At 72.1% G+C, this 57671-nt stretch carries 44 protein-coding genes, 1 pseudogene and 1 riboswitch (1 of these 46 running past the window's edge); of the genes and pseudogenes, 21 read left to right on the top strand and 24 right to left on the bottom strand.

The features are described from left to right. The 4 genes in view from OB08_RS12410 to OB08_RS12395 are tightly spaced (at most 10 nt apart) and all read left to right on the top strand, a layout consistent with a single transcriptional unit that may run on beyond the window. Positions 1-31, top strand: the 3' portion of a protein-coding gene (locus OB08_RS12410) for a hypothetical protein (RefSeq protein WP_461475161.1). The gene continues 1334 nt to the left of window position 1, outside the view; only the last 31 of its 1365 coding nucleotides appear in the window; the start codon falls outside the window, past its left edge; its stop codon occupies positions 29-31. Positions 32-41: 10 nt separating this feature from the next. Then, complete coding sequence (locus OB08_RS12405; protein ID WP_461475159.1) at positions 42-638, top strand: hypothetical protein; 597 nt, start codon at positions 42-44, stop codon at positions 636-638. Continuing rightward, the gene (locus OB08_RS12400) at positions 635-1177 is read left to right on the top strand and encodes a hypothetical protein (RefSeq protein WP_461475157.1); all 543 of its coding nucleotides are present in this window, start codon (positions 635-637) and stop codon (positions 1175-1177) included. Before OB08_RS12405 ends, OB08_RS12400 begins: the two co-directional genes overlap by 4 nt. Beyond that, complete coding sequence (locus OB08_RS12395; RefSeq protein ID WP_461475155.1) at positions 1174-2070, top strand: hypothetical protein; 897 nt, start codon at positions 1174-1176, stop codon at positions 2068-2070. The genes OB08_RS12400 and OB08_RS12395 overlap by 4 nt, the downstream gene beginning before the upstream one ends. Before the next feature lie 7 nt (positions 2071-2077). Here the strand turns inward: OB08_RS12395 and mmsB are convergent, their stop codons facing one another. The 3 genes from mmsB to OB08_RS12380 all read right to left on the bottom strand — a co-directional run bounded on the left by mmsB (position 2078) and on the right by OB08_RS12380 (position 4668). Next, positions 2078-2983: a 3-hydroxyisobutyrate dehydrogenase gene (mmsB, locus tag OB08_RS12390; RefSeq protein ID WP_461475154.1), complete on the bottom strand. Its 906-nt coding sequence runs from the start codon at positions 2981-2983 to the stop codon at positions 2078-2080. A gap of 1 nt (position 2984) precedes the next feature. Beyond that, positions 2985-4148, bottom strand: a complete 1164-nt coding sequence (locus OB08_RS12385) for an acyl-CoA dehydrogenase family protein (RefSeq protein WP_461475152.1) — start codon at positions 4146-4148, stop codon at positions 2985-2987. A 187-nt stretch (positions 4149-4335) separates the two neighbouring features. Beyond that, positions 4336-4668 (bottom strand): YciI family protein, encoded by a 333-nt coding sequence (locus OB08_RS12380; protein WP_461475150.1) that lies wholly within the window; start codon positions 4666-4668, stop codon positions 4336-4338. Positions 4669-4843: 175 nt separating this feature from the next. Between OB08_RS12380 and OB08_RS12375 the strand changes: the two genes are divergently transcribed. Continuing rightward, positions 4844-5506: a hypothetical protein gene (locus OB08_RS12375; protein ID WP_461475148.1), complete on the top strand. Its 663-nt coding sequence runs from the start codon at positions 4844-4846 to the stop codon at positions 5504-5506. A gap of 30 nt (positions 5507-5536) precedes the next feature. Here OB08_RS12375 and OB08_RS12370 read toward each other — a convergent pair whose 3' ends face one another. The 8 genes from OB08_RS12370 to OB08_RS12335 all read right to left on the bottom strand — a co-directional run bounded on the left by OB08_RS12370 (position 5537) and on the right by OB08_RS12335 (position 17613). Then, positions 5537-6043 (bottom strand): 2'-5' RNA ligase family protein, encoded by a 507-nt coding sequence (locus OB08_RS12370; RefSeq protein WP_461475147.1) that lies wholly within the window; start codon positions 6041-6043, stop codon positions 5537-5539. Between the two features lie 46 nt (positions 6044-6089). Further along, a complete protein-coding gene (locus OB08_RS12365; protein WP_461475145.1) occupies positions 6090-6263 on the bottom strand; it encodes a hypothetical protein in 174 nt (57 codons plus the stop codon). 146 nt (positions 6264-6409) lie between these two features. Beyond that, complete coding sequence (gene pulA, locus OB08_RS12360; RefSeq protein ID WP_461475143.1) at positions 6410-12478, bottom strand: pullulanase-type alpha-1,6-glucosidase; 6069 nt, start codon at positions 12476-12478, stop codon at positions 6410-6412. Positions 12479-12769: 291 nt separating this feature from the next. Beyond that, complete coding sequence (locus OB08_RS12355; RefSeq protein WP_461475141.1) at positions 12770-13231, bottom strand: hotdog fold thioesterase; 462 nt, start codon at positions 13229-13231, stop codon at positions 12770-12772. Further along, a complete protein-coding gene (locus OB08_RS12350) occupies positions 13228-14418 on the bottom strand; it encodes a bifunctional 2-methylcitrate synthase/citrate synthase (RefSeq protein WP_461475139.1) in 1191 nt (396 codons plus the stop codon). Before OB08_RS12350 ends, OB08_RS12355 begins: the two co-directional genes overlap by 4 nt. Before the next feature lie 18 nt (positions 14419-14436). Further along, on the bottom strand, positions 14437-15336 hold the full coding sequence (prpB, locus tag OB08_RS12345) for a methylisocitrate lyase (RefSeq protein ID WP_461475137.1): 900 nt from the start codon (positions 15334-15336) through the stop codon (positions 14437-14439). 115 nt (positions 15337-15451) lie between these two features. Further along, entirely contained in the window at positions 15452-16978 is a 1527-nt protein-coding gene (locus OB08_RS12340) for an MmgE/PrpD family protein (RefSeq protein ID WP_461475135.1), read from the bottom strand. Positions 16979-16986: 8 nt separating this feature from the next. Then, positions 16987-17613 carry a GntR family transcriptional regulator gene (locus OB08_RS12335; protein ID WP_461475133.1) on the bottom strand — a complete coding sequence of 209 codons (627 nt, stop codon included), beginning with the start codon at positions 17611-17613 and terminating at the stop codon, positions 16987-16989. A gap of 322 nt (positions 17614-17935) precedes the next feature. Here OB08_RS12335 and OB08_RS12330 point away from each other — a divergent pair, with 322 nt between their 5' ends. The 5 genes and pseudogenes from OB08_RS12330 (at position 17936) to OB08_RS12310 (ending at position 20689) form a co-directional block, all read left to right on the top strand. Beyond that, entirely contained in the window at positions 17936-19150 is a 1215-nt protein-coding gene (locus OB08_RS12330; RefSeq protein ID WP_461475131.1) for a hypothetical protein, read from the top strand. Between the two features lie 45 nt (positions 19151-19195). After that, positions 19196-19780: a hypothetical protein gene (locus OB08_RS12325; RefSeq protein ID WP_461475129.1), complete on the top strand. Its 585-nt coding sequence runs from the start codon at positions 19196-19198 to the stop codon at positions 19778-19780. After that, positions 19777-19854, top strand: a pseudogene (locus OB08_RS12320) (hypothetical protein); the annotation flags it as partial. The gene OB08_RS12325 and the pseudogene OB08_RS12320, both read left to right, overlap by 4 nt. Continuing rightward, complete coding sequence (locus tag OB08_RS12315) at positions 19855-20148, top strand: hypothetical protein (RefSeq protein WP_461475186.1); 294 nt, start codon at positions 19855-19857, stop codon at positions 20146-20148. Positions 20149-20158: 10 nt separating this feature from the next. Next, positions 20159-20689: a ribonuclease H family protein gene (locus OB08_RS12310; RefSeq protein ID WP_461475127.1), complete on the top strand. Its 531-nt coding sequence runs from the start codon at positions 20159-20161 to the stop codon at positions 20687-20689. Positions 20690-20764: 75 nt separating this feature from the next. On the opposite strand, the gene OB08_RS12305 is transcribed toward OB08_RS12310, so the two are convergent. The 3 genes from OB08_RS12305 to OB08_RS12295 form a co-directional block, all read right to left on the bottom strand. After that, a complete protein-coding gene (locus OB08_RS12305) occupies positions 20765-21241 on the bottom strand; it encodes an NUDIX domain-containing protein (RefSeq protein WP_461475125.1) in 477 nt (158 codons plus the stop codon). A 3-nt stretch (positions 21242-21244) separates the two neighbouring features. Beyond that, on the bottom strand, positions 21245-22258 hold the full coding sequence (locus tag OB08_RS12300) for an aldo/keto reductase family protein (RefSeq protein WP_461475123.1): 1014 nt from the start codon (positions 22256-22258) through the stop codon (positions 21245-21247). Between the two features lie 83 nt (positions 22259-22341). After that, on the bottom strand, positions 22342-23088 hold the full coding sequence (locus OB08_RS12295; RefSeq protein WP_461475121.1) for an SDR family oxidoreductase: 747 nt from the start codon (positions 23086-23088) through the stop codon (positions 22342-22344). Positions 23089-23195: 107 nt separating this feature from the next. On the opposite strand from OB08_RS12295, the gene OB08_RS12290 reads away from it, so the two are divergent. From OB08_RS12290 to OB08_RS12280, 3 genes are read left to right on the top strand one after another with little or no spacing between them, the layout of a single operon-like run. Next, positions 23196-26951: an AAA family ATPase gene (locus OB08_RS12290; RefSeq protein WP_461475119.1), complete on the top strand. Its 3756-nt coding sequence runs from the start codon at positions 23196-23198 to the stop codon at positions 26949-26951. Beyond that, positions 26948-33982: a hypothetical protein gene (locus OB08_RS12285; RefSeq protein ID WP_461475117.1), complete on the top strand. Its 7035-nt coding sequence runs from the start codon at positions 26948-26950 to the stop codon at positions 33980-33982. Before OB08_RS12290 ends, OB08_RS12285 begins: the two co-directional genes overlap by 4 nt. Further along, positions 33982-34500 carry a Pycsar system effector family protein gene (locus OB08_RS12280; RefSeq protein ID WP_461475114.1) on the top strand — a complete coding sequence of 173 codons (519 nt, stop codon included), beginning with the start codon at positions 33982-33984 and terminating at the stop codon, positions 34498-34500. The genes OB08_RS12285 and OB08_RS12280 overlap by 1 nt, the downstream gene beginning before the upstream one ends. A 16-nt stretch (positions 34501-34516) precedes the next feature. Here OB08_RS12280 and rlmN read toward each other — a convergent pair whose 3' ends face one another. Continuing rightward, positions 34517-35761, bottom strand: a complete 1245-nt coding sequence (rlmN, locus tag OB08_RS12275; protein WP_461475112.1) for a dual-specificity RNA methyltransferase RlmN — start codon at positions 35759-35761, stop codon at positions 34517-34519. A 96-nt stretch (positions 35762-35857) separates the two neighbouring features. On the opposite strand from rlmN, the gene OB08_RS12270 reads away from it, so the two are divergent. The 3 genes from OB08_RS12270 to OB08_RS12260 all read left to right on the top strand — a co-directional run bounded on the left by OB08_RS12270 (position 35858) and on the right by OB08_RS12260 (position 44500). Then, positions 35858-36703, top strand: a complete 846-nt coding sequence (locus tag OB08_RS12270) for a hypothetical protein (RefSeq protein ID WP_461475110.1) — start codon at positions 35858-35860, stop codon at positions 36701-36703. 18 nt (positions 36704-36721) lie between these two features. Then, positions 36722-37360, top strand: coding sequence for a LysE family translocator (locus OB08_RS12265; protein ID WP_461475108.1), 639 nt, complete (start codon positions 36722-36724; stop codon positions 37358-37360). Between the two features lie 162 nt (positions 37361-37522). Further along, positions 37523-44500: a hypothetical protein gene (locus OB08_RS12260; RefSeq protein ID WP_461475106.1), complete on the top strand. Its 6978-nt coding sequence runs from the start codon at positions 37523-37525 to the stop codon at positions 44498-44500. A 30-nt stretch (positions 44501-44530) separates the two neighbouring features. Here OB08_RS12260 and OB08_RS12255 read toward each other — a convergent pair whose 3' ends face one another. The 4 genes from OB08_RS12255 to OB08_RS12240 are packed head-to-tail and all read right to left on the bottom strand — an operon-like array spanning position 44531 to position 47374. After that, positions 44531-44914, bottom strand: a complete 384-nt coding sequence (locus tag OB08_RS12255; protein ID WP_461475104.1) for a VOC family protein — start codon at positions 44912-44914, stop codon at positions 44531-44533. A 49-nt stretch (positions 44915-44963) separates the two neighbouring features. Next, positions 44964-45818 (bottom strand): SDR family oxidoreductase, encoded by an 855-nt coding sequence (locus tag OB08_RS12250; RefSeq protein ID WP_461475102.1) that lies wholly within the window; start codon positions 45816-45818, stop codon positions 44964-44966. Beyond that, positions 45815-46603 (bottom strand): enoyl-CoA hydratase/isomerase family protein, encoded by a 789-nt coding sequence (locus OB08_RS12245; protein WP_461475100.1) that lies wholly within the window; start codon positions 46601-46603, stop codon positions 45815-45817. The genes OB08_RS12250 and OB08_RS12245 overlap by 4 nt, the downstream gene beginning before the upstream one ends. Before the next feature lie 9 nt (positions 46604-46612). Next, positions 46613-47374 (bottom strand): SDR family NAD(P)-dependent oxidoreductase, encoded by a 762-nt coding sequence (locus tag OB08_RS12240; RefSeq protein WP_461475098.1) that lies wholly within the window; start codon positions 47372-47374, stop codon positions 46613-46615. 109 nt (positions 47375-47483) lie between these two features. Between OB08_RS12240 and OB08_RS12235 the strand changes: the two genes are divergently transcribed. Genes OB08_RS12235 through OB08_RS12225 form a run of 3 tightly spaced genes read left to right on the top strand, consistent with a single transcriptional unit; the run spans position 47484 to position 49067 of the window. Further along, positions 47484-47828, top strand: coding sequence for a DUF488 domain-containing protein (locus tag OB08_RS12235; RefSeq protein WP_461475096.1), 345 nt, complete (start codon positions 47484-47486; stop codon positions 47826-47828). A gap of 4 nt (positions 47829-47832) precedes the next feature. After that, complete coding sequence (locus OB08_RS12230) at positions 47833-48558, top strand: phosphotransferase (RefSeq protein WP_461475094.1); 726 nt, start codon at positions 47833-47835, stop codon at positions 48556-48558. Further along, positions 48555-49067 (top strand): SRPBCC domain-containing protein, encoded by a 513-nt coding sequence (locus tag OB08_RS12225; RefSeq protein ID WP_461475092.1) that lies wholly within the window; start codon positions 48555-48557, stop codon positions 49065-49067. The genes OB08_RS12230 and OB08_RS12225 overlap by 4 nt, the downstream gene beginning before the upstream one ends. Positions 49068-49217: 150 nt before the next feature. On the opposite strand, the gene OB08_RS12220 is transcribed toward OB08_RS12225, so the two are convergent. The 3 genes from OB08_RS12220 to OB08_RS12210 form a co-directional block, all read right to left on the bottom strand. Next, positions 49218-50009 carry an energy-coupling factor transporter transmembrane component T family protein gene (locus OB08_RS12220; protein ID WP_461475090.1) on the bottom strand — a complete coding sequence of 264 codons (792 nt, stop codon included), beginning with the start codon at positions 50007-50009 and terminating at the stop codon, positions 49218-49220. After that, positions 50006-51463, bottom strand: a complete 1458-nt coding sequence (locus tag OB08_RS12215) for an ABC transporter ATP-binding protein (RefSeq protein ID WP_461475088.1) — start codon at positions 51461-51463, stop codon at positions 50006-50008. The genes OB08_RS12220 and OB08_RS12215 overlap by 4 nt, the downstream gene beginning before the upstream one ends. A 4-nt stretch (positions 51464-51467) precedes the next feature. Further along, complete coding sequence (locus OB08_RS12210) at positions 51468-52115, bottom strand: ECF transporter S component (RefSeq protein ID WP_461475086.1); 648 nt, start codon at positions 52113-52115, stop codon at positions 51468-51470. Next, a riboswitch (TPP riboswitch) is annotated at positions 52108-52217 on the bottom strand. It overlaps the preceding gene by 8 nt. A gap of 37 nt (positions 52218-52254) precedes the next feature. On the opposite strand from OB08_RS12210, the gene OB08_RS12205 reads away from it, so the two are divergent. Then, positions 52255-53826: a D-alanyl-D-alanine carboxypeptidase family protein gene (locus tag OB08_RS12205; protein ID WP_461475085.1), complete on the top strand. Its 1572-nt coding sequence runs from the start codon at positions 52255-52257 to the stop codon at positions 53824-53826. A gap of 6 nt (positions 53827-53832) precedes the next feature. On the opposite strand, the gene OB08_RS12200 is transcribed toward OB08_RS12205, so the two are convergent. Continuing rightward, on the bottom strand, positions 53833-54792 hold the full coding sequence (locus tag OB08_RS12200) for a J domain-containing protein (RefSeq protein WP_461475083.1): 960 nt from the start codon (positions 54790-54792) through the stop codon (positions 53833-53835). A 10-nt stretch (positions 54793-54802) separates the two neighbouring features. Continuing rightward, on the bottom strand, positions 54803-55864 hold the full coding sequence (locus tag OB08_RS12195) for an enoyl-CoA hydratase/isomerase family protein (RefSeq protein ID WP_461475081.1): 1062 nt from the start codon (positions 55862-55864) through the stop codon (positions 54803-54805). 144 nt (positions 55865-56008) lie between these two features. Between OB08_RS12195 and OB08_RS12190 the strand changes: the two genes are divergently transcribed. Beyond that, on the top strand, positions 56009-57671 hold a 1663-nt coding region (locus tag OB08_RS12190), incomplete at its 3' end, for an ABC transporter ATP-binding protein (protein ID WP_461475079.1).

Raw genomic sequence — 57671 nt, 5'->3', positions numbered from 1 at the left:
CGACACGTGGCGCGAGCAGCTGGCGGGATAGCCTGGACGCGATGCCAGAGCTGACCCATACCGTCCCGGCGTACCGCCTCCTCCTCCCCGAGGGGTGGGAGGAACTCCCCGCAGATCGCGCAGGGGTGGAGGAGCTGATCCGACGCACGTCGGAGGTCTTCCGCTCGCAGCACCGTCCCGACCTCGACGCGCAGATGCGCACCCTGCTCGAGGTGGCGTACCGCAAGATGAAGCAGGCGCGGGTGTTCGCGCTCTACCTTCAGACCTCGGCCAGGGACGTGCCCCTGCCCATGTCGATCACGGCATCGACGGTGTCCGGCCAGCTGGGTGGCACCCTCGACCGCCAGGTCGCCCGCCTGGTCCGCGAGAACGGGGCGCAGTTCCTCACCGACGACCGCTCGATCCTGCGCTGGGAGGCCGCGGTGGGTTCGCGCGCCGAGGCGGACGGCGCCGCGGCCCATGTCGTGGACTACCTCATCCCGATCCCAGGGTCGGAGCGCCGGAGCGCCCTGCAGTTCACCACGACCATCCCGCTCCCCGCCGACCACGGGCCGGAGCTGGCCCCGCTCATCGACGGGCTCACGCAGCTCAGCGACCTGCTCATCAGCACCTTCACCTGGGATCGGAGCGCCCAGTGATCCCCTACCACCTCGACTACGACGACAGCGTGTGGCTGCCGGTGCCGGAGCAGCCGACCGAAGAGTGGCCGGACGAACTCGTCGCGCACTACACGCGCGGACTCGGAGGGATGTCCCCGACGCTCGCCGACGCCCTCCGCAGAGTCGCCGAGACGGCGACCGCCATGCGCACGGAGCTCACGGACCAGCTGCTCGTGTTCTGCCCGCCGCACCTCGCGCCGGCGATCGGCTTCGTCGGCGTCCAGGTTGTCGAAGACCCCGACACCGGGCTGGATGATGCCGTCGCCGGCGATCCCACCGGCGTACTGCTCCCCAACGTCGAAGCCGTCGCCGACGAGTACTGGGGCGAGGGGCGCCGCGCGGCGATCGTCACCGAATCGTCGAAGCCCGGCATCCAGGCCGGAAGGTTCAACTACGCGTTCCGTCGCGCGGACTCCCTGCTCGTCGCGACCGCGATCGCGGACACGATCCCCTACGCGACGACGATGCTGGCGCACAGCGACCGGCTCGTGACCTCGACCCGGCTGGAGGGCGAATGAGCATCCGCACGCACGTCGTCGAAGTCGCCCGCAGCGTGCCGCTGTCAGGCGATGAGCGTCCGCGCGACATCGCCCGGACGCTGCAGCAGCCGCTGGTCGAGGGCCTCGACCAGGCGACGGCCGAGCGGCTGGCTCGCGCGGATCGCACCTTCGCCGCTCGCGTGGCCGAGTGGGAGGCGCGCGCCGGAGAGAAGCCGGCGCGTCAGCGGCGCCTGGTCACGCCCTGGCCGGATCTCGTGGCGATCTTCGCGGTGGCGAGCGCCATGGGCGCAGCAGCAGGCGCCGGGCGACTGACCGGCGGCACGCCGATGAACAGCCTTCCGGTGGTCGCGCCGACCGTCGTCATCAGCCTCTCGATCGCGCTGCTGCTCCTCGCAGCCGGCGCCCTGTTCGCCCGGCGCGAGCGGTCGACCCTGCTCGCGCAGTACGAGGACTCGGCCGCGGTGTCGCGATCCGGCTTCCTCGGTGCGAGCGCGGCGCTCAGCGTCGTCGCGCTGATCGCGATGATCGTCCGCCTGCTCACGGACGACGTCTTCCCGCTCGCCGTCGTCGCGACCGTGATGGCGGGCGTCACGACCGTCGTCACCGTGGCTCTGGCGATCTCCGCGTACCGCCTCGCGCGCGCGAGCGCCTCCGGCGGGAAGCTGATCCACCGCTCGCGGCGCACCGCTCAGGGATCGCTCCGCAACGAGGCGCTCAGCGCGTCCGAAGACGCCCGCGATCAGGCCGCTGACGCGCTCGAGGCCACGACCCCGAGCGTGCGGGACGAACTCGCCGCGGCGTACCAGGAGGCGGTGTCGCAGCTTGCCGCGCGGAAGATCCTTCCCTCCGCCACGCTCAAGCGGCTGACGCCGAGCGATTGGATCGCCGCCCGCTACGACGTCGAGACCTGACGCCGCGTCAGCGGCTGTCGTCGCGGATCGTGTTGATGATCCCCGAGAAGTCCTGACCGGCGCCCGCGCCGTCGGCGTACTGCCGGTAGATCTCGCGCGCGAGCATGCCCATGCGTGCATCGACCCCGGTCGACACGATGGCGTGCTCGGCGAGTCCGAGGTCCTTCGACATCAGGGCGCCCGCGAACCCCGGCTGGTAGTCGCGGTTGGCCGGGCTCGTCGGCACAGGCCCCGGGACGGGGCAGTTCGTCGTCAGCGCCCAGCACTGGCCCGAGGCGTTCGACGCGACGTCGAACAGCGCCTGGTGCGAGAGTCCGAGCCGCTCCCCGAGCACGAACGCCTCGGCGACCGCGATCTGCGACACCGCGAGGATCATGTTGTTGCAGACCTTCGCCGCCTGGCCGAGTCCCGCCCCGCCGCAGTGGACGACGCGGCGGCCCATCGCCTCGAGCACCGGCCGTGCCGTCTCGAAGTCTTCGTCGGTGCCGCCGACCATGAAGGCCAGGCTGGCGTTCTCGGCACCGACGACGCCGCCCGAGACGGGTGCGTCGAGCGAGCGATGCCCGGCCGCCTCGGCGGCCTCATGCGCCGCGCGGGCCTCGTCGACGGCGATGGTGGACGAGTCGATGAAGAGGGTTCCCGGGGCGGCGACGTCGAGCAGACCCTCCGCGCCGTCGACGCCGCGGTACGCGTCCAGCACCTGCGTGCCGGACTGGAACATCGTGATCACGATGTCGGCCTCGGCTGCCTGCACAGCGGCGGCACCCGACTCGGCGACGGCCAGGCCACCCTGGGCCGCGGCATCCATCGCCCCCTGGAAGACGTCGAACCCGACGACGTCGTGCCCGGCGGCCGCCAGGTTGCGGGCCATCGGCAGGCCCATGTGCCCGAGTCCGAGGAAGGCGATGCGCATGTCAGGCTCCCAGCAGTTCGCGGCCGATGATGACCCGCATGATCTCGTTCGTGCCCTCGAGGATCTGATGCACGCGCAGGTCGCGCACCACCTTCTCGATGCCGTAGTCGTGGAGGTAGCCGTAGCCGCCGTGCAGCTGCAGGGCCTCGTTCGCCACGCGGAAGCCGGCGTCCGTCGCGTAGCGCTTGGCCATCGCGCACTGCATCGACTTGTCGGGGGCGTTCGTGTCGACGGCGGCCGCCGCGCCGGTCACGAGTGCCCGCGCGGCCCGCAGCTCGGTCGCCATGTCGGCGAGGGTGAAGACGACCGACTGCTTCTCGGCGAGCGGCTCGCCGAACGTGAAGCGCTCATGCACGTAGCGGATGGCCTGGTCGAGCGCCCACTGCGCGCCGCCGAGCGAGCACGCCGCGATGTTGATGCGACCGCCGTCGAGCGCCGACATCGCGATCTTGAAGCCCTGGCCCTCGTTGCCGAGGAGGTTGGCCGCGGGCACGCGCACCTCGTCGAGGATGACCTGGCGCGTCGGCTGGGCGTTCCACCCCATCTTCTTCTCATTGACGCCGAACGACAGCCCGGCCGTATCGGCGGGGACGAGGAAGGCGGTGATGCCGCGGGCGCCCGGGTCGCCGGTGCGTGCCATGACGATGTAGACGGATGCCTCGCCCGCACCCGAGATGAACTGCTTGACGCCCGTCAGCACGAACTCGTCGCCGTCGCGGATCGCGGTCGTGGTGATGGCGGCGGCGTCGGAGCCGGCGCCCGGCTCGGTGAGGCAGTAGCTGCCGAAGCCGCGCATCGAGGTGAGCAGCGGCAGCCACTCCTGGCGCTGGGCGTCGCTGCCGTAGGTGTCGATCATCCACGCGACCATGTTGTGGATCGAGATGTAGGCGGCGATCGCCGGGTCGCCGACGGCGATCTCCTCGAAGATTGCCACGGCATCGGTACGGGTGAGGCCCGTGCCGCCGACGTCCTCGCGCACGTAGATGCCGCCGAGCCCCAGCTCTCCTGCGCGGTGGAGGGTCTCGCGCGGGAAGTGCTTCTGCTCGTCCCACTCGAGGGCGTGCGGCGCCAGCTCGGCGTCGGCGAACTCGCGCACCGCCTCGATGATCGCGGCGCGGTCGTCAGCGGAGAGCGGTTCGGCGGGGGTGGTGATCGTCATGGACATCGTTGCTCCTTCAGCCTCACCCGAACGTCTTCATGGGGCATCCTGGTGAAAGTCACCGTGCCTTCTTTGGCACGATGCTGATTTTACATGGACTTCCATGTATCTGCGAGGGAGTCAGTGTTTTCGGCTCCGTCGACGCGTCGACGACCCCCGCATGCGATCGCTGCGGAGGTCGTCGCGGCGCCGTCTACTCGCCCCAGGGCGCGAAGGCGCGGAGCTCGATCTGCCCGTTGCGGGCCATGGGGTGGCGCGACGCGATCTCGATCGCCTCGTCGAGATCGGCGACGTCGAGGATGTCGAATCCGAGGATCACCTCGCTCGTCTCGGCGAACGGCCCGCGCGTCGTGAGCACCTTCCCGCCGCGCACGCGCACGACGGTCGATTCGGCGACGGGTGCCAGCACCTCGCCGATCACCCGCTTGCCGCTCGCATCGAGGGGATCGACCCACTCGTTGATGTCGGACTCGTCCGACTGCTGATCCGGCTGCGCATCGCTGACGACGAACATCATGAACTTCATGGTCTGATCCTTCCGTGACGGGATGGCCGGACACCACCCTCACCTCGGGCGTCGTGCGACCCCGACGGGGATCGACGTTTCGCGCGAATCCGTTCTGCCGGCACGGTGACCGGGCTGCCGCGCGCTCGTCCAAGGTGGCGAACGCCTTCCCCCCGCGGCGCGGTACATTCCTCTCGTGCGCCCTCGCCTGATCCCTGTCCTCGTCATCGCGGCCGTGGTCGTCTCGGGCTGCGCGTCGACGCCGCCCTCGATCTCCCCTGCGGCCACGACCGAGCCGACCCCCGGCGGGCCTTCGCCCGAAGCCATACCGAACGCCCGCCTCGTCGTCGGCATCGAAGGCGTGACCTACGAGGGCGCGGACGAGGCGGAGGAGTTCCTGTTCGCCGGCGCCGGTGAGGGAGACGAACTGCTCGCGCTGATCGAAGAGCTCTCGGGCGAGCCGCGCTCGGGTGAGGAGATCGAGGGTCCCTACGGCGGACTCTGGGGCACCGGTTACGAGTGGGATGAGATCACCGTGACCGTGAGCGGCGAGAACGAGGATCGGATGAGCGTGGCGGTCCGCGCGACGGAGATCGGCGGCGTCCCCGTCGTCACGGCGGACGGCGATCTGGCCGTCGGCTCGTCGCGCGAGGACGCGGTCGCCGCAGGTGCGCGCGACGGCTGGGACGCCGATGAGGACGGCACCGCCGACTACCTCGACCTCGGCGAGACCGAAGTGCCTGGCACCCAGTCGCTCCAGAACCCCGGCGACGTCGGCATCATGTTCGTCATGCTCGGCCTGACCGGAGACACCATCAGCGAGATCCAGGCTCCCGCGAACGACTTCAGCGACATCTGACGCACGGTTCGCCGCCCCGCCGCGCCCAGCTCAGCCGAGCGGGGTGACGGTGGCGGATGCCGCATCCCACCGCCGCAGCGCGACGGCCTCGCCGGCGTGCTCGCGGTCGAGCAGCCGGAGCGCCTGCGGGAGCACATCCAGCGGCAGCCGGCGGGCGAGGGTGACGTGCGGCGTCCACGCTCCGGGGGCCGTGTGCGCGGCATCCGGCCCCTCGGGAGCTTCACGATGGACGGACGCGTGCAGCGCGAGGAGCGCCGCATCGGGCACGACCTGGCGGGCGAGGACCGCACGCTCGCCGTGTGCGAAGACGATGGGAGAGCCGAGCGTCACGGGCAGCGGGAGGCGCGAGACCGCTTCCGCGAAGGCGACCTCCGGCAGCGAAGGGCGCACGAGCAGGGTGAGGTGGGGACGATTGCTGGGTGCACGGTGAGACGCCAGGCTCGACAGCCCGGCCTCGGCGAGGCGGTCCCACTCCGCGCGGACCGCGCTCTCGGTCTCGGAGTCGAAGAGCACCTCGATGCTCACGATGTCGCTCATGTCAGAGCGACCGTACCCGCGCTCGGGCGGCAGGTCGAGCCCGGGATCAGAGGCTTTCGAGCACGCCCGCGCCGAACACGAGCGCGGCGGCGACCACGGTGGCCGTCACGGCGACAGCCGCGATGAGCACGACGAGGATGTTGCCGGCGAGGGTGAGCAGCAGGGCGCCCGCTGTCGAGAGACCCCTGCCGGTGGTGTGGATGGGGGAGGTCGCTGTCACCCTTCCGACGCTACGGACGCTCCGCCCGGCGCGCGTCCGCCGGAGGTCTCATGCGCCTCCACCCACAGGATGATCCCCGGCTGCCGCACAACGGCCGAGCGGCGGGTGGAGGACCTCCCACCCGCCGCTCGGCACCGTCATCCGCGTCAGAGGATCAGCAGCGGCGACGGAACGATCGCGCGCGAGTCCTTGAACCCGGCGGCACCGTCGAACGTCGTGCGGATCAGGTGCAGGCCCTTCGCGAGCTTCGGCAGCGTGATGCTGACCTTGCCCTTGTCGGCGGCCGCGAGCTCCGCGGTGGCGATGACCTTGCCGCCGTCGGTCACCGTCACGGTGCCGACCGGCGCCGTGCCGTCGGCCGAGACGACCTTGCCCGTGACCGTGACGGTCGCGCTCTGCTTGGCGACGACCTTGTCGGGCGCGGCGAGCACAGCGGTGCGCACGTCGGCCTTGTCGACGAGCACGGCCACCGAGCGGGCGGGCACCGTGAGGGCGCCGGTCGAGGCATCCCACGTCGTCGTCTTCACCACGGCGTCGGAGCCCTTCGCCTGCGCGGCCGTCAGCGCGAACCCGCGACCGGCGAGGTCGGGCAGCGCCTGCGTCGTCGCGTCGGGCGACGCGTTGAAGACCACCAGCGCGCCTTCGAGCTCGGGGTCGACGTCGTCGCCCACGAGGTCGTCGATGAGCATCACGACGACGCCGGGCGTGGCATCCGGCCCGCTGTTCGGGAACGAGACCTTCTCCTGGATCAGGTCCGCAGACCCGAGCCGCAGGAGGCCCACTTCTTCGCGCACGCGGAGGAGATCGAGAGCGGATGCCTCGGCCGCGGCGATGTCGGAGGCGCCGGGCTTGAGCGCCGGGTTCTCGAGCAGCGGCTTCATGAACGACCACTTGTCCTTGTTGTCGGACTCGCGCGGCAGGCCCGAGCCGAAGGTCGACTCCTTGCCCGTCCAGTCGATGCGGTTGAACCAGTCGCCCGAGTTGTAGCTGTTGCGGTCGAGGGACTTCGAACGCAGCAGCTCGGTGCCGGCGTGCCAGAACGACGGGGTCTGCGAGAACGTCGTCGTCGCGAGCGACAGCGTGTTCATGCGCACGCGGTCGGCCATCGACGTGTCGACCGGGAGCTTGAACACCTGGTGGTCGTACAGCGTCTCGTTGTCGTGCGCGTCGACGTACGTGATGATCTCGTCGGGCTCATCGGCGTATCCGGCCGGGGAGCCGTTGTAGTCGAACTGCGAGCCCGCCTTGACGGTGCCGTCCGCCGCGGTCATCTCGAAGTCGCGGAGGTTGCCCGCGAGGCCGAGCTTGACAAGATCGGTCTTGCGCGCGAGGTCGCCCGCCGGGTCGCCGGGGACGTTCGGACGGCCGTTGGGGTCGGTGTACAGACCCGTTCCGAAGCCCTGGTAGAAGATCGACGCGCCGTCGACCGGGCTGCCGCCGTGCACCGCGTCGCGCAGACGGTCGGTGAACGTGCCGATGCCCGTGCCGCCGAGCTGACCCTGCGTGGCCTGCTCGAAGAGGGCGTTGTTCTGCACTTCGCCGAAGTTCCAGCCCTCGCCGTACAGGTAGACGGCCTTGCCGTCGACGCCGTCCTTCTTGAGCGTGAGCTCATCGAGCGCCGCGCGGATCTCGAGCATGTTCGCCTTGGAGTGGTGCCCCATCAGGTCGAAGCGGAAGCCGTCGACCTTGTAGTCGCGCGCCCAGGTGACGACGGAGTCGACCATGAGCTTCTGCGCGACCTGGTGCTCGGTCGCCACGTTCTGGCAGCAGGTCGAGGTCTCGACGCTGCCTGCCAGGTTCAGGCGGTGGTAGTACCCGGGCACGACCTTGTCGAGGACGGACTTCGCGTCCTGACCGGACTGCGCCGTGTGGTTGTAGACCTCGTCCAGCACGACCTGCAGGTCCATGCCGTGCAGGGCGCCGACCATCTCGCGGAACTCGTGCACGCGCGCGCCGCCCTCGGGGTCGACGGCGTACGAGCCCTCCGGCGCCGAGTAGTGGTACGGGTCATAGCCCCAGTTGAAGCCGTCGGCGTCGACCACCTTCTGGATGCACGCCTGCTGCTGATCGCTGCCGGGACCGAACGACGCGAGGTCGCAGTCGGGCTCCTGCTGCTTCGAGCGGTCCTCTTCGATCGACGCGATGTCGAACGACGGGAGCAGGTGGATCGTGTTGATCCCGGCATCCGCCAGCTGACGCAGCTGCTTCGTTCCGGCGGAGTCACGCGTGAAGGCGCGATAGGTGCCGCGCTCCTCGGCGGGGACGGTCTCGTCGGTGATCGAGAAGTCGCGGATGTGCAGCTCGTAGATCGCACGGTCGACCGGGCGGTCGATGACCGGGGCCTTCGTCTTCTCCCACTGCTTCGGCTTCCACGACTTGTCGTCGAGGTCGATCGCCACCGAGCGCTCGGAGTTGAGCGTCAGCCCGACCGAGTACGGGTCGGTGACCCGGTTGGTCTCGACCTTCTTGGTCGAGGGCGCGTAGACCACGAGCTCCCAGAGGTACTCGTCGCCCTTGAGGGCCTTGTCGCCCTTGACCGACCAGACGCCGGATGCCGCGTCCCACGCCGCGTCGTGACGCGTCGGGTCGCCGTCGGCGCCGGCATCCCACGTGAGCAGCGTCGCCTTCTGCGCGGTCGGCGCCCACAGCCGGAACGTCGGCTTGTCCTTGTTGAACGTGACGCCGAGCTCGGAGTCCTCGGCCGCGTCGGCGTAGAGGTCGTCGAGGACGCCCGGGATCTGCACGCCGGTGAACGCCTTCAGCACACCGCCGGCGTCCCGCTGCGAGACCATGAGCTGGCCCTTGAGCAGAGCGGCCGCGGCATCCCGGTCGGTGTCCTCGACGCGCAGCGCGACGAACCCTGCGAGAGCCGGGAAGAGTGCCTTCTGATCGGCGGTCAGCCCGCCGTCGACTCGCGTGAGGTCGACGGCCTCGCCGCCGGTCACCTGGCCGTCGGCCAGGGCGAGCTTCGCGTCGGCGGACGAGTGCAGCTGCCACGAGGCATCGGCTGCCGTCGTGCCGAGGTTGGCGGGCCAGGCGATGGTGCCGGCGTCGATCCAGTGGGCCCGGAGCTCGCCTGTGCCGGCGAGCGGCGGGTCGCTCGACTTCACGGTCAGCACGTGTGTCTTGAGGTTGTAGCGGAACGTGGTGACCTTGCCCAGGGTGGCGCTGAACGTGATGTTCGCACCGCCCGGGTTGCCGTCGGCTCCGTAGTTCTCATCCCAGGTGAGGTCGTGCGCGACCTTGACGTCGTATGAGCCGGTCGGCAGATCGTCGGTCGTGTACTGGAAGATGCCGTCCTTGTTGCGGTCGAACATCATCGTCGCCAGGCACTCCGGCTGCCAGTCGCCGGGGCAGCCGAGCTCGCTCTGGAGCGTGCCGGGGAGGGTGATGACCGGACCGTCGGCGGTCGACCAGATGTTCTTGGTGCGCGAGTCGAAGTAGAACGTGATCTCGCCGCCCTCGTGCTTCAGCGCGATATTGCCGCCGCCGGCGCCATAGCTCTCGGCCCATGACTTCTCGACGGCGATCTTGTACTCGTAGTCGCCCTTCGCCAGGTTCTCGAACGTGCGGCTCCAGATGCCGCCCGCCTGCTCCGTCATCTGCACGGCGGCGCAGTCGGGCTGCCAGTTGTCGGAGCACCCGACGAGGCTGTTGAAGCTGCCTGGGACGCTGACGAACCCGTAGTCCTTGGGCTCCTGAGGCTCGGGCTCCTCCGGGGCCTCCGGTTCCTCCGGCTCCGCGGGGGCGGTCAGGCTCACGCGGTTGCCGACGGAGGCGAAGGTCGACGACGCGGAGCGGTTGCCCGCAGCATCCGTCGACACCGCCCGGTACTCGAGGAGCGTGCCTCGCGCGAGACCCGCCGTGTCGTGGAAGACGCGGGGAGAGGTGTCCTCAGCCGTGCCGAGCGCATGCCACTCGTCGTCGCCGGCGACGCGCCACGCGAAGCTCGTCTCGGCCCACACGCCGTCGGCGATGTCGGCGCGGACGGGCGAGACGCCGCTGACACCGGCACCCGCGTACGGGGCGTCGACCACGATGTCGCCGGCCTGGCTCGGCGCCGTGACGGGCTTGCTCGCGGTGTAGACCACGGCCGACATGGCCGGAACCGTGACCGAGGCGACACCCGCCGCGTCGGTCGCGAACGCACTCCCGCCGCCGTAGAGCGGGGAGAACGAGGCATCCGTCGTCAGGGTCGGGATGTTCACGGTCTTCGCCGCGGTCGCGTTGTTCGTCGCGACGAGGTACTCCACCTTGTCTTCGCGGTCGACGCGGCTGAAGGCGTACACGCCGGTCGCGGCGTCGTCGACGAAGCGCTCGATCTGCGCACCGGTCTCGAGGGCCGGGTGCGACGAGCGCAGCTCGGCCAGCGCGGCGATGTGCTCGTAGAGCGGGGCGTCGGTGGCGTAGCGGTCGACCTTGCCGAGCTGCTGACCCGTGACGAGGGGCTGGTTCGCGTAGTCGGCCGTCTCGGTCGCGAAGAGCGACTGGCGGGCGTCCTTGTCGCCGCCGGTGCCGGCGAAGCCCTGCTCGTCGCCGTAGTAGACGACCGGCTGGCCGCGCGTGAGGTACATCAGCTCGTGCGCCAGCTCGTCGCGCTGCAGGGCATCGGCGCCGGCGACGAAGTAGCCGATGCGGCCCATGTCGTGGTTGCCGAGGAAGGTCGGCAGCGCCGTCGCCGACGAGTCCGGCGTCGTGTACATGTCGTCGCCGGCGAACAGCGCGCGCAGGCCGCTCGGCTTGGCGGCGACCCCCGTGCCCTTCGCGTAGGCGGTCGCCGCGCTCTGGAAGGTGAAGTCGAGCACCGAGTTCATGTCGCTGTTGCGCACGTACGGGGAGAGCTTCGCGGGGTCGGCGTCGTAGACCTCGCCGAACATGAAGAACTCGTCCTTGCCCTTCGCGTGGGCGTAGTCGAGCACCTCGGTCGACCACTTCTCCCAGAACTCGAAGTTGACGTGCTTGGCCGTGTCGATGCGGAAGCCGTCGATGCCCAGATCGACCCATCCCTGGTAGACGTCGACGAAGCCGTCGACGACGGTCGGGTGCTCGGTCATGAGGTCGTCGAGGCCGACGAAGTCGCCGAACGTGACCGACTCGCCCGCCCACGTCGAGTCGCCGCGGTTGTGGTACAGCGTGGGGTCGTTGAGCCACGCCGGCACCTTGACGTCCTTGTCGGCGGCGGAGATCACGGGCGTGTAGGGGAAGCTCGTCGCCGGGTCGAGCGCGGGGAACTCGTCGGTGCCGGCGTACGTGGCGGGGTCGAACGCGACTCCTGCGGCGTCGCGATACGGCTCGGCCTCCTTGGTGATGTACGTCTGCGAGCCCTCCGCGTACGAGATCACGTCGGCGGTGTGGTTCGTGATGATGTCGAAGTAGACCTTGATGCCACGGTCGTGGGCATCGGCGATCAGCGCCTCGAGCTCGGCGTTCGTGCCCAGGTGGGGGTCGATCTGGGTGAAGTCGGTGATCCAGTAGCCGTGGTAGCCGGCGCTCGCGTCGGCGCCGGCACCCTGGACCGGACGGTTCTTGAAGCTCGGGGTGAGCCAGATTGCCGTCGTGCCGAGTCCCTCGATGTAGTCGAGCTTCGACCGCAGCCCGGCGAGGTCGCCGCCCTGGTAGAAGCCCTTGTCCGTCGGGTCGAACCCGTGGGCGAGGCGGTCGCCGTCGAGGCCGCCCTTGTCGTTCGACGGGTCGCCGTTGGCGAAGCGGTCGGTCATGACGAAGTAGAACCGCTCGGCGCTGCCGGGCTGGCGCACCGGCTCCGCGACGAGCTCATCGTCGGTGGCGGTGTAGTCGCCTTCGACGGAGACGACGTCGATGCCGATGCGGTGGGTGGTGTCGTCGTAGCTGAAGACCAGCGTCGACGGGCCGGCCACGACGAGCGGGATGTCGGCGCCGCCCTTCGCGCCCTCGGCGCCGTAGTTCTCGTCCCACGAGTCGTTCGCGGCGACCTTGTAGAGGTACTCGCCGGCAGGCACCGTGAACTCGGCCTCGTAGAGGCCGGCGGTGTCGGTCGGGGCGAGCTCGGAATCGGCGCAGGCCGGATCCCAGTCGCCGGGGCAGCCGATCTCGGACTGCAGGCTGCCCACGAGCGCGATGGTGCGCTCGGCGGCAGCGGCGGGGGCGGCGGCGACCAGGCCCCCGGTGAGGATCAGGGCCGCGCTGGTGAGGATGGCGGCGGAACGGCGGACACGTGCGGATGTCGGCTTCGACACGGAGGGACTCCTGGGGAGAGATGGCACGACGACGTGCCGGAGGTGCAGTGTCCGGCGAGGCTAACACCGGCGACGGCGAAACTGCAAGCGCTTACATCATGAGAACGCGCTCATTTGCGGATGCCTCGGGTCGCGGCATCCGCTCGCCTGGTCGGTGGTCGCAACCGCTTGCACTCGTACGAAGCTCGGAGGATCGCCGCAATCCCGGAGCATTCCGGCGCGATCCTCCGAGATCCGCGCGATTCTCCGACGATCGCGAGCGGATGCCGCGACGCACGAGCGCGCCGGGGATCAGGACCGGCCGCGCTCCTCCGCTGTCGCGTACGTCGATCGCTGCTCGATCACGGCCAGGGTGCAGCGCGAGATGCACACGAGCTTACCGGCCTCGTCGACGATGCGGACCTCCCACACGTGGGAGCGCCGGCCGATCGCGGCGGGCGTCGCCGTGGCGGTGACCCACCCCGTGAAGACGGGCCGGATGTGATTGGCGTTGATCTCCTGCCCGACGACGTGGAAGCGCTCGCGGTCGACGGCGAGGTAGCCGGCCCACGACGCGAGGGTCTCGGCGAGCGCGACGGACGCCCCGCCGTGCAGCACGCCCGCCGGCTGCACGGAGCGCCGGTCCACCGGCATCCGCCCCACGAGCGCGTCCTCGCGGAGCTCGACGATCTCGATGCCGAGGTTCTCGATGAGCGTGCCCGACCCCATCGCGGCCAGGTCGATGCCCGCGACGTCGCCGAACCAGAGACTCACTCCGCGGCCTCCTCCGCGCGGTCGGCGGTCGCCGTGGCGGCCTCGTCCGCGACGTAGCCCTCGATGTGGCGCTCGTCGGGGCCGTTGTACTCGGACAGCGGACGGATGAGCGCGTTCGAGGAGAGCTGCTCCATGACGTGGGCAGTCCAGCCGGTGACGCGGGCCGCGACGAACAGCGGGGTGAAGGTGAGGGTGTCGAACCCGATCAGGTTGTAGGCCGGCCCCGACGGGTAGTCGAGGTTCGGGTAGATGCCCTTGCGGCTGACGAACTCGCTCTCGAGCGCGTCGTAGAGCGCCGCGACGTCGGGCCGGTCGTAGTGCTCCACCAGCGTGTCGAGCGCCGCCTTCATCGTCGGCACGCGCGAGTCGCCGCGCTTGTACACGCGGTGACCGAAGCCCATGATCTTGCGCTTCTCGGCGAGCGCCTCGTCGAGCCACGGCCCGACGTTCTCGGCGGTGCCGATCTCGTCGAAGATGTGCAGGACGGCCTCGTTCGCCCCACCGTGGAGCGGGCCCTTGAGCGCGCCGATGGCGCCGACGACGGCCGAGTACAGGTCGCTGAGCGTCGACGCGATGACCCGGCCGGTGAACGTCGAAGCGTTGAACGAGTGCTCCGCGTACAGGATCATCGAGCGGTTGAAGGCGTCGACGACGACGTCGTCGGACTCCTCGCCGAAGGTCATCCAGAGGAAGTTGGCGGCGTAGTCGAGGTCGTCGCGCGGGGCGACGGGCTGCTGGCCGCGGCGACGGCGCTGACCATAGGCGACGATCGCGGGCAGGACCGCGAAGAGCCGGATGCTGCGCGCGAGGTTCTCCTCGGCGCTGCCGCTCGCGTCGAGCACCGAGCCGCTGCCGGCGAGGTCGCGTGCGCCGATCAGGCTCACGGCGGTGCGGACCTCGTCCATGGGGTGCGCGTCGACCGGCACGAGGTCGATCGCGGCGCGCACGTCGGCGGGCAGGTGGCGGTACGACCGCTCCGTGGCGCGCAGCTGGGCCAGCTGCACGTCGGTCGGCAGCTCGCCGTGCCACAGCAGGTACGCGACGGCCTCGAACGACTGGGTCGCCGCGAGCTCCTGCACCGGGTACCCGCGGTAGAGCAGCGAGTTGGTCTCGGGGTTGACCTTCGAGACCGCCGTGTAGTCGACGACGACGCCGGCGAGGCCCTTCTTGATGTCGGGTTCGGTCATGGTGTTCTCCTTCGCGACTCAGCGCTGGATCTGGAAGTTGAAGACGTCCTGGTCGAAGCGGTTGTACTGCTCGTAGTCGATGAGGTCGTACAGGTCGGCGCGGTGCTGCATCTCGCCGAGCTTCGAGGTGAGGTGCCCCTCCTCGTTCAGGGTGTCGAGGGCGCGGGATGCCGCGCCCATCGCGATCCGCAGCAGCGAGACGGGCCAGATCACGATGTTCACACCGGCATCACGCAGCTGGCCGGTCGAGAAGAGGTCGCTCTTCCCGAACTCGGTCATGTTGGCGAGGATCGGCACATCCAGAGCATTCCGCATCGCCTCGAACTCCGACAGGTCGCGCATCGCCTCGGGGAAGATCGCGTCGGCCCCGGCATCCACCAGCGCCTTCGCGCGGTCGATGGCGGACTCGAGCCCCTCGACCGCCCGGATGTCGGTGCGCGCCATGATGAGGAAGTTCGGATCGCGGCGCGCGTCGGCGGCGGCGCGGATGCGCTTGATCGCGGTGTCCTCGTCGACGACGGACTTGCCGTCGAGATGGCCGCAGCGCTTGGGGTTGACCTGGTCCTCGATGTGCGTGCCGGCGAGGCCCGCGTCCTCGAGGGTCTGGATCGTGCGGGCGACGTTCATCGGTTCACCGAACCCGGTGTCGGCGTCGATGATCGCCGGGAGGTCGGTCATGCGCGCGATCTGCTGCCCGCGGCCCGCCACTTCGGTGAGGGTCGTGAGGCCGATGTCGGGCAGGCCGAGATCGGCCGACAGCACCGCGCCCGAGATGTAGACGCCCTCGAAGCCCTTGCGCTCGATGAGCCGCGCCGAGAGCGGGTTGAACGCGCCCGGGAACCGCAGCAGCTCACCGGACGCGAGCCGCTCACGGAAGAGGCGGCGCTTCTCGTGCGCCGGCACCTGGCTGTACAGCATCAGCGGCCCCCCTCGACGACAGCACAGCGTCGGAGGTTCTTGGTGACACGCCGTGGCGCAGCATCCCGAACCGGCGTGTCGGCTGAAAACTCCGACGTCATGTCGCGGCCGCGCATCAGAAGAGGCCCTTCGGGGCGGGTGCGGCCGCGAGGACGCCGAACTCCGCGACGATCGACAGCTGCTGCACCTCGTCGGGGGTGAGCTCGGGCAGGCGCTCGGCGAGGCCGAGGAAGCGCTCGATCTCCTCTGCCGACAGCACGGGCTCGGCCAGGATCCGGAACTTGCGAACGTAGTCGGCTCGGGCGAACGGGCGCGCGCCGAGGGGGTGCGCGTCGGCGACCGCGATCGCGTCCTCGATGGTCTCGCCGTTCGTCAGGCGGATCTCGACGCGACCGCCGAACGCCTTCTCATTCGGGTCCTCCGAGTGGTAGCGGCGCGTCCACTCGGCATCCTCCGCCGTCGTGATCTTGTGCCACAGCGCGACCGTGTCCTCGCGGCCCGCGCGCTCGGGGGCGTACGAGTCGACGTGGTGCCAGCCGCCGTCCTGCAGCGCGACGGCGAAGATGTACGGGATCGAGTGGTCGAGCGTCTCGCGCGACGCCTTCGGGTCGTACTTCTGGGGGTCGTTCGCGCCCGAGCCGATGACGTAGTGCGTGTGGTGCGAGGTGTGCAGCACGATCGCCTCGACGTTCACCGGGTCGACGAGCTCGGGGTGCGCGCCGTTCAGCTTGCGGGCGAGGTCGATCCAGGCCTGCGCCTGGTACTCGGCCGAGTGCTCCTTCGTGTACGAGTCGAGGATGCCCCGCTTGGGCTCGCCCGCGGCGGGCAGCGGCACGTCGTACGAGGCATCCGGTCCGTCGAGCATCCACGCGACGACGCCGTCCTCGCCTTCGTAGATCGGCGAGGGGGACGTCTCGCCGCGCATCGCACGGTCGACGGCCTCCACGGCCATCTTACCGGCGAACGCCGGAGCATGCGCCTTCCAGGTCGAGATCTCGCCCTTGCGCGACTGGCGCGTGGCCGTCGTGGTGTGCAGCGCCTGACCCACGGCCTGGTAGATCGTCTCGACGTCGAGGCCCAGCAGCGTGCCGATGCCCGCGGCCGCCGAGGGTCCGAGGTGGGCGACGTGGTCGATCTTGTGCTTGTGCAGGCAGATGGCGCGCACGAGGTCGATCTGGATCTCGTAGCCGGTGGCGAGGCCGCGCACGAGTGCAGCGCCGTCGGCGCCGACGTGCTGGGCGACCGCGAGGATGGGCGGGATGTTGTCGCCCGGGTGCGAGTAGTCGGCGGCGAGGAAGGTGTCGTGGTAGTCGAGCTCCCGCACGGCGACGCCGTTCGCCCACGCGGCCCACTCGGGGCTGGTCTTGCGGTCGAGGGCGCAGCCGAAAACCGTGGCGCCGTTGCCGCCGACCGAGACGGCGTGGTCGAGGGCCTGCTGTCGGGCCGCGCTGACGGGGGCGCGGGTGAGGGAGGCCGCGGCCACGGCGGCGTTGTCGATGACGCGGTTGATGATCATGTCGACGACGTCGGGCTCGACCTCGACCGGGTCGACGGCGACCTCGGCGATGTGCCAGGCGAGCTGCCCTTCGCGCGCGAGGTTCTCGTCGCTGCGGTGGACGCGGAGGTGGTGGTTGACGGTCATGATCGTCCTTACTTCAGTGACTCGAGGATGTTGGTGAGCGCACTGTGCAGGTGCACGTGCGTGGCATGGGCGGCCAGGTCGGCGTCGCCCGCCGCGATCGCCGAGGCGATCAGGCGGTGCTCCGCGACGGACGCGGCGAGCCGGTCGGGGTTGTCGCGCGCGAGGCGCCTCACGCGCACGAGGTGGGTTCGCACCGTCCGCAGCGCGGAGGTGAGGTAGTCGTTGGCGACGGCCGCGTCGAGCGCGGCGTCGAACCGCTCGATGACGGCGTAGTAATCGTCGGTCTCGGCGGCGCCGCCGACGGATGCCGCGGCGAACTCGTCCGCGAGAGCGGCGAACGCGGCGGCATCTCCGCGCTCGGAGGCCAGACGCGCCGCGGTCTCCTCGAGGGCACGGCGCACCTCGAACAGCTCGCGGATGTCTCCGGCGTCGACGTCGCTCACAACGGTCACGCGCGGCGACTGCTGCACCACGAGCCCGTCGGCGCCGAGCCTGCCGAGCGCTTCGCGCAGCGGTGTGCGGCTGACCCCGAGACGGGCGGCCTGCTCGACCTCACCGAGGACGGATCCGGGCGCCAGACGACCCGACTGGATCTCGTCGAGCAGGGTGCGGTACGCACGATCGCTGGCGCGCATGCTCACCCCCTCGGTTGCGGAACCCGCCCAGTGTATACACAAACAGGCCATTAGAGCGACTTGGGCGACTCTTGATGCGCCTGCGTATACATAACAGGTCACGCATCTTCCCGGCCTGTGTCGCCGCCTCGCAGCGCGCCAACGCAGCCGCGTGCACACTTCGCACTCCGACGCAAGGGCCACTGCTGATTGCTGAAGAGGGGGTATCCCTGAGTTCTCACGACCGGATCCGGGGACCGATCGTGGCGATCTGGGGGCGCACGCTGGGTGCGCTCTGGGGCTGGGGGCGCACTTGGGGTGCGCTCTGGGGAAGGGGAGAGAAATGAAGAAGTCATGGAGGGCGCTCATCGGAGTCGCGGTCGCCGCGCTGACGGTGGCGACCCCGCTCATCGCGGCACCGGCGGCGGTGGCCGCGAACGAGGCCGTGGTGGTCTGCAAGTACACCCACACTCCCGGCGAGGGAGAGGTCCTGCAAGTCGTCATCGAGCCCGACGAGAGTTCGCTCGGGGAAGGGTTCGCGGGCACGTTCCCGTACGAGTTCACGGATGCTCACTTCAGGTCGGTGGCGATCGGATATGCGGATCAGGGCCTCGACATCACCGACTGTCCGGGATATCAGCCGGAGCAGCCCGACGACGAGCCGCTGCACGACGGTCGTGAGGATTCGTTCTGCACGATGCCGCTGAACGGCACCCGCACGACGGTCGTGGAGGAACGCTCCGGCGTGCGGACCTACGTGTGGGACGGCGACTCCTGGAACCCCCAGGACACGTGGGGAGAGTGGGTGGAGGTCTCCACCACGGTGACGGACGATCCGGCCTGTGCGCCGCTGGTCGTCGTCCTTCCGGCGCTGTTCGACGCGGGCGCGACGCCGCCCACGTGTGAGGACCCGGGCGCGCTGCCGGCGCTCGGAACCTTCGCGAACGTGACGCTCACCTGGGACCGCCCTTTCGACGGGCCCGGTACCTACACGCTGACAGCCAGCACGGCCGCCGGCTACACGTTCCCGGACGGCACGACGGTGAAGACGAAGACGTTCGTCGTCCTGGATGCCATCGGCTATCAGTCCGAAGACCCGGAAGCTCCGTGCTACCAGGAGGATGAGGAACCGCCGGTTCCGGTCGTTCTCGCTACGCCGACGATCGACGATCCCTGCGGGACCGAGGATGACGTCGCCGAACTTCCTGCGGCATCGGCGGGCGTGACGTACCAGTGGCTCGACGACGAGGATCCGACCGAGACCGATGTCATCGCGCTGATCGCGCAGGGGTATGAGGTGACGGCCGTGCCGGCGGGATGGGAGGAGGCCGACGCGGGCGTGTACCTCTTCGCGCAGGCCGACCTGACCGATGTGCGCTGCCCCATCGTCGCGGGCGAGCCGCCGACGACGGTGCCGCCGCCGGCAGCCCCGCCGACGGCGGTGCTCTCCGCGACGGGCGGCGGTGACGTGCCGCCCGCGCTTCCGCTCGCTGCCCTTGCGGCTCTGCTGTTGGGCATCGTTGCGGTCGCCTACCGCGCGGCCAGCCGCCGCGCCTGAGAGCGTCGGGGCGGGGCATCGTCCCCGCCCCGACCTCGGGGCTGCATGGAGGCGACCGTCACGGTCTTCTTCACGATGCTCGGCATCCTCGCGGCGTGCTGCGCGGTGCAGATCGTGTGCCGCGCCCGGCAGGAGGAGGCGCACGGCACGGCCGAGCCCTTGCTCGCGGCGCCGGTCGCCCGCGTCCGCTGGCTCGCGGACTACCTGGTCGTGGCGCTGCTCGCCATCGTGCTCGTCGTCGCGGCGGCCGTCGCGGGCGCCGCGCTCGGCATCGCCGCACAGGACGGCGAGTGGGACCTCATGCAGGAGGTGCTCGTCACCGGCGGAGGGCAGGCGGTCGCGGCATCCGTCTTCCTCGCCCTCACCGCTCTCGTCTTCGTCGTCGCACCCCGCCTCACGATCGCACTCGGCAGGACGCTCGTCCTGGTCGGCATGACGCTCGGGCTGTTCGGCCCGCTCTTCGGGCTCCCCGAGTGGCTCACGGACCTCTCGCCCGTCTCGGTCGCGCCGAAGGTCGAGGGCGACGACGTCGACCTGGCGGGGCTCTGGTGGCTCGTGCTCGCGACCGGTGCCGGCGCGGCCCTGTCGCTCGCGCTCATGCGCCGGCGCGAGCTGACCCCGGCAGGATAGGAGCGGGAGGGGGGTACACGGCGGCAGAGCTCGGCGACCGGCTCGGCGTCTCGGCCGCCGCCGTCTCGGGCGCGGTGCGCTACCTCGTCGGCACGCGGCTCATCCAGCGGGTGTCGCGCCGCGGAGACCGCCGCGACCGCTACGACCTCGTCGACGACGCGTGGGCCGGCATGATCACGGCCAACGCGCCCCTCTATGCCGGGCTGGCGGCGCAGATGGACGCGATCGCCGACGACAACGCCGCCGCGCCGCAGTCGGTGGCCCGCGCGAGGGACGTCGCCGACTTCCTGCGGTACCTCGCCGAGCGGATGCCGCGCCTCGCGGACGAGTGGCGGGCGGAGCGCGACTCGGGGTCGCGACCCGGGTAGCCTTGCCCGAGTGAGTGACGCCCCCCGCTACATCGTGGCCACCGACGGCGCCTGCAAGGGCAACCCCGGCCCGGCCGGGTGGGCGTGGGTCGGCGAGGACGGCCACTGGGCCGCCGGCTCGGTGCCGGTCGGCACCAACAACATCGGCGAGCTCATGGGGCTGCTCAAGGCGATCGAGGACCACCCCGACGTCGAGAACCTCGTCGTGCAGGCGGACTCGAAGTACGCCATCGACACCTACACGAAGTGGATGGACGGTCACCGCCGTCGCGGGTGGAAGACGTCCACCGGCGCGCCGACGAAGAACGTCGACCTGCTCGAGCAGCTCATCGCCGCGCGCGACGCCCGCCGCGCGGTCGGCCTGCCCGACGTCGTGCTCGAGCACGTGCGCGGGCACTCGGGCCATGTGCTCAACGCGTGGGCCGACGAGCGGGCGGTCCGGGCCTCGGAGCACGCCGCCAAGGGCGTCGCGAGCGCGTGGTCGTCGCTCGGCTCGCACGAGCGCATCGACGTGTCGGCGGCGCCCAAGAACGGCCGCTGACCCTCACTGGCGGGAGTCGAACCGTCGCAGAATCGCACGGCTGTCGCAGCGATCGCGGAGTGAGCCCGCGGAACGTCAGGCGCCGGCGGCGGCGAGGTGCTCTTCGAGCGCGTCGAGCGCCGGGCGCTGGCCCTTCACGAGCTTGTCGCGTGCGTCGGGGAGCGGCATCCACTCCACCCTGTCGACCTCGGGGAACGAGGCGGTCCGCCCTGACCGGGGCGGCCACTCGAGCTCGAACTCTCCGAATTCGAGGCCCTCGAGCGACAGACCCGCTCCGTCGGCCACGAACACCGTCACCCGCTTGCCCGACGAGTACGCGAAGGTGCCGAGCTCGGCGAACGGTCCCTCGGGCGCATCGATCCCGAGCTCCTCGCGGAACTCGCGACGTGCCGCCTCGAGCGCGGGCTCGTCCCCCTCGTCGAACTCGCCTTTCGGGATCGACCACGCGCCGGCATCCCTCGCCGCCCAGAACGGCCCGCCCATGTGCGCGATGAGCACCTCGGGATCGGGGCCGAGCCGGTACAGCAGGATGCCGGCGCTGGTCGTGACCATGACTCAGACGACGCGGGTCTTCGGCGACACGGTGTACGTGTCTTCGGGATCGTCGTAGACCGCACCCGCGAGGGCCGTGTCGATCGCGGCCATCGTGTCGGCGTCGAGCACGACGCCGGAGGCCTTGACGTTGTCGGCGAGCTGCTCAGGGCGGGAGGCTCCGACGAGCGCCGCCGCGACGTTCTTGTTCTGCAGCACCCACGCGATCGCGAGCTGCGGCATCGTGAGGCCCGCCTCGGCCGCGATGGGCTTCAGCCGCTGCACGGCCTCGAGCACCTCGTCGCGCAGGAAGCTCTTGATGAAGTTCGCACCGCTCTTCTCATCGGTCGCGCGCGAGCCCTCGGGCACCGGCTGACCCGGCAGGTACTTGCCGCTCAGCACGCCCTGCGCCATCGGCGACCACACGATCTGCGAGATGCCGAGCTCTTCGGACGCAGGGACGACCTTGCCCTCGATCACGCGCCACAGCATCGAGTACTGCGGCTGATTCGAGATGAGCTGGATGCCGTGGGCCTTCGCGAGCGCGTGACCCTCGCGCAGCTGCTCCGCCGTCCACTCGGAGACGCCGATGTAGAGGGCCTTGCCCTGGCGGACGATGTCGGCGAACGCCTGGAACGTCTCCTCGATCGGCGTCTCGTAGTCGTAGCGGTGCGCCTGGTAGAGGTCGACGTAGTCGGTGCCGAGCCGCTGCAGCGAGCCGTTGATCGACTCCATGATGTGCTTGCGGCTGAGGCCGGTGTCGTTGGCCCCGCGCGGGCCGGTCGGCCAGTAGACCTTCGTGAAGATCTCGAGCGACTCCCGGCGCTGACCGGCGAGCGCCTTGCCCAGCACCGTCTCGGCGGCGGTGTTCGCGTAGACGTCGGCGGTGTCGAACGAGGTGATGCCGGCGTCGAGCGCCGCGTGGACGGTCTCGATGGCCGCCGAGTCGTCGACCTGCGAGCCGTGCGTCACCCAGTTGCCGTACGTGATCTCCGAGACCTTGAGACCGCTGTTGCCGAGATACCGATAGTTGACCATCCGTCCACGCTAATGCGGGGCGGATGCCCGGGCTTCGCCGGTTCGCCGTGCGCGGACGGCGGTCGCCGAGGCCTCCCCATGCGCTAGGCGCGCTCGAGCCACTCCTCGAGGGTCACCGGGTCGAAGATCGCCTCGCCGACCGGCACCAGGCTCGTCTCGACGACCGTGCGCCCGAAGTACCCGGTCGCCGCGGGATCCTCGACGATCTCGCGCGCGTCGCCGCGCGCGGCGAGGAGGCGGCCCAGGAACGCGGCGAGAGGCTCGCGATCGGGCCCGGCGACCTCGACGACTCCGGCGGCCGTCGCGAGCGCGGCATCCGTCACCACCTTCGCGACGGCCGACGCGGCCACGGGCTGCAGCGCGACGGGGGCGACCCGCACGACGCCGTCGACCGTGCTGCCGTCGGCGATGTCGGCGAGGAATTCGAAGAACTGCGTCGCCCGCACGATCGTGTACGGCACGGTGCCCGCCTGGACGAGGCGCTCCTGGGCCACCTTGCCCGCGAGGTAGCCGCGCGCGCCGGGGTCGCGGTCCACGCCGACGATCGACAGGACGACGTGGTGCCGGACGCCGGCGCGCTCCTCGGCGGCCAGCAGGTTGCGCGCGGAGGCGGTGAAGAAGTCGACGGATGCCCGCTCGCCGAAGTCGCGAGGGTTGGTGACGTCCACGAGGGCATCGGCTCCGGCCAGCGCCTCGTTGAGACCGGTGCCGGCGGCCGCGTCGACGCCGGTGGACGGCGACGCGACGATCGCTTCATGACCCTCGGTCCGCAGCCGCTCCACCACGAGCGAGCCGATCAGCCCGGTACCGCCCAGCACCACGATCCTCATGAGCGCACCGTAGCGCACACCGCGGCGCGGTGAGATAGTGACAGGAGCACGACATCGGCCCCCGCGAAGGCTTGTGTCGAAAGGGGTTCCCTGGGGAAGCGGGTCGTATGGCAGCTCGCGTCGCGGCGTCGGACCTCGTCCCCCGCCTGCTCGTCGAGCACGGCGGGCCGGCGGGGCGTCAGCTGCGCGTCGAGGGCACTGCCGTCCTCATCGACATCTCGGGTTTCACGACCCTCTCGGAGCAGCTCGCGGCGGCGGGACGCGAGGGCACCGAGCAGCTCATCGCGACGCTGTCGCGCATCTTCACGGTGCTTCTCCCCGCGACCGACGACGGCGGCGACATCCTGAAGTTCGCGGGCGACGCGCTGTTCGTCCTGTTCCGCGGCGAGGACCACGCGAAGCACGCTGCCCACGCGGCGTGGAACATGAACCGCGTGCTCGCGGCGATCGGCGACGTCCACCTTCCCGCCGCACGGGCGCGGCTGCGCATGTCGGTGGGCGTGCACACCGGCACGTTCGAGCTGCTGCTCACCGGCACCGACTCGGTGAGCGTCGTGCTCGCCGGTGCCGCGACCGATCGCGTGCTCGAGCTGCAGGGCGCGGCAGAAGCCGGGCGCATCCTCCTCAGCGCCGAGACGGCCGCTCTGCTGCCGCCCAAGCAGTCCGCCCCGGAGGACGCAGTCGACGGGGCGTTCCGGCTGCTGCGCGCGGGCACCGTGCGGGCGCACTCGCTCCTGGCCCTCAACACCGGCTCTCCCGGCGCCGGCGACCGCTTCCTGCCGAAGGCCTTCCGGCAGCGACCCGACCTGCTGAGCGCGGAGCCCGATCACCGGTGGGCGGCGATCGCTTTCGTTCAGGTGAGCGGCCTGCCCGCCGAGCCCGCCGATGACGACCTCGCGCGCATCGACGCGCTCACCGCCGTGGTCGAGTCGGCGCTCGCCGACACCGGCGCGACCCTCCTCGACGTCGATCCCGCGATCGGCGGCTACCGCTACTTCCTCACCGCGGGCGCGCCGACGACGACGGAAGACCCCGAGGGCCGGCTGCTGACAGCCGTGCAGCGGATCGTCGCGTCCGACACCGGCCTGACCGTCCGGGCGGGCATGACGTCCGGCCGCGTCTTCTCGGGATTCGTCGGAGCGATGCACCGCCAGACCTTCACCGTCATGGGCGACTCGACGAACCTCGCAGCCCGGCTCACCGCCCGTGCCGCCCCCGGCACGGTGCTCGTCACCCGCTCGGCACTGGCGCGATCGGCGGTGGTGTTCGACGCCGAGGACGGTGGCGAGATCACGGTCAAGGGAAAGGCCGAGCAGATCCCGGTCGCCGTCGTCACGACGTCGGGCCGCCGCCCCGACGGGGTGATCGGCGACGTCCCGTTCCTCGGACGCGACGCCGAGCTCGGCCGGCTCCTCGCGCTGCGGGATGCCGCGGCCACGGGGTTCGGCGGAGCGATCACGATCTCGGGCGGCGCGGGGGTCGGCAAGTCGCGCCTCCTCGCCGAGGTCGCCGAGCACAGTCCGCTTCCCGTGGTGCGCGTCAACGGCGACCGCTTCGCCGGCGCCGCCCACCGCGCACTGCAGTCGCTGCTGCGCCCGCTCCTCGGCATCGCGGCCGAGGAGCCGGCCGACTCCGCCGGTGCCCAGCTCGCCGACGCGGTCGCCCGGCTGCGCCCCGCGCTGGCGATGTGGGTGCCGCTCCTCGCACCGATGGCCGGTGCCGAGGTCGAGCCGACCCCCGCCGTCGACGCCCTCGACGACGCCTTCCGCCAGGAGCGCGCACACGCGGTTCTCGGCCGCCTGCTCGAAGACCTCCTCCCCACCCCGACCCTCGTCCTCATCGACGACGGGCACTGGGTCGACGAGGCGTCGGCGGCCGCGTTCGCCCACGTCTTCTCGGGCGACACCGCCCACGCCGTGCTCGTCGCACGCCGCGACGCCGAAGGCGGGCTGACGCTGCCCGGGCAGACGGTCGAGCTGACGGGGCTCACCGAGGACGCGGCATCCGATCTCGTCGAAGCCATCGCCGGGCACACCCTGCTGCCGTCGGACATCGCGCCCATCGTCGCGCGGGCCGAGGGCAATCCGCTGTACCTCAGCGAGCTGGCCGCCGCATTCGCGTCGGGCAGCGAGACGCTCGGCATCGAACAGCTCGTCGGCGAGCGCATCGACGCGCTGGCGGAGCAGGAGCGCGCGGTCGTGCGCCGGTCGGCCGTGCTGGGGTGGGGCGTGCCGGTCGGCCTGTTCGTGCGGTGGGTCGGCCCGATCGAGCTCGCCGACGCCGAGGGGGTCTCCGGCTTCCTCGAGCGCCTCGAGGACTCGGTGCGCTTCCGCAGCCCGCTGTTCCGCGACGTCGCGTACGAGCAGCTCAACTTCCAGACGCGCCGCGAGCTGCACCGCGCTATCGCGGCGGCCCTCGAATCCGAGCCCGAGCTGGCGGCGGGGCCGGTCGAGCCCATGCTGGCGATGCACTACGAGGCCGCCGGCGACCTCGCCCTCGCGTGGCGGGCCGCCTGGGCGACGGCGCAGGCCGCCGAGCAGGCGTTCGCCGTCGAGGACGCGGTCGCCGCCTACCGGGTCGCCGTCGGCGCGGCCTCGCGCACCAGGCCCCAGCCTTCCGAGCTGATCACCCTGTGGCGGGGGCTCGCCCGCACGGCCGTCGCGAGCGGCCGCGCCGGCGAAGGCCTCGACGCGCTCGACAAAGCGCGGGCACTGGCATCCGATCCGCTCGATCGCGGGCGTATCGACGAGGACCGCGCGTACGCGCTCAACGTCCTCGGGCGCCCGGCCGACGCGGCAAGCGCGCTGCGGACCGCCCGGCGCACCGCCACCCGCGCGGGTGCCGAGGGCCGCGCGCTGCTCGCGGGCCTCTCGGTCACCGAGGCGGGGGTGCGCCTGCGCCAGGCGAGGTGGGCCGACGCGCAGCTGCTCGCCCGCGAGGCGATCGACCTGCTCGACGGCGAGGCGACGACCGACGAAGAGCGGAAGATCCTCGCGGACGCCTTCCGCTATCACGACATCGCGGCGGGCGAGCTCGACGGCGATGCCGCCATGACCCACCTGCAGCGCGCCCTCGACCTGTACGACCAGATCGGCGACGAGCTGTCGCGCTCGAAGGTGCTCAACATCCTGGGAGCACGCGCCTACTACCGGGGCGCCTGGAGCACGGCAGCAGGCCTCTACGCGCAGGCGCAGGACGCGGCCGAGCGCGGCGGCGATGTCGTGGGCGCCGCGATCGAGGCGGCCAACGCCGCCGAGATCCTCATCGACCAGGGCCGCGTGGACGACGCGCTTCCGCTGCTGAAGTCGTCGCGCCGCGTTTTCGAGGGGTCCGACAACCCCTATCTCGTCGCCTTCGTCACCGGCTTCCAGGGCCGCGCGCACCTGCGCGCCGGAGACGCGCGGGCCGCGGCATCCGCCTTCGAGACCGCCGCACGCGGCTTCGAAGCGCTCGATGAGGCGGATGCCGTGCTCGACGTCCGCGCGCGGCGCGTGCACGCGCTGCTCGATGCGGACGACATCGCCGGGGCCCGCGAACTGGCGGCGGAGCTGGAGCCGCTCGCGGCCGCCGGTCCTGCTGAGAGCCTGCTGCTGCGGGCCCGCTCGCGCCTGGCCGTGGCCGACGGCGATCACGACGGCGCACGCGAGCTGGCCCGCGCGGCGGCCGACGCCGCCGGTCCGGTCATGTACGACCGGGCGCTCAGTCTCGCCGACCTGGCCGCCCTGAGCGGCGCCGAGGGTGCGCTTCTCCACGCAGAAGCGGATACTATCCTCGGCGAGCTCGGTGTCATCGACGCGCCACGCCAGACGGCGTCCGAAGACCAGGCCGCCGCCACCCCCGTCTCCGAAGCAGAGCCATCATGACCGCCGTTCCGCGCCCGCGCCGGAGCCTCCGGCGCGCCGTCGGCGTGGCGGCGACCGCGACGCTGATCGCCGCGGGCCTGGTGAGCGTGGCGGCCGCGCCCGCCGCCGCGGACGTCGCGCCGCTGCCGGCCGAGGCCGATGAGCTGCTCGTCTCGCGGACCGATCAGGGCGTGTCGGGAACGCCGTACCTCACGCCCGACGGCCAGAAGGTGGCGTATGTCTCCACCGCCGGCGACCTCGTCGCCGGCACCCAGCCCGAGACCCCGAACATCTTCCTCGCGACCGCCCTCCAAGGCTCGGGCGACCCGTTCTCGGGTGCGCCCCGCCTCATCAGCACCCCCGATGCGTCACTGGACGACGAGCCCGCCGACGACATGAGCTACGACCCGGTCGCGAGCGCCGACGGCCGCTACATCGCGTTCGTGAGCCATGCGACGAACCTCGTGCCCGGGGGCGGGACGCCCGGCCGCGCCAGCGTCTACGTGCACGACGTGCTCTCGGGCGCGACCTTCCGCCTCGACGCCGGCAGCGAGCCCGACGGCGACTCGTTCGAGCCCGACATCAGCGACGACGGCCGGTACGTCGTCTTCACGTCCGAGGCGACCGACCTGTCGGCGGGCGACACGAACGGCGCGCCGGACGTGTTCGTCGCCGCGCTCGACGCCGACGGCGACGGCACCCGCGGCGACCTCGCGATCACGCGCCTGCTCGCGAACGCGAACGTGCCCGGTGGGCTGTCGCAGCCCGCCATCAGCGGCAACGGCGAGTGGATCGTCTACACGTCCACCGTCGACGATCCCGCCGACGAGACGCTCGAGCCCGGAGACGTTCCGTACCTCTTCCGCAGTCACCGCACAGGGACGCAGACCCTCCGGCTGCTCGAGGGGGCCCACGACGGGGCCGTCGATGCCACCGGCACCGCCTTCGCGGCGATCGTCGACCAGTGCGAGGGCGCGCCCGTCATCGCCGGAGCCACGGTCGACGCCCTCCAGAGCGTCTATGCGACGGGCGTTGGCTGGAACCTCGTCGACCGCCGCGTCGGCGAGATGTGGAACCCGGTCATCTCGGCCGACGGATCGACCATCGCGTGGTCGACGACCCAGCCGGAGTACGACTTCGACCTCGGCGGAGCGGTGCCCGATCCGCTGCCCGAGCCCGTCGTCCGCATCGCTCACCCGTCGTGGTGGGACGCGAGCGCGCTCGAGGTGCAGTGCGCGGGCATCATGCCCGACGAGACGACCGAGCTCGGGGTCGGCGACGCTCCGAGCATCTCGGCGTCCGGCAGGACCATCGCCTTCGGCGGCCCGACCGACATGACCGCGGCCGAGCGGTCGGTGACCGCCGTCGACCTCCACACCCACGACGGCCTGTCCGTGTCGAACACCATGGGCGAGCTGACCGTGCCCGGCTACGTGACGAGCGTGGCGGTGTCGGACATCCCGGTCTCGGCGGTCACCGACTACGGCGCCGCGCTCGCGGACGCGCCCATCTACCGCCTCCCCATCTACCGCCTCCCCATCTACCGGCTGCCGATCTACCGCCTGCCGATCTACCGGCTGCTCATCGGCGACTCCCCCATCTACAGGCTCGGCGTCGACGACGCGCCGATCTACCGGCTCCCCATCTACCGCCTCCCGATCTACCGCCTGCCGATCTACCGCCTCGACATCCCCGGCGGATGGACGCAGCTGCTCGAGCCGACGCCGTTCGCGGGCGACCTGCAGCAGAGCGTGACGCTCGCCGATGTGCTCGCCTGGGCGCAGGAGACGCTCGAGAGCTCGACGGCCTCGACGGACGAGAGGGATGCCGCGACCCTCATCCGGAGCCTGTCGATCGACGACGTGGGGCTCGACGGCACCGGGATCGACGCGCTCTCGATCGCGTCGCTGATCCTCGGCGGTGCCCGGCTGTCGGAGGTGCCGGTCGCGGGCTCGGGCGCGAACTCCGAGCGATGGCAGGCGCTGGTCGACGCGCAGTCGCTCGGGGTCGAGGTCGACGACGAGATGGTCCTCGCCGAGCTCGACGCCGCGGGGCTCGACGTCGCCCAGAGCGGGATCGACGCGGTGCGCGTCAACGAGCTCCCGCTCGACGCGACGATGTTCGACGAGCTGCCGATGGCGCCGTCCGGCGGCCGTCCGGGCCTGTTCCTCGAGAACACCCCGCTCGGCGAGCTCGCGGTGGACGCCCTCGGCGCCGAGGCGCAGGATGCGCTCTTCGGAGAGCCCCGAACCGGCACGCTCGCCGAGAACGCGGCGGATCTGCTCGAGACGGCGACCGTCGCGGATCTGGCTGCGGGAGCGCCGGACTCGGTCACGTTCGGCATGCTGCTCTTCTCGATCCTCGACAGCGCCAGCTATCCGTGGGAGCAGATCGATCCGACGGTCATCCCCGCCGGCGTGACGACGGGCGAGGCCGCCGATTGGGGCTGCGACGGCAACGACCGGTGCGGCCGCTATGCGCAGTTCCAGTTCACGTTCGATCCCGGGCCGGGCGAGCCGACGACCTTCGCCGCACCGACCGCGTCGATCGTTCTGCCCGCCGCCACGCGAGCCGAGGGGGTCGAGGCGGGCGGCTCCGGACCGGGGTACGCCGCGGGGATCGATCAGGTCTACGCCGGACCGGTGCAGACGGACGGCTCGCTCGTGCGCCTCCCGCTCGCCGACGCGGCCGGCGGCACCGTGCACGCGGTGTCGGTGACGTACTCGTCCAGCCGGCAGCCCGGCGCCTGGAGCTCGAAGGCCGAGCTGACGAGCGGCGACCTGAGCGCGCACGACGAGATCTTCCTGGACGCGCCGCAGGTGTACTACGACGTCGCGGACCACAACCGCACCCCCGAGGGTCAATGGGCGGGCACACCGGTCGTGCTGACCGAGGGCGTCGTCCACTACGAGTGGATCTCCCCCGCGTGGATGGACCTGGACGACTTCGGCCGGCCCATCCAGGGCCCCGCCCAGGACGAGGACTGGTATTACGTCAAGCCGCCGCGGCCGGGCGAGCGTCTGGTGGTGTCGTCGAACGCCGCCGACGGTCAGATCGCGCTCTCGCTGCTGCGACCCGAGCAGACCGAGTCGCCCCTCGGCGTGGCGAGCCTGGGCGATGCTCCCGGCACCGCGGTGACCGAGCAGGAGGGGCGGGATGCCGCCTCCCCGGCCGAATCCGGAGCCGATGCGGGCGCCCCGGTGCCCGGTCAGGCGCTGGTCGACCAAGCCGTCGTCGGCGGAGACGGCACCGCGATCATGCAGGCATCCGCCGACGCCGCCGATGGCGCCGAGAACTGGCTCGTCCGCGTCACGAGCGGCAACGGCCTCGCCAGCTCGCAGCTGTACTCGCTGCGCGCGCGCTACGTCCCGGAGCAGCCCGAGCAGCGCTGCGCGCCGTGGCAGGCGCCCCTCGACGTCGAGCTGGAGGACCCGTTCGAGCCGTGGCCCGCGGTGACGAGCGATCCCGTCGGGTCCGGCACCAACACGATCTACCTCACCGACACCTCCCGGTTCCGCGCGATGTACGGGCTGGAGGCGACCGACGAGGTCACCGCGGCCATCCGTGCGCTCGACGGCACCGGCGCGGTCGGCGACGCCACGGTGCAGGGCGCGATCCTGTCGATCGACACCGACCCCGCCGTCGCGGCGGCGCGCGCGGCGCTCGACCAGCAGCCCTGCTCGATGACGGCTCGCCGCGCCCTGTCGTCCGCGATCAACGCGTTCGTGGCGGGCGAGACGGGCGACGCCGAGAACATCGCGTCCATCGTGATCGTCGGCGGCGACGACATCGTGCCGTTCGCGCCGGTCGCGCAGCACACCGCGCAGTTCAACGAGGCGAGCCACGCCGCACAGCTCAAGCTCACCGAGCAGCTCGACGGATCGGCGTGCCCGGCCGACCTGTCGGAGGGCGAGATCGACCCGTGCGCGACGCCGCTCTCGGCGGCGGCCGCGGGCGATTTCATCCTGAGCGACGACCCGTATGGTCTCGCCGACGCCTATCAGTCCCTCGGCGGCTACCTCTACGTGCCGACCGTGGCGGTCGGGCGCCTCGTCGACTCGCCCGACCAGATCCGGGGCCAGCTCGACCGGTTCCGCTACGCCGACGGCATGCTCGACGCCGACTCGGCGCTCACCGGGGGCTACGGCGCCTGGGCGGAGCTGCCGCAGCTGGTGAGCGAGAACCTCGCCTGGCGCCTCGGCGGGGGTGACGAAGCGCTGCCCGAGCCGTGGTCGAAGGACGACGCCGAGTCGCGCCTGTTCCCCGACGACGACAGCGACGCACCGCGCATCGTCTCCCTCAACACCCACGCCGACGAGCGCCGCCTGCTGGCCGGGGTCGACGGCGCCGAGGGCGGCGCCGCCGACGAAGCCGACATCATCGACGCCGATGACCACGCCCCGCCGGACGTGCCGCCGGCCGACGAGGTCTTCGACCCGAATGCGGCCACCAGCCCGCTGGACGGCTCACTCGTCTTCATGATCGGATGCCACGCCGGCAACAACCTGCCCGCGGCCTACTACGGCGACGACGCGACCGACTGGGCGGACGTCTTCTCCCCCGCCGGCGGCTTCGTCGGCAACACCGGGTTCGGCCTGGCGAACAACGTGACGACCGCGCTCAGCGAGCGACTGCTGGCGCTCTACGCGGACTGGATCGGCGTGCAGACCGAGGACGGCGCGGTGTCGTCGGGCGGCGCCCTCGCCTTCGCGAAGCAGTCCTATCTGGGTGGCCTCGGCCTCTACACCGGGTACGACGAGAAGGTCCTGATGCAGTCGGTGTACTACGGAATCCCGATGTACGCCTTCGAGGATTCGACGAAGGACCTCCCCCTGCCGGAGGCACCCGATCTGCAGATCGTCGAGGGCGAGGACGGCCTGTCGTCGGCGTCGCTGTCGCTGACGCCTTCGTTCGGCACCGTCACCCGCGAGGACCCGTCGGGCCGCCTGGTCACCTACGTGACCGTCGGGGACGAACTGCCGCTCGCCGCCGCGGGGCAGCCGATCCTCCCGAAGGTGGTGACGCGCATCCCGTCCTCCGACGAGGCGGGAAACGTCCCCCGCGGGGCGCTCATCACGGGGCTGACGTCGTCGTGGAGCGGCACGGTGCGCCCCGCCATCGGCGATCCGGGAATCGGCGTCGAGCAGAGCGGCGTCACCAAGGACGCGATCGCCTTCCCGTCGTCGTTCACGGCGATCTCGCGCCAGGACTCTCCCGCCGGGCCGGTCGACCTGCTGGTCACGACGCCCGCCAGCGTGCAGTCCGCCGCGGGCGGCCTCGGCCGGATCGAGACGTTCCCCGCGATGGAGATCGAGGTGCTGTACGGCGCGGACGACGACATGGTCGCGCCCGTCGTCAGCTCGACCGAGCAGCGGGGCGCGCAGTTCAGCGCGTCGGCGTACGACGCCGACGGCGAGGTCGTCCGCGCCGTGCTCCTCGTTCAGCCGGGAGACACCGCCGAAGACGACGCGGAGCGCGAATGGGAAGCGGTCGAGCTGGTGCTCGATCCGTACGGCACGTGGCGGGGCGAGCTCCCGTCCTCGGTCTCGGGCGCCTACCGCTGGATCCTGCAGGTCGTCGACGCGGCCGGGAACGTCACGACGGACAGCGCCCGCGGCCGGATCCACGTCGCGGGCGCGCCCGCGCCGGCGCTCGGCGAGGCCGGCGACGCGGTGACGGTCACCGCCGGCGAGCGGGTGGTGCGCAGCATCCCGATCACGAACGTCGAGCCGGGTGCGATCGTCACCGGAACCTACACGCTGCGTGACGAGAACGACGAGGAGAGAGCCAAGGGCGCCGTCACTGTGAAGCCCGCGGTCGACGGGACGGTGCACGCCGTGGTCGACCTGGTGCCCGACACCCCGGGCTCGTACCGGGTGTCGGTGACGGCCTGCGGCGGCGACCTCGACTGCGGCGATGCGGCCGAGTTCGCGCTGACGGTGAAGCCCGCCAACACCGCTCCGACGGCCACCGTGTCGCTCGACGGCGACGACGTCTCACCCGCGAGCGTGCTGACCGCGGACGCCGCCGGCAGCGACGCCGACGACGACGTCGTGACCCTGTCGTACCGCTGGCTGCGCAACGGCGTCGTGCTCGAGGGCGAGACCGTGGAGATGCTGTCGCTCGACGGCATCGCGGCGCCCGGCGACGTGATCCGCGTCGAGGTCGTCCCCGACGACGGGAAGACCGCCGGACACGCGGCGTCGGCCGAGGCGGTCGTCGGCGACGACAAGCCGCTGCCGACGATCGCGGTGTGGGCGACCTCGGCCGGCGAGACCTACGACGAGGGCACGTGGGCGACCGACGACGTCGTGGTGTCGTTCACGTGCACGGGCGCAGGCGTCGTGTGCCCCGTTCCCGAGACCGTCTCGTCCGACACCGCCGGCATCCGCGTGGAGCGGTCGGTCACCGACGCGCTCGGCCGCATCGCCACCGCGGGCATCACCGTCAAGCTCGACGAGACCGCCCCCGCGCTCGCCCCGACGGTGTCGCCGAACCCCGTCGCCGTGGGCGGCGCCGCCGTCGCCGTGCCCGCCGCGACGGACCTCGGCTCGGGTGTCGCCTCGCAGTCGTGCGACACGCCGAGCACGGGGACCGCCGGGTCGAAGACCGTAGCCTGCCGCGCGACGGATGTCGCCGGAAACAGCGCGACGGCGACGGCGTCGTACACGGTGATCGCGGCGTCGGCGGCGTGCCGCTCGGGCAGCAGGGTCGTCCTGCAGCCGGTGAACCCGGACGGCTCGAGCGTCTTCGCACGGATCTCCGGCGTGCCGGTCGTCTTCCGGCTCTGCGACGAGTTCGGCCGCGTCGTGACCGCCAGGGGCGCCGTGACCGGGGTGACGCAGGTCTCGTCGACGCCGCTGCCCAAGAAGGGCCCGGCGGTCAATGAGCTCCCCCTGCTTCTGCCCACGGTGAAGCCGGTCTACGTGCCGCTGACCGGACTGTGGGCCGGCTCGATCGGCTCGGCCACGCTCAAGGGCGGACTGCAGTACACGTACCGGGTGAACCTCGCCGACGGCACGTCGTTCACGTTCTCCTTCGGGGTCAAGTGATGGCCGACGAGAGCGCGCCGGCGACGGATGCCGCGGCCGATGCGCTCGCGGCGACGATGCTCGCCGAGGTGACGGCCGAGATCGCGCACGCCGACGAGAAGGCGTCTCTCCTCATCGGCAGCCTGGGAATCGCGTTCTCGATCGTGCTGAGCGGGCTGCTCGGAGGCGACTGGACGACCGAGACGCTGTCGACCGTCGGGCTCGCCCTGTGGGTCACCGGAGCCGCGGCGGCGATCCTGTCGGTCGTGGCGGCGGCGCTCGCGGTCTGGCCCCGGCTCACGAAGGCGCCGCAGAACGGCGTCATCGCGTTCTGGGGGCATGTGCAGGGCCAGGCATCCCACCGCGCGCTCATGGCGGCGATGGCGCAGAAGGCGATCCCCGAGCCGGAGCGCACCTACCAGCAGCTCTTCGTGCTCTCGGCGGTCGTGCAGCGCAAGTACCGGTTCATCCGGTGGTCGATGGCCCTCGCGGGCGTCGCCGCGGTGCTCGTGGCGATCGCGTTCCTGTTCGTGGTCTGACGCGGCCCGGCGCCGCTCAGCCCTCTAGCGGAGTGACGGCTGCGACGGCCTGGTCGTCCTCCGTCGCGACGAGCTGGCCGCACGCGCCGTCGATCTCCTTGCCGCGGGTGTCGCGGAGCGTCGTGGGGATGCCGGCGTCGTTGAGCCGCCGGACGAACTCGTTCTGCACCGGCACCTCGGAGGCCGTCCAGATCGAGCCCGGGGTGGGGTTGAGCGGGATGGGGTTCACGTGCACCCAGCCGCGACCGCGTGCGTTGAGCTTCTCTGCAAGGAGGTCGGCGCGCCACGCGTGGTCGTTCATGTCCTTGATGAGCGCGTACTCGATGGAGACGCGCCGGCCGGTCTTGTCGAAGTAGGCGCGGGCGGCGTCGAGCGCCTCGTCGACCTTCCATCGCGAGTTGACGGGGATGAGCTCGTCGCGGAGGCGGTCGTCGGGAGCGTGCAGCGAGAGGGCGAAGGTCACCGGGATGTCCTCGTTCGCGAGCTTCGTGATCGCGGGGACGAGTCCGACCGTCGAGACGGTGACGCCGCGCGCGCTCATCCCGAGGCCGTGCGTCTTGTCGGTCATGACCCGGACCGCCTGCATGACGCGGGCGTAGTTGGCGAGCGGCTCGCCCATGCCCATGAAGACGATGTTCGACACGCGCTCGGCGGAGTGGTCGTCGCGCTTCTTGCCGCCGAGCTGCCCTTCGGCGATGAGGCGATTGGCGCGCACGATCTGCTCGACGATCTCGGCCGCGGACATGTTGCGCGTGAGCCCGGCCTGGCCTGTGGCGCAGAAGGGACAGTTCATGCCGCACCCCGCCTGCGACGACACGCACAGCGTGATGCGTCCGGGGTAGCGCATGAGCACCGACTCGACGAGTGCGCCGTCGTGCAGCTTCCACAGGAACTTGATCGTGTCGCCGCGGTCGGTCTCGAGACGTCGCACCTCGGTGAGCAGGGGCGGCAGCATGCCGTGCACGAACTCCTCGCGCCCCTCGGCGGGGAGGTCGGTCATATCGGCCGGGTCGTGGGTCCAGTGGGTGAAATAGTGCTTCTCGAGCTGCTTGGCGCGGAAGCCCGGGAGCCCGAGCTCCTTGACCTTCGCCACACGCTCCTCGGGGGTGAGGTCGGCGAGGTGCACGGGCGGCTTGCCCCGCTTGGGACTGGCGAACTGCAGGAGGGGGCGGCCCTCGGCATCCTTCTTCTGCGACCATCCCTCCGTCGCCGGACGCACCTGACGGGGCTTGGTCGTGCGAACGGGAGGCTCGGAAGTCATGGTTCGAGGGTAGGGGACGCACCTGAGCGCGAGCCCGAACCAGGACTACCGTTGGTCGCGTGGACGCCACCGGCGAGTACGCGAGGGAGCGGTGAGATGGATGCCGCGACCCGTTCCGAGCTGCAAGGACTCCGCCGCCGCGCGTTCGGTCCCGAGGCCGACATCGACGCCGACGACGAGGCGCTGCTGCGGCTGATCGAGCTCGAGGAGCTCGTCCTGCACGACCACGACGAGGCGCCCGACGAAACCGCGAGCACGGTGCAGGCGGAGCCTCCGCGGCGGCGGCGCGGGACGAGGCATCCGCTCCCCCCGCCCGGAGCGGCGGACCCCCCGCCGGGCGACGAGCCTCCGGGAAAGGCGTCGCAGCGCCCCCGTCGGCGGTGGCCCGCGATCGTCGGCGCGGCGGTCGCACTCGCCGTCGTCGCGTTCACCGCTGTGCGGCTGGCCGTGCCCCCGGAGGAGCCGCCCAACGCCCGTCCCACGCTCTCCGCGGCGTTCCAGGACGGACGGGCCGCCTACTCGTTCGCACGCGACACCGAAGCCGTCACGCTCCTGCAGATCCCGCTCGACGGCTCGTTCGGCGGCTTCATCAACCTTCCCGGCGACGGTCACGTACCCGAGTTCCCGACGGACGGCCAGGTCGACTGGGCCGTGCATCTCGGCGAGTACTACGGGTGGGATGCCTGGATCGCCGGCGCGATCGTCGACACGACGTGGCTGCGCCGCGAGCACTGCGTGCTGGTCGAGCGGGGAGAGATGACCCGCGGTCGCTGCGTGCCCGCAGCGATCCGCTCCGAGAGCGCGCTCCTCGTCGACATCCCCTACACCTACACGTCCGACGAGGACCGGCCGGCCGGCATGACCGAGGATCAGCGGCTCGGCTTCTGGTGGCACCGGGACGAGGCCGTGACCGTGCTCCTGGGCGACGATCCGGTGCGCTGACAGGACTATCGTGTCTTCGTGGTCCCGCCCGAGAACCTCCTCGCCTTCACGCTGGCGGCGATCGTCCTGATCGTGATCCCGGGGCCGAGCGTGCTGTTCACGATCGGCCGCGCGCTGGCGCTCGGCCGCATCGGCGGCCTGCTCAGCGTGCTCGGCAATGCTCTCGGCCTGCTGCCGGTCATCGGCCTCGTCGCACTCGGCGTCGGAGGCGTCGTCGCGCAGTCGGTGGTGCTGTTCACGATCGTCAAGGTCGTCGGCGCGGGGTACCTGATGTACCTCGGCGTGCAGGCGATCCGCCACCGGTACCGCGCGGCCGAGGAGGCCGGGGGCGGCGTGGCCCCGCGATCGGCCTGGCGCCAGCTCGGCGAGGGGTTCGTCGTCGGCATCACGAACCCGAAGACGATCGCGTTCTTCGTCGCGGTGCTGCCGCAGTTCGTCGACCTCGTGGCGGGCTCGGTGCCGCTGCAGATGATCCAGCTCGGCCTCGTCTTCTTCGTCATCGCGCTCATCTCCGACGGCATCTGGGCGCTCGTCGCAGCCTCGGCCCGCACGTGGTTCGGGAAGTCGCCGAAGCGGATCGCGCGGCTGTCGGCGACCGGCGGCGGCCTCATGATCGGGCTCGGCGGCATCCTGCTGTTCACCGGCGGCGACCACTGACACCGGACCCGCCGGCCGCCCGCTCAACGAAATCGCCGCGGGGTCTGGTCATTCCGCGAGGTTGGTGCCATATTTCAGGGATGGGCGCCTGGGGCGCCCCCTCGCCCCGCTGCCGCCCGGGAAGGCGGCGGTGCGCGATGTCCGATTCGGGGAACGAGCGCGATGTCGTACGCAGACCTGCCTTCCGTGGAGCCCTCACGCCGGCGCCGAGGCACAGCCGCGGGGGTCGCCGCGGTCCTCGTCCTCTCGGGCCTGGTCGCGCTGCCGGCCATCGCGCCCGCACCCGCGGCCGCCGCTGCTGCGCCGGGCGAGCCCGAGACGTTCCTCGTCTCGCAGACCGGCGCCGCGGCATCCGTCCAGCCCTCTCTGACTCCCGACGGCCAGCGCGTCGCGTTCGCGTCGACGGCCGCCGACTTGGTCGACGGCGACGGCAACGGGGTCTCCGACGTCTTCCTCGCGACCGCGACCCAGGGCAGCGCCGACCCGTTCTCGGGCGAGCCGGTGCTCGTGAGCGCGCCCGACGGGTCGCTGTCCCAGGATCCCGCGGACGGGCCGAGCACCGACCCCGTCGTGAGCGCCGACGGTCGCTACGTCGCGTTCCTGAGCTCGGCCGGCAACCTCACCGCGGGCGACCACGCACCGGCGGACTTCACCCACGTCTTCGTCCGCGACACGCTGCTCGGAACGACCGTGCGGGTCGAGACGGGAGGCGTCGAGCCCCTCGGCGACGCGACGGCCCTCGATCTGAGCGATGACGGCCGGTACGCCGTGTTCGTGTCGGACGCGCCGAACCTCGTGCCGGGCGACGACAACGGCGTGGCCGACGGGTTCGTGGCCGACCTGGATGGGAACGACGACGGCGTTCGCGGCGACGTCGCCGTGACGCGCATCGTCCCGGGCGGCGGTGTCGGCGCGGGCATGACCGACATCGTCATCAGCGGCAACGGCGCACACCTCGCGTTCACGGCGAAGACCGGCCTCGACGATCCGTCCTCGCCGGTGGAGGACGTCTACCGCGGCGCGCGGTCCGACGCCGGTGCCACCGCGACGGTGCTCGCCGCCGACGCGCACGAGCCGGCGATCAACGGCAACGGCGAGGTCGTCGTCTTCATCGCCGACGGCGCCTGCTCGGGCAACGACACCATCATCGCCTCGACCTTCGACCTCGCCGACACGTACACCGTCGCGCTGGCCACGAACCTCGTGGAGTTCCGCTCGGGAGGCACGATCGCCTCGCCCGAGGTCTCGGCCGACGGCAGCACCGTCGCGTGGCAGACGACCCGGCCGCGCTTCTCGTTCGCCGGCATCGCGCCGGCGCTCCCCGAGCCGGTGGTGCGCACCGCGCTGCCCGACTGGGCGGCGGCCACCACCGCCGGACGCTGCAGTCACAGCGCCGCCGGCGACTTCGTCGACATCGCGACCGGATCCGACGCCGAGCTGTCGGCCTCCGGGCGCACGGTCGCCTTCACCGGCCCGTCGGCGCTCGCGCCGGACGCCGACTCCGCCATCGTCGCCGTCGACACCCACACGCACGAGGGCCTCGCCGTCACGAGCACGCTCGGCGAGCTGGTGAACGTCGGCTACATGACCGTCGTCGACATCGCGCAGATCCCGGTCTCGGGGTTGCAGGGCTATGCGGCCGCCCTGGCCGACGCGCCGATCTACCGGCTGCCGATCTACCGGCTCCCGATCTACCGGCTCCCGATCTACCGCCTGCCCATCTACCGGCTGCTGATCGAGGACTCGCCGATCTATCGGCTTCCGATCTACCGCCTGCCCATCTACCGGCTCGACATCCCCGGCGGCTGGCCCGAGCTGCTCGCCGGCACGCCGTTCGCGGGCGAGCTCGTGCAGAGCGTGACGCTGTCGGACGTGCTGACGTGGGCTGCGGAGACACTCGCCGACGGCTCGACCGCGACGGACGCCGAGCGCGTCGCTGCCGAGCGCATCCAGTCGCTCACGCTGAGCGACGTGGACCTGTCCGACAGCGGCATCGACTCGCTGGCGCTCGCCTCGATACTCCTCGGGGCGGCCCCGGTCGGCCGGATCCCCCTCGCCGGCGTCCCGCTCGGCGATCCGGCTGCGGCCGTGGCGCGGTGGCAGGACGTCGTCGAAGCACAGGGCCTCGACGTGCAGGTGACGGCCGAGACGGTGCTCGCCGACCTCGACGCCGCCGGACTCGACGTCGGCCGGTCGGGTGTCGAAGGGGTCGACCTGTCGGCTCTGCCCGTCGCGCAGACGCTCCTGGACACCCTGCCGATGTCCCGGCTGTTCCTCGCCGGCACGGCGCTGGGCGCGCTGGAGGTCTCGGCTCTCACGCCCGAGAGCCGCGCGGCGCTCTTCTCCGGCGAGGTCACCGGGACCCTCGCGGGCAGCGCGGGGGCGCTGCGCCCCGAGGCGACGGTCGCCGACCTCGCCGCGGGCGCGCCGGCGGGCGTGACGTTCGGAACGCTGCTGTTCTCGGTGCTCGATGCGGCCAGCTACCCGTGGGAGCAGATCGAGCCGACGTCGATCGACCCCAACGCGTCGCTGCGCGACGCTCCGGGCTACGGATGCGACGGCTCGAAGCGCTGCGGGACGAATGCGCAGTTCCACTTCACGTTCGACCCCGGCCCCGGCGAGCCCACTGCTTTCACGGCTCCCACCGCGTCGATCGCCCTCCCTGCGGGCACCGCGCCGTCGAACCAGTACTTCGCAAGCGCCTCGGGCCCGGAGCTCCAGTGGACGCGCGACCTCTACGGCGGCGCCGTGCAGGTCGACGGCAATCTCGTGCGCATGCCGCTCGACGACGCCGCCGGCGGCACCTCCATCGAGCTCGAGGTCTGGTACACGGCGAGCTCCCAGCCCGGCAACCTGTTCGCCGATGCGACGCTCGCGAGCGGCGGACTGACCGCGACGGACCGCCTCTACGCCGTCTTCGACATCGCCACGCTCGACGACCCGGCGAACAACCGCGTCGGCGATGACTGGGACGACCCCGCGCGCCAGCGCGAGGCGCTGCAGGAGGGCCGCATCTACTACGAGTGGATCTCGCCCGCCTACCGGGCCCTCGACGACGACGGCAACCGCATCGAAGGCCCCGCGCTCGACGAGGACTACTTCCTCGTCGATCCCCCCGCCCCCGGCGAGCGCCTGGTCATCTCGACCAACGCCGCGGACGGTCAGATCGCCCTCTCGCTCTTCTCGCCCTCGGCGCCCGTCGCACCGCTGGGTGTCGAAGGGGCCGGCCCGCTACCGGGCACGCCCGTCACCGAGCAGACGGGCGACGTCGGCGCTCCCGCCGAGGCGGGCGGCGACGCCGGTGCCCCGCTGGTCGGGCACACGCTCGTCGATCAGGCGGTCGTCGGAGGTGACGGCAGCGCCGAGATCGAGGCGGCCTCAGCCGAGGTCCCGCCCGGCGAGCAGATGCTCCTGCGTGTCACGAGCGGCAACGGAAAGGCGAGCTCGTCGCTCTACTCGCTGCGGGCGCGCTACGTGCCCGAACCGCGCGAGCAGGTCTGCGGCGCGTGGGCTCCTCCCCAGACCGACGACCCGGGCGTGACCGGTGCGAGCGACCCCGTGACCGCCACGACGAACACGGTCTACGTCATGGACACCCGCCGGTTCGGCGACATCCACGGCGCTGCCGGTGCCGCGCAGGTGCGTGCGGCGCTCGCCTCCCTCACGGGTTCGGGCGAGGCGGGCGGCGGTGCGGTGGACGGCGCCGTCCTCTCGGTGGACGCCGATCCGGGCGTGCAGGCGGCGCGGGCGTCGCTCGACGCCAACCCGTGCTCGATGTCGGCCCGCCGCGCGCTGACCGGCGCGATCAACGCCTTCGTCTCGGCCCGCCTCGGCGACGAGCGCGACCACATCACCTCGGTGGTGATGGTCGGCGGCGACGACGTCATCCCCCTGGCGCCGGTCGCCCAGCACACCGCGCAGTTCAACGAGGCCAGCCACGCGGCATCCCTCCGCCTCGCTCAGGCGCCCGACGGCGCGGCCTGTCCCGACGCGGTCGCCGAGGGAGCGGTCGACCCCTGCGCGACGCCGCTGTCGGCCGCGGCGGCGACCAATCACATCCTCACCGACGACCCCTACGGCCTGGCCGACGCGTACGCATCGCTCGGCGGCCACCTGTACGTGCCCACGGTGGGCCTCGGCCGGCTGGTCGAGACGCCGGCGCAGATCGTGGCCGCCGTCGACCGCTTCGTCGCCGCCGACGGGATGCTGGACGCCGACTCCACCCTCACGGGCGGCTACGGAGCGTGGGCCGAGCTGCCCGCGCTCGTCACCGAGAAGCTGTCGTGGCGCTCGGCGTCCGACACCTCCCTCACCGAGCCGTGGACGAAGGCGGACGTGGAGGGCGTCCTGTTCCCGAGCGCCGGTGAGAGCCCGCGCGTCGTGTCGGTCAACACCCACGCCGACGAGACGCGCATGCTGCCCGGAGTGCCGGGAGCCGCCGAAAGCCGGTTCGCCGACGCCGACCTCATGCGCGCCTCGGAGCACGTCGGCGCCCCGCAGCTCGAGGGCTCGCTCGTGTTCATGATCGGATGCCACGCCGGCGGCAACCTGCCCGGCTCGTACTACGGCGACACCCCGGACTGGGCCGACGTCTTCGCGTCGGCGGGCGGTTTCGTGGGCAACACCGGGTTCGGGCTCGCCAACAACGTGACGACGGCTCTCGGAGAGCGCCTGCTCGGCGAGTACGCATCGTGGATCGGCACCGAGGTGGACGGCACGGGCGTCTCGGCGGGCGGCGCACTCGCATATGCCAAGCAGTCCTACCTCGGCGGGCTCGGGCTGTACTCGGGCTACGACGAGAAGGTGCTCATGGAGGCGGTGTACTACGGCCTCCCGATGTACGCGTTCTCCGGCGAGCGCCGCGCCGTGCCGCTGCCCGCGATCCCCGACGGGCTGACCCCCGTGGCCGACATCGGCGGCGGGCTGTCGGCGGCGGGTCTGAGCCTGACCCCCGCCTTCGAGACGCAGACCGCGACCGACGCCTCCGGGCGGGAGGTCGCCTACCTGACCGCGGACGACCAGCAGCCGCTCGCCGTGGCGGGCCAGCCGGTGCTCCCGCGGGTCGTGTCGCGGCTCGGCACGGCGCCCTCCGGTACGGCGGCGCGCGGCGTCCTCCTCACCGCCCTCACGTCGGAGCGCAGCGGGCCCGTGTCCCCCGCCGTCGCGCAGCCCGGCATCGGCGTGCCCGAGCCTGCGCCCGCGCGCGGCGGGTCCGCGTTCCCCTCGACGTTCGCGACGGTGACATCGCAGCAGACGCCCTCCGGTCCCGTCGACCTCCTCGTGGTCACGCCGGGACGAGTGGAGATCCCCGCGACAGGCGACGGGACCATCGAGCGCTTCACCTCCATGGGCATGGACGTGATCTACGCGCCGGTCAGTCTGCCCGACGGCACGCCATCCGAGAGGGTCGCCCCGCTGATCCGCTCGGTCGAGCCGCCGCGCGCCGGAGGTTCGGTGTTCCGCGTGTTCGCCGACGGCACGGGAAGCAGCGTCACCCGGGCACAGGTCCTGGTGCAGCCGGAGGGGTCGGCGTCGTGGCAGCGCTTCGCGCTGACGCCGAAGAGCGGAGCGCAAGGCGCCTTCTGGGAGGCGGACACGCAGGTCACGACGCCGGTGCGGTGGATCGTGCAGGTCCTCGACGCGGCGGGCAACGTGGCGACCGAGTCGGCGCGCGGGCACCTCGACACCGCCGGCGCCGCCGCCCCGGCGATCGAGGGGTCGACCGAGGGCGCCGACGTTCGCCCCGGCGAGCGGCTCACGCGCGCGTTCGTGATCGGTGACGCCACGCCCGGCGAGCGCCTCAACGCGTCGTTCGCGATGACGAGCGACGCTGACGACGGCGGCGGGCCGGTCGCCTCCGGGCCGGTGGCGGTCGTCACCGGCCCGGATGGGGTGACGCGCGCGGTCGTCGACCACGTGGTCGCCGGAGCCGGCGCTTTCACCGTGGAGCTCGTCGTCTGCCGCGGTGCTGCCTGCGGGCGGACGTCCTTCCCGCTCACCGCAGCCGTGGCGAACACCGCGCCCGCGGCATCCGTCACCCTCGCGTCCGACACCGCGGGGGTCTGGCCGTCGTCGACACTCACCGCGACCGCCGCGGGCACCGACCCCGACGGCGACGACGTCGCGCTGGCGTACCAGTGGTTCGTCAACGGCGGCGGACTCCCCGTCACCGGGCCGACCCTCGAGCTCGCCGGACGCGTGGCGCCGGGCGATGTCGTCGAAGTCGTCGCCGTCCCCAACGACGGCCGCATCGACGGTCACGCCGCACGCGCGTCGGTGCTCGTCCTCACCGAGCCGCGCCCACCGGAGCCGCCGACGATCGTCGCCTCCGCCGTGAACGCCGCAGGCGCCTACGTCGAAGGCGAGTGGAGCCGCACCGCCGTCACCGTGACCTTCACGTGCATGCCCGGCGATGAGGCGATCGACGAGTGCCCACAGCCGGTGACGGTCGCGGCGGACACGTCCGACGAGGGGGTGGAGGTCTCGGGGACGGTGCGGGATGTGCTCGGCGCCACCGCCACCACCGCGCTCCTCGTCCGGGTCGACGCCACCGCGCCGCAGCTCTCCCCTGTGGTCAGCCCGAACCCCGTCGCCCTCGGCGGAGCGGCCACCGCCGTCTCGGGTGCGGCCGACACGGGCTCGGGCGTCGCCGAGCAATCGTGCGACGCCCCCGACACCGCGTCCGCAGGCGCGAAGACGCTCGTGTGCCGCGCGACCGACGTCGCCGGCAACAGCGCGTCGGCGTCCGCGTCGTACACGGTGATCGCCCCCTCGCCGGCGTGCCGCTCCGGCAGCCGGGTCGTGCTGCAGCCGGTGAACCCCGACGGGAGCAGCGTCTTCGCGCGCATCTCCGCGGTGCCGGTGGTCTTCCGCCTGTGCGACGGGTTCGGCCGCCTCGTCACGGCGAAGGGGTCCGTGACGAGCGTCACCCAGGTGTCGGCGGCGCCACTCCCCAAGAAGGGCCCGGCCGTCAACGAACTGCCGGTCCTGCTGCCGACGATCACGCCCGTCTATGTGCCGCTGACGGGGCTGTGGGCGGGATCGATCGGCTCGGCGAGCCTCAAGGGCGGGCAGCAGTACACCTACCGCGTGAACCTTGCCGACGGCACGTCCTTCACGTTCTCCTTCGGGATCAAGTGACGCGGAGGCCGGGCGTGCGGGTCGCGGTCCTCAATCGGGCGAGGCGGATGCCGCGGCCCCGAGGTTGACGAGAGTGCCGTCGGGATCGCGCACCTGAGCCGCCCGCTCGCCCCACGGCATGTCGGCGGGGGCGGCTACGACGTCGCCGCCCGCCGCCATCCACCGCGCGAACACGGCGTCGACGTCGTCGACGTAGAACCACAGCGCCACGCGGTCGCCTGCCGCCGCTCCGGGAGCCGCCGGATCGCGGCCGATGCCGAGCGAAGCCGCCCCGATGCTGAGCGACACGTAGTCGTCTTCGTCGGCGCTGCCGAACCGGTAGCCGACCCGCGCGTGCAGGGCGTGCTCGTAGAAGCTCACGAGGCGCGGCAGATCGCGCGTCGACAGGATCGGGAAGAGGCTGCGGACCTCCATGGCCTCACCCTACGCGCGGCGCACGCCGCGAGGAAGGACGACCCCGACGTCAGTCGAGGAAGATGTCGGGGAACAGCTGGTCGTCGGGGGTGCCCGGCACGGCGGCGTAGCCCGAGAAGTCGGTGACGCCCGCGTCGCGGAGCACATCCTCGACGATGAGGGTCTGACCGGTGTACTCGGCCGCCGGCTTCAGGAAGACCTCATACGCGGCATCCGCGTACACCTCGGGGGTGCGGCTGACCTTCATCATCGCGTCGCCTCCCAGGGCGAACTGCACGGCGGCGGTGGCGATGGTCGTCGCAGGCCAGAGGGTGTTGGCGGCGATGCCGGCCTTCGCGAACTCGGCCGCGAGGCCGAGCGTCGTCATCGTCATGCCGTATTTGGCGAGCGTGTACCCGGTGTGCGCCCCGAGCCACTTGGGCGAGAGGTTGAGGGGCGGCGAGAGCGACAGGATGTGCGGGTTCTCGGCATCCTTCAGGATGGGCACCGCGGCGCGGCTCAGCATGAACGTGCCCCGCACGTTGACGTCCTGCATGAGGTCGTACTTCTTCGCCGCGAGGTCGAGCGACCGCGAGAGGTCGATGACGCTCGCGTTGTTGACGACGATGTCGATGCCGCCGAACTCGCCCTGCGTCTTGAGCACCGCCTCGGTCACGTCGTCGTCGTTGCGGACGTCACCCACGATGGGCAGCGCACGGCCGCCCGCCGCGCGGATCTGCTCCGCCGCCGAGTGGACGGTGCCCTCGAGCTTCGGGTGGGGGCTGTCCGTCTTGGCGAGCAGCGCGATGTTGGCGCCTTCGCGAGCCGCGCGCAGCGCGATCGCGAGGCCGATGCCGCGGCTCCCGCCCGACATCAGGATCGTCTTTCCGGCGAGGGTGCGTCCTGAGATCGGCGAGGGGGTCATGCATTCTCCTTGGGTGGGGCCTTGCGCGACGCGGCGGCGAACGCGGCGACGCGCATCTGCGACTCGGGGGTGTCGAAACGGGCCCCGATGGAGGCGGCCTCATCGTCGAGGTTATCGGCGAACGAGCGGTCAGCACCGACGCGCACCAGCCGCTTGGCCTGGCCGAAGGCGGCCGTGGCGTTGGAGAGCCAGAAGTCGGCGATCTCGTCCGCACGCGCGGGCACCTCCGCGGCGGGCACGACCTCGGCCACGAGGCCCCAGTCGAGCGCCTCGGCGGCCGAAAGCGTGCGGTCCTGGAGCAGCAGCTGCAGTGCGCGGCGCTGGCCGATCGCCGCGGGCAGCAGCGTCGAGACGCCGAGGTCGGGCGTCAGGCCGATGTTGGCGTACTTGCTGACGAACTTCGCCGACTCCGCGGCGACGATGTAGTCGGCGGCGAGCATGAGGCCGAGGCCGCCGCCCGCGACCGCGCCCTGCACCGCGGCCACGATGGGCTTGTCCGACAGCGCGAACGTGCGGATGCCCTCGTGGATGACGTGCGCGGTCGCGGTGACGGCTTCTCCGCCGGCGCCCGAGGTCGCCATCGCGACCACGTCGCCGCCCGCGCAGAACGCGGGGCCGGCGGCGTCGAGGATCACCGCGCCGACGGCGGGGTCGCCCGTCACCTCACGGGCGATGTCGCGCCAGCGCCCGCCCATCTCGAAGTCCATCGCGTTGAGGTAGGCGGGCCGGTTGAACGTCACGCGGGCGAGGCCGCCTTCGACGTGGAGGAGGATCGAATCGCTCATGCGCAGTCCTTACTTGGGCGCCATGCGGATGGCGCCGTCGAGGCGGATGGTCTCGCCGTTGAGGTAGCCGTTGTCGACGATCGCCGCGACGAGGCGCGCGTACTCGTCGGGCCTGCCGAGGCGCTGCGGGTACGGCACCTGCCGGCCGAGCGAGTCCTGCGCCTCCTGGGGCAGGCCCATGAGCATCGGGGTCTCCATGATGCCGGGGGCGATCGTGACGACACGGATGCCGTAGCGCGCGAGCTCGCGCGCTACCGGCAGCGTCATCGCGTGCACCCCGCCCTTGCTCGCTGCGTACGCGGGCTGGCCGATCTGGCCGTCGAACGCGGCGACGCTCGCCGTGTTGACGATGACGCCGCGGTCGCCGTCGGCGGTGGGATCGGTGCGGGCCATGACGGCGGATGCCTGCGAGAGCACGTTGTAGGTGCCGATGAGATTCACCCGGATGATGCGCTCGAACCCCTCGAGCGGCGTCGGCGCGCCCTCCCGGTCGAGCACCTTCGCCGGCGGGGCGATGCCCGCGCAGTTCACGACGACGCGCAGCGGGCCGGCGGAGGCGGCCTGCTCGACCGCGGCGGCGACCTGGCCCGGGTCGGTGACGTCGGCGGCGGCGAACGATCCGCCGAGCTCGGCCGCGGCATCCGCTCCCGCAGACCCGGGGAGGTCGAGGATGGTCACGGTCGCGCCGGACGCGGCGAGGCGTCGTGCCGTGGCGAGGCCGAGGCCGCTCGCGCCGCCGGTGACGAGGGCGGAGGCACCGGTGAGGTCCATGCGTTCTCCTTCGAACTGCCGAGACATTGCATCCCACTCTACGCGGGACTGAGTTTCACCTCCGCCGCGGATGCCACGACCCAGGCTACCGGGGCGGCATCATGGTCGCATGGCGGTGCAGCTGAAGCGGGTCTACGACGATCCTTCCCCCGGCGACGGGTTCCGGGTGCTGGTGGACCGGCTCTGGCCGCGCGGCGTGTCCAAGGAGCGCGCCGCCGTCCAGGCGTGGGCGAAGGAGGTCGCGCCCTCCACCGGCCTGCGGCAGGCGTTCCATCGCGACGGCCTGCCGTGGGACGAGTTCGAGCGGTCGTATCGGGCCGAGCTCGCCGAGAATCCCGCGCTCGACGCGCTGCGGGCCGAACTGGCGCGGCACCCGGTCTCGACGCTGCTCTACGGAGCCCAGGATCCCGACCGCAATCACGCGGTCGTCCTGCTCGACGAGCTGGGTCTCTGAACCGATGTCCATCCCGGCCGACGCCGTCAGCGTGCCCGAGCGGGTGCGCGACCTCGCCCGTGGCGCGTCCCTCACGCCGGTGTGGCGCAACGACTACGGCGGCGTCACCTTCCGCACGAACGACGAGCGCTACATCAAGCACGGACCGCTCAACGCCGAGTCGTCGATGGCCGGCGAGACCGTGCGCCTGGAGTGGGCCGGGCGGTGGATCCGCGTGCCGCACGTCCTCGAAGCGGGCGCCGACGACGCCGAGGAGTGGCTGGTGACGCGCGCGCTCCCCGGCGAGAGCGCCGTCGCCCCGCGCTGGATCGCGGAGCCGGCCACGGCCGTCCGCGCGGTCGGCGAGGGCCTGCGTGCGCTCCACGAGGCGCTGCCGGTCGCGGAGTGCCCCTTCGACTGGTCGGTGCCGTCGCGTATCGCGAACGCGGCGAGCCGTGGCATCCGGCTGCCCGACGCCCTGCGCGAGCCGCCGCCGATCGACCTGCTCGTCGTCTGCCACGCGGATGCCTGCTGCCCGAACACCCTGCTCGGCGACGACGGGCGGTGGCTCGCGCACGTCGACCTCGGCCTCCTGGGCGTCGGCGATCGCTGGGGCGACATCGCCGTGGCGTCGATGAGCACGGAGTGGAACTATGGACCGGGATGGGAGGACGCCCTCATCGAGGCGTACGGCGTCGAACCCGACCGCGAGCGCCTCTCGTACTACCGGGAGCTCTGGAACGCGACATGACCGACCGCACCGACATCACCGGGACCGTCACCGACATCGACGGCCACCCCCACCTCGTCCTCACTCGCACGTTCCCGGCTCGCGCCACCGAGGTGTGGCGCGAGCTCACCGACTCGGCGCGGCTCGAGCGCTGGATCGGACGCTGGGAGGGCGACCCGAAGTCCGGTCGCGTCGCGTTCTTCATGACGGCCGAGGGCGAGGAGGCGCCTCCCGAGGAGTACACGATCCTCGAGTGCGACCCGCCGCGGCGCTTCGCCGGTGACACGTCCGCCGCGACCGGGTCGTGGCACCTGTGGTTCGAGCTCGTCGAGAAGGGCGAGGCGACGCTGCTCGTCTTCGGGCAGCGCCTGAATCCGGGCGAGGACGTCGGCTCGATCGGACCGGGCTGGGAGTACTACCTCGACCGGCTGGTGGCGGTGCACAAGGGGCGGGATGCCTCGTCCATCGCGTGGGGCGCGTACTTCCCGGCGATGCAGCCGGCGTACCAGCGCCTGGTCGCCGCGGGCTGACCGCCGGCGCGCACTACGCCCGCTGCGCTTTCCTGCGACCGTTGCGTCGCCCGCCGGCGCGGGCCTCGCCCGCTGCGCTTTCCTGCGACCGCTGCGTCGCCCGCCGGCGCACTCGCAGGAAAGTGCAGCCCTCGGCGCTGCGAACCCGGGTCAGGCGCCGGGGCCGAGGATGAAGTTCCACGTGCCGGCGACGAGCGCCGCGCCGGTCGCGATGAGCGCGATGACGAGGCCGACGCCCATAAGCGCCCACTCCGCTGCGCCGAAGGGCGACTCGCGCGCCCACGTGCGGGGACCGGCCGCGCCGAAGCCGCGCGCCTCCATCGCCGTCGCGAGCTTGGTCCCGCGGCGGATCGACAGCACGAGCAGCGCGAAGGCCATGCCGAGGAACCGCCGGATGCGGCCGCGGTCGGCGACCCCGCGCGCACGCCGCGCGAGCTCCAGCGCCCGCCAGTCGTCGAGGAACAGCCCGACCATGCGAAGGCCGGCGAGCGCGCCGAGGACGAACCGGGCCGGCAGGCGGAGCACCTGGCCGAGCCCGTCCGCGAGGTCGGTCGGATCGACGGTGGCGAACAGCACGACCGACGGCAGCGCGATCGCGAGCACCCGGATCGTCGTCGCGAGCGCCAGCACGAGCGAGCCCTCGCTGACCCGCACGAACAGCCAGTCGACGTACACCTCGCCGCTGGTGCGTCCGTAGAGCGCGATCGTCAGCCCGGTGAGCGGTGCGAGCGCCCACACGATCCACGTGCGCGCCCAGAACTCACGCCGGCCGAGACCCGCCAGCGGCATGAGCAGCAGTTCGAGCACGAGGGCCACGGTCGCCGAGACGACGTCGAGGGTGAGCACGAGCGGGATCGTGATGAGCGCGGCCGCCCCGAGCTTCGCGACGGGGTTGACCCGCGACATCCGCCCGGTGCGCGCGTGCGCTTCGAGGAGGGTCACGGCGCCTCTCCCAGCTCGAGCCGTGCGGCGTGGAGCGCCTCGACCACGTCCAGGTCGTGCGTGATCGCGACAATGGCCGATCCGTCGTCGCGCAGGCGTGCGAGGAGCGCCACCAGCTCGGCCCACGTGCGCGCGTCCTGCCCGAATGTGGGCTCGTCGAGCACGAGGACCCGCGGAGCCGTCGCGAGGGCCGCGGCGACGGTCAGCCGCCGCTTCTCGCCGCCCGACAGCGTGTACGGGTTCGCGAGGGCGAGGGGGCTGAGCCGCAGCCGCTCGAGCAGCTCGTCGACGCGCCGCGCCGTCTCGTCGTCCGGAAGGCCGAGGGCTCGCGGCCCGACCTCGAGCTCGCCGCGCACGGTCTTGGCGAGCAGCTGGTGCTCCGGATCCTGGAACACCGTGCCGATCCGCGTGAGCAGCTCCCGCGACGCCCAGCGGATCGGCTCGCGCGCGGCGCCGTCGGCGAGCGCGGGGGTCGCGACGAGGGCGCCGGATGCCGGTGCCAGCAGCCCGGCGAGCGTGAGGCCGAGCGTGGACTTGCCCGCGCCGTTGGGTCCGGTGATGGCGAGCGCGGACCCGGCACGCACCTCGACGCCGATGCCCGACGCGACGGGGTGCCCGGCCACGCGCTGCACGGCGAGCCCAGCGGCGGTCAGGAGGGCCTCGCCGGGCGGGTTCCGCGGCGCGGGGGGGTGCAGGGGCGGGATGCCGGGAACCCAGACGCCCCGGGCAGCCAGCGACGCGCCGTCGCGGCCGAGCACCTCGGCCGGCGCGCCGTCGGCGAGGACGCCGTCCTCACCCAGCACGATCACGCGCGACACGACGGGCAGCCACACGTCGACCCGGTGCTCGACGACGACGAGCGTCGCCGGATGGGTGTCGAGGAGCCGGGTGACGGCATCCCGCACCTCGGCGACGCCCGCAGGATCGAGGTTCGCCGTCGGCTCGTCCAGCAGCACCAGGCCGGGGCGCATCGCGAGCAGCCCCGCGAGGGCGAGCCTCTGCTTCTGACCGCCCGACAGCGCCTTCGTCGGCCGGTCGAGCGGCACGTCGAGCCCGACCGCGTCGAGCGCCGAGCGCACGCGCGGCCAGATCCGATCGCGCGGGATGCCGAGGTTCTCGCAGCCGAACGCCACGTCGTCGCCCACGCGGGCCAGGATCACCTGGGCGTCGGGGTCCTGAAGCACGAGTCCCGCCCGCCCGCGCTGCCGGGCCGCGGGAAGACCGTCGACGAGCAGGCTGCCGGACTGCTCGCCGTCGTCCTCCCCGCCCAGCACGCCCGCCAGCCCGTGCAGCAGCGTCGACTTGCCCGAGCCGGACGCCCCGAGCAGGAGCACCCGCTCGCCCGGCTCGATGCGGAACGAGGCATCCGTCACCGCCCAGGCGTTGCGCGAGGCGTGGCGCCAGCCCCAGCCCCGCGCCTCGACGGCCGCGGGTCCGGACGTCACCTCGGGCACGCGCTCAGACGCGGGCGCGCGCTTCGCGGCCCGACGCGAAGCGGTCGAGCGCGCCGGTCCTGGCGAGGCCGCGCGCGAGCAGCCACGACAGCGCCCCGGCGATCACGGCACCCGAGAGGGACGTGCTCACGAGATACACCACCACGAACCAGAAGTCGGCGCCGGCGTACCAGAGCAGCAGGTTGTTGACCCCGCCGGCGAGGGCCGCGCCCACGCCCGCGAGGATGGCGACCGGCAGCGACCACCGACGGTAGAAGAAGAGCAGGAAGATCAGCTCGGCACCCAGCCCCTGGATGAGGCCCGCCTCGAGCGTGAGGAAGGCGCCCCACGTGTTGCCGATGAGCGTGAGGGCCGAGACGGCGGCCGCGACGACCTCGGTGAAGACCGCGGCACCCGGCTTGCGGATGATCAGCGCACCGAGAACGCCCGCGAACAGCCACGGACCGTCGAGCAGCCCCTGCAGGCCGGGCCAGAGCGGCTCGAGCAGCGCGCTCGGACCGCGGTACGCGACGTTCCACAGCAGGAAGACGAGGCCGGATGCGACGCCGATGACGCTGGCGACGACGATGTCGACGACCCGCCAGCGATACGGGCTCGCCGGCGGCGACGCGGGTGCCTGCGTGGTCTCGGGAACGGACGTGGACGCGTGCATGTGTTCTCCTCCCTGCGCCGGCATGATCCGGATCAGGTTCGACGGTCGAAGCGTGGGTCGCTTCCTCTCAGCCCGGCTCACCGGACTCCCGTGGTTGTGCGGACGAGTATACGCCTGCCGGCCGGGGTATCTTGAGCGGGTGACCCTGGATGACGCCCCCACCCCGACGCGCCGCGCGCGACGGGTGACGGGCGCGTTCCCGATCGTCGCCGACGACCCGGCACCGCGCGACGGGGTGCTGACGCTCGACGCTGGGACAGCCGCGAGCGCAGGCCCCGGCTCGATCGCGGCGCCGGGGACCGAGAGCAGCGACACCGCCACCACGACCCCTCTCGGCGACATCCCGCGCGCCACGCGCCCCGACGAGGTCGCCGAGCACGTCGCGCTCGCCTGGGTCGATGAGAAGGCGGTGGCGCTCCCGCGGCCGCCGGCGGATCTCGCGACGGCCGCGTCGCCCTACATCCCCGTCGAGCCGGACCTCCTCGCCGACGCGCCCCGGCGTTCGCCGCTGCGACCGGGCGTGATCGTCCCGACGCTCCTCATCGCCGGCGTCACGGGGCTCTACGCCGCGACGACCCTGCTGTGGCCGCTCCATGCCGTCGCCCCCGCCGTCACCGCCGCTCAGGTGGAGCCGATCGCGGCGCCGGCCGCCGCGATGCCGTGGCCGGCCGCCGGAAGCGCGGCTGTGTCGGTCGGCGGCGTGACCGGGGTCGCGGCATCCGCCGCCGACGCGCGGTCCATCGCCAGCATCACCAAGGTCGTGACCGCCCTCGTCGTCCTCGACCGGCTGCCGCTCGCCCCGGGCGAGCAGGGTCCGGAATACGGCTTCGGGTACGGGGACTCCCTCGCCTACTGGGACTACCTCTCGAGTAACGAGTCCGCACTGGACGTGCCCGTCGGCGGCACGCTCACCGAGTACCAGATGCTCGAGGGCATGCTGATCGGATCGGCGAACAACTACGCCGACCGCCTCGCCGGCGACCTCTTCCCCTCGGATGCGGTGTTCGCCGACGCGGCGATGAGCTGGCTCACCGCGCATGGCGTGCCCGGTGTCACGATCGTCGAGCCGACGGGCATCGATCCGGGCAACAGCGCCACCCCCGAGGCTCTCCTCGTGCTCGCCCAGAAGGCGATGGCGCACCCGGTGATCGCCGAGATCGTCGCGAAGAAGTCGACCGAGCTGCCCGGCGCAGGGCTCGTCGAGAACACCAACGAGCTGCTCGCCGATCCGGGCGTCGTCGGCATCAAGACCGGAACGCTCGACTCCTGGAACCTGCTGTCGGCCAAGGACGTCACCATCGGCGAGACGCCCGTGCGTCTCTTCGCGTCGGTGCTCGGTCAGCCCGACGACGATGCGCGGCTCGCAGCGTCCCGCGCGCTCTACACGCAGCTCGAGCAGGAGCTCCAGCGCAGGCCGTCGGTCACGGCCGCCACCCTCGCCGGCACGGTCGACACGGCGTGGGGCGAGTCCGTCGACGTCGTCACCGCCGATGACGCCTCGGTCGTGCTGTGGAACGGCGGCGCGGGCGCGGTGACCACGACCTTCGACCTGGGCGACGAGCGCGCGAAGGGCGACGTCGTCGGCAGCCTGTCCGTGGACGGGCCGCTCGATTCCGCCACGGTCGAGCTTCGGCTCGACGACGACCTCGAGGGTCCGAGCGCGTGGTGGCGCCTGACCCACCCGCTGGAGCTGTTCGGCATCACCGACTGACCGGCGTCACGCGAAGCGGACGGCCTGCTGCAGCCGGCTGCGCACGTCGAAGACCTCGTTGCCGCCGATCGCCCGCACCCCGGTGATCCCGCGGCGCAGGACGGTCGACAGCGCGCTTCGTGCCACGACGGCGACGGGCGTGCCCCGCACCTTGCCGATCTCGTCGATCACCTGCAGCACGTCGTCGTCGGGCAGCACGACGATCGCACCGCTGAACCGCACGCCGGCCGCGCGGGCGATGCCGCGCATGCGCGCGATGAGCGCGGCGATCGGCGCTCCCTCGACGCCGTCGCCGATGAGCTCGCCGCGGCGCAGCCGAATCGGACCGCCGAAGTCCTCCGAGAGGATCGCGTAGAGACCGCTCGGGCCGAGGACGATGTGGTCGATCTTCGCGTCCGGATCGGCGGGGGCGGACGACGAGGCCGCTCCCCATCCCCCGGCGCGCACCGCCGGCGCCACGTCGTGCCACACCGTGTACCCCATGCCCAGGTCGGCGATGACGCGCGCCGTGGCCTCCTCGGCGAGCGCGTCGGCCAGCAGCCGGCGGAGCTGCTGCGGCGCCGAGCGCACGAGCGCCGGGTCGTACGGATCCTCGAGCGCCACGCCGCGCCCGGCCCACTCGCGGATCAGCGTCAGGTAGCGCTCACGGCGCCATCCGCCGGGATGCCCGTACGAGCGGGCCCGGGGGCGCGTGTCGGTGCGCGGCGCCGGCGCCCGCCACCCCGACCACTCGGGAGCCGGGGCGTCGCCGAACCCGTGGCCGCGGTCGTACGCCGCGCGCGCATCGGCCGTGCCGACAAGCTCCCACGCGCGCTGCACCTGCACGAACAGGGCCGCATCGCCACCGGTGTCGGGGTGGGTCTGCCGCAGCCGCAGCCGGTACGCCTTGCGCAGATCGTCCTCCGAGGCCTTCGGGTCGACCCCGAGGACCTCGTACGCCGAGGCGGAGAGCGGGCTGTCGAACACCGTGCCCCCGTCAGCCCCAGAGCGGCACGTCGGGGCGGTGCGCGAGGGCCGTCTCCGCCACGTCCGGAGCCAGCTCGGCGAGGGTGGCCGGCTGCCACTTCGGCGACTTGTCCTTGTCGATGACCTGCGCGCGGATGCCCTCGGCGAGGTCGGGCTGCGAGGTCGCGAACCACATCACGAGCCCGTACTCCTGCTCGAGCGCCTCGCGGAGCCCGGCGAGCTCGCGCGAGCGTCGCACCGACGCAAGCGTGACCGCGAGCCCCGTAGGCGCGAGCTCGCCGAGCAGGTCGGCGGTGACGGTCGCCTCGGGCTCGGGCCGTGCGCGCAGTCGCTCGATGATGTCGGGAACCGTCTCGCCGGCGAACGCGTCGTCGATCCACTCCCGGGCGCGCTCGAGCTTCGAGGGGGGCGGGGTCTCGTCGAAGAGCAGCACCAGCTCGGTGGGGCTCGACGGATCGGCGCGCGTCTCCAGCGCGTCCCGCAGCCCGTCGAGGCTCGCGGCCGGCACGAAGTGGTCGGCGAATCCGGCGTAGATCGCGTCCGAGGCATCCATCACCGCACTCGTGAGCCCGAAGTACTCGCCGAGCCGGCCCGGAGCATGGGCGAGGAGCCAGGTGCCGCCGACATCGGGTGTGAAGCCGATACGGGTCTCCGGCATGGCCAGCTGGGACCGCTCGGTCACGATGCGGATCGCGGCGTGCCCTGCGACCCCGATGCCGCCGCCCATCGTGATGCCGTCGGCGAGGGCGACGATCGGCTTCGGATACTCCGCGATGCGGGCGTTGAGGGCGTACTCGTCGCGGAAGAACACCGCCGAATCGTCGGCACGCCCGCTGGTCACGCGCTCCGCGAGCCCGCGTACGTCGCCACCCGCGCACAGCCCGCGCTCGCCGGCACCGTCGATGAGCACGACGTCGACTTCGGTGTCGTGCTCCCAGTCGTCGAGCGCCGCGTGCAGTCGATGGATCATGTCCAGGTCGAGGGCGTTGATCGCGCGCGGGCGGTTGAGGGTGAGGCGCCCGAGACCGCCACGGGCGCGGACGAGGACGGTGGGCTCGGTGTCGACGGTCACGGTCGCAAGGCTACCGGGGCCGAGACGGCCCGGGCGGAGTCGCTCTGTGCGGCATCCCGCGCTCCGCCGGGCAGATTTCCGCGCGCGGGCGAGCACTTTCCGACAGGATATGGAGAAGTGCTCCCGACGACGAGAGGGTTCGGCATGCCCGAAGGACAGGTGCTGGAATTCTCCGGCATGACCAAGCGCTTCGGCGCCGTCACCGCCGTCTCGGACTTCTCAGCACGTGTCGATCCGGGTCTCGTCACCGGATTCCTCGGCCCCAACGGCGCCGGCAAGACGACCTCTCTGCGCATCCTCCTCGGCCTCGTGCGCCCCACCTCCGGCGACGCGACGATCGGCGGTGCGCACTACGCCCGGCTGGCGAACCCGCTGCAGACCGTGGGCGCCGTGCTCGAGGCATCCAGCTTCCATCCCGGCCGCACCGCGGCCGCGCACCTGACCGTGTACGCCCAGGCGGCGAAGATCCCGCGGTCCCGTGTCGACGAGGTGCTGGGGCTCGTGGGCCTGGCAGACGCCGCAGGTCGCAAAGTGGGCGGCTACTCGCTCGGCATGCGCCAGCGGCTGGGACTCGCCTACGCCCTGCTCGGAGACCCCGGCGTTCTCGTGCTCGACGAGCCCACCAACGGGCTCGACCCCGAAGGCATCAAGTGGATCCGCGGGTTCCTCCGTCAGCTCGCGCGCGAGGGGCGCACGGTTCTGGTGTCGTCGCATCTGCTCACCGAGGTGCAGCAGACGGTCGACGCGCTGCTGATCATCTCGCGCGGTCGGCTCGTCTTCCAGGGCGGGCTCGACGAGCTCGTCGACCCGTCCGAGCAGGCGACCGTCGTCGACTCCCCCGACCGCGCGGCGCTCGCCGAAGCGCTGCGGGCGTCGCAGATCCCGTTCGAGGTGCTGCGGTCCGGCCTCACCGTGCGCGGGATCGAACCAACCGCGGTCGGTCTCGCCGCGGCTGCGGCCGGCGTGCCGCTGTCGTCCCTGCAGAAGCGCGGCCCCGCCCTCGAGGAGGTGTTCCTCGACCTGGTCAACGGCACGCGGCTGCATGCGAGCGCGGCCGGCGGGCCAGGCGATGTCATCCCGGCCCTCGAGTCCGGGCCGATCACGGTGCTCGCGTCCGAGGAGACGGTTCCGGATGCCTCGGCCGAGGCGTCTCCGGAAGAGGCGGCGGCCGGCGGCGGCGGAGCGGTCGAGGCGGCCGGTGCCGTCCTCGCGGCCGACGAGCCGGCCGGCGGGCCGGACGAGCCGGACGAGCCGGCCGTCGGGCCGGACGAGCCGGCCGTCGGTCTCCCCTCGGCCGCTCCCGACGGCGCCGCGTGGATCGCCGCGGAGACGGATGCCGAGCTCCCCGACGAGCAGCACGTCGACGACCCCGGCGCGCCGTCGCACCCGCACACCGCGTCGTTCGCCGTCGCGAGCACGGGCGTGATCGACATCATCCCGGGCACCGAGGCCGGTGACGATGATGAGAGTCCCGACGCGGGCGAGGCCGACGGCGAGGAACCCGACTCCGGCGGAGCCGACTCCGGCGGCGCCGACGCCGGCGCTGAGCCCGCCGCTGCCGAGTCGGTCCCGGTGCAGACCGACGACGACCTCACCGACGAGGATCTCTACGCCCCCGAGACCGATGACCGTCCCTGGGAGAACTACGTCAAGACCGAGGCCGACCTCGAGGCCGACCGTTTCTTCGCCGCGTTCGACGCCGAGAAGGCGGCGGCGGCAGCCGCCGAGGCCGAGGCCGAGGCCGATGCCGATGCCGATGCCGATGCGGATGCGACCGCCGACGCAGAACCGACCGACGCGCAGCCGG

This window comes from Microbacterium sp. HJ5 (assembly GCF_054824025.1).
This window is presented reverse-complemented; position numbering and strand designations above follow the sequence as displayed.

Bases quoted from the DNA above. Each gene is read 5' to 3' on its own strand.
- OB08_RS12300 (WP_461475123.1), bottom strand. From the start codon at position 22,258: ATGGTCAACTATCGGTATCTCGGCAACAGCGGTCTCAAGGTCTCGGAG.
- rlmN (WP_461475112.1), bottom strand. From the start codon at position 35,761: ATGACTTCCGAGCCTCCCGTTCGCACGACCAAGCCCCGTCAGGTGCGT.
- OB08_RS12245 (WP_461475100.1), bottom strand. From the start codon at position 46,603: ATGAGCGATTCGATCCTCCTCCACGTCGAAGGCGGCCTCGCCCGCGTG.
- OB08_RS12235 (WP_461475096.1), top strand. From the start codon at position 47,484: ATGGCGGTGCAGCTGAAGCGGGTCTACGACGATCCTTCCCCCGGCGAC.
- OB08_RS12285 (WP_461475117.1), top strand. From the start codon at position 26,948: ATGACCGCCGTTCCGCGCCCGCGCCGGAGCCTCCGGCGCGCCGTCGGC.
- OB08_RS12225 (WP_461475092.1), top strand. From the start codon at position 48,555: ATGACCGACCGCACCGACATCACCGGGACCGTCACCGACATCGACGGC.
- mmsB (WP_461475154.1), bottom strand. From the start codon at position 2,983: ATGCGCATCGCCTTCCTCGGACTCGGGCACATGGGCCTGCCGATGGCC.
- OB08_RS12350 (WP_461475139.1), bottom strand. From the start codon at position 14,418: ATGACCGAACCCGACATCAAGAAGGGCCTCGCCGGCGTCGTCGTCGAC.
- OB08_RS12395 (WP_461475155.1), top strand. From the start codon at position 1,174: ATGAGCATCCGCACGCACGTCGTCGAAGTCGCCCGCAGCGTGCCGCTG.
- OB08_RS12250 (WP_461475102.1), bottom strand. From the start codon at position 45,818: ATGACCCCCTCGCCGATCTCAGGACGCACCCTCGCCGGAAAGACGATC.
- OB08_RS12380 (WP_461475150.1), bottom strand. From the start codon at position 4,668: ATGAAGTTCATGATGTTCGTCGTCAGCGATGCGCAGCCGGATCAGCAG.
- OB08_RS12240 (WP_461475098.1), bottom strand. From the start codon at position 47,374: ATGGACCTCACCGGTGCCTCCGCCCTCGTCACCGGCGGCGCGAGCGGC.
- OB08_RS12340 (WP_461475135.1), bottom strand. From the start codon at position 16,978: ATGACCGTCAACCACCACCTCCGCGTCCACCGCAGCGACGAGAACCTC.
- OB08_RS12280 (WP_461475114.1), top strand. From the start codon at position 33,982: ATGGCCGACGAGAGCGCGCCGGCGACGGATGCCGCGGCCGATGCGCTC.
- OB08_RS12290 (WP_461475119.1), top strand. From the start codon at position 23,196: ATGGCAGCTCGCGTCGCGGCGTCGGACCTCGTCCCCCGCCTGCTCGTC.
- OB08_RS12230 (WP_461475094.1), top strand. From the start codon at position 47,833: ATGTCCATCCCGGCCGACGCCGTCAGCGTGCCCGAGCGGGTGCGCGAC.
- OB08_RS12255 (WP_461475104.1), bottom strand. From the start codon at position 44,914: ATGGAGGTCCGCAGCCTCTTCCCGATCCTGTCGACGCGCGATCTGCCG.
- OB08_RS12270 (WP_461475110.1), top strand. From the start codon at position 35,858: ATGGATGCCGCGACCCGTTCCGAGCTGCAAGGACTCCGCCGCCGCGCG.
- OB08_RS12325 (WP_461475129.1), top strand. From the start codon at position 19,196: ATGGAGGCGACCGTCACGGTCTTCTTCACGATGCTCGGCATCCTCGCG.
- OB08_RS12405 (WP_461475159.1), top strand. From the start codon at position 42: ATGCCAGAGCTGACCCATACCGTCCCGGCGTACCGCCTCCTCCTCCCC.
- OB08_RS12305 (WP_461475125.1), bottom strand. From the start codon at position 21,241: ATGGTCACGACCAGCGCCGGCATCCTGCTGTACCGGCTCGGCCCCGAT.
- OB08_RS12370 (WP_461475147.1), bottom strand. From the start codon at position 6,043: ATGAGCGACATCGTGAGCATCGAGGTGCTCTTCGACTCCGAGACCGAG.
- prpB (WP_461475137.1), bottom strand. From the start codon at position 15,336: ATGCTGTACAGCCAGGTGCCGGCGCACGAGAAGCGCCGCCTCTTCCGT.
- OB08_RS12385 (WP_461475152.1), bottom strand. From the start codon at position 4,148: ATGTCCATGACGATCACCACCCCCGCCGAACCGCTCTCCGCTGACGAC.
- OB08_RS12210 (WP_461475086.1), bottom strand. From the start codon at position 52,115: ATGCACGCGTCCACGTCCGTTCCCGAGACCACGCAGGCACCCGCGTCG.
- OB08_RS12330 (WP_461475131.1), top strand. From the start codon at position 17,936: ATGAAGAAGTCATGGAGGGCGCTCATCGGAGTCGCGGTCGCCGCGCTG.
- OB08_RS12295 (WP_461475121.1), bottom strand. From the start codon at position 23,088: ATGAGGATCGTGGTGCTGGGCGGTACCGGGCTGATCGGCTCGCTCGTG.
- OB08_RS12335 (WP_461475133.1), bottom strand. From the start codon at position 17,613: ATGCGCGCCAGCGATCGTGCGTACCGCACCCTGCTCGACGAGATCCAG.
- OB08_RS12260 (WP_461475106.1), top strand. From the start codon at position 37,523: ATGTCGTACGCAGACCTGCCTTCCGTGGAGCCCTCACGCCGGCGCCGA.